General features: G+C 72.0%; 50 protein-coding genes (1 of these 50 cut by a window edge). 34 read left to right on the top strand and 16 right to left on the bottom strand.

The window, feature by feature from the left end; all coding sequences use genetic code 11:
- Window positions 1-60, bottom strand: the start of a protein-coding gene (locus ABZ714_RS26075) for a hypothetical protein (protein WP_358827758.1). Its footprint begins 162 nt before the window's first position; only the first 60 of its 222 coding nucleotides appear in the window; it begins with the start codon at window positions 58-60; its stop codon lies beyond the left edge, outside the window.
- A 145-nt stretch (window positions 61-205) separates the two neighbouring features.
- Here ABZ714_RS26075 and ABZ714_RS26070 point away from each other — a divergent pair, with 145 nt between their 5' ends.
- Genes ABZ714_RS26070 through ABZ714_RS26060 form a run of 3 tightly spaced genes read left to right on the top strand, consistent with a single transcriptional unit; the run spans window position 206 to window position 3,330 of the window.
- Complete coding sequence (locus ABZ714_RS26070; protein WP_358827757.1) at window positions 206-1,462, top strand: histidine kinase; 1,257 nt, start codon at window positions 206-208, stop codon at window positions 1,460-1,462.
- Window positions 1,459-2,151: a response regulator transcription factor gene (locus ABZ714_RS26065; protein ID WP_358827756.1), complete on the top strand. Its 693-nt coding sequence runs from the start codon at window positions 1,459-1,461 to the stop codon at window positions 2,149-2,151. The genes ABZ714_RS26070 and ABZ714_RS26065 overlap by 4 nt, the downstream gene beginning before the upstream one ends.
- Before the next feature lie 9 nt (window positions 2,152-2,160).
- Window positions 2,161-3,330 (top strand): cytochrome P450, encoded by a 1,170-nt coding sequence (locus tag ABZ714_RS26060; protein WP_358827755.1) that lies wholly within the window; start codon window positions 2,161-2,163, stop codon window positions 3,328-3,330.
- 479 nt (window positions 3,331-3,809) lie between these two features.
- Here ABZ714_RS26060 and ABZ714_RS26055 read toward each other — a convergent pair whose 3' ends face one another.
- Entirely contained in the window at window positions 3,810-4,832 is a 1,023-nt protein-coding gene (locus ABZ714_RS26055; RefSeq protein WP_358827754.1) for a Gfo/Idh/MocA family oxidoreductase, read from the bottom strand.
- A 101-nt stretch (window positions 4,833-4,933) separates the two neighbouring features.
- Here ABZ714_RS26055 and ABZ714_RS26050 point away from each other — a divergent pair, with 101 nt between their 5' ends.
- The 15 genes from ABZ714_RS26050 (at window position 4,934) to ABZ714_RS25980 (ending at window position 19,216) form a co-directional block, all read left to right on the top strand.
- On the top strand, window positions 4,934-5,707 hold the full coding sequence (locus ABZ714_RS26050; RefSeq protein WP_358827753.1) for a GntR family transcriptional regulator: 774 nt from the start codon (window positions 4,934-4,936) through the stop codon (window positions 5,705-5,707).
- Window positions 5,708-5,893: 186 nt separating this feature from the next.
- Window positions 5,894-6,886 (top strand): sugar ABC transporter substrate-binding protein, encoded by a 993-nt coding sequence (locus tag ABZ714_RS26045; protein ID WP_358827752.1) that lies wholly within the window; start codon window positions 5,894-5,896, stop codon window positions 6,884-6,886.
- Between the two features lie 182 nt (window positions 6,887-7,068).
- Window positions 7,069-8,046 (top strand): sugar ABC transporter substrate-binding protein, encoded by a 978-nt coding sequence (locus ABZ714_RS26040; RefSeq protein WP_358827770.1) that lies wholly within the window; start codon window positions 7,069-7,071, stop codon window positions 8,044-8,046.
- Window positions 8,043-9,107 (top strand): ABC transporter permease, encoded by a 1,065-nt coding sequence (locus tag ABZ714_RS26035; RefSeq protein WP_358827751.1) that lies wholly within the window; start codon window positions 8,043-8,045, stop codon window positions 9,105-9,107. Before ABZ714_RS26040 ends, ABZ714_RS26035 begins: the two co-directional genes overlap by 4 nt.
- Window positions 9,104-9,946 carry an ATP-binding cassette domain-containing protein gene (locus ABZ714_RS26030; RefSeq protein WP_358827750.1) on the top strand — a complete coding sequence of 281 codons (843 nt, stop codon included), beginning with the start codon at window positions 9,104-9,106 and terminating at the stop codon, window positions 9,944-9,946. Before ABZ714_RS26035 ends, ABZ714_RS26030 begins: the two co-directional genes overlap by 4 nt.
- 180 nt (window positions 9,947-10,126) lie before the next feature.
- Window positions 10,127-11,287: an ROK family glucokinase gene (locus ABZ714_RS26025; RefSeq protein WP_358827749.1), complete on the top strand. Its 1,161-nt coding sequence runs from the start codon at window positions 10,127-10,129 to the stop codon at window positions 11,285-11,287.
- Between the two features lie 109 nt (window positions 11,288-11,396).
- A complete protein-coding gene (locus ABZ714_RS26020) occupies window positions 11,397-11,981 on the top strand; it encodes a hypothetical protein (RefSeq protein ID WP_358827748.1) in 585 nt (194 codons plus the stop codon).
- Between the two features lie 316 nt (window positions 11,982-12,297).
- A complete protein-coding gene (locus tag ABZ714_RS26015) occupies window positions 12,298-13,536 on the top strand; it encodes an alpha/beta fold hydrolase (RefSeq protein ID WP_358827769.1) in 1,239 nt (412 codons plus the stop codon).
- A 12-nt stretch (window positions 13,537-13,548) separates the two neighbouring features.
- Entirely contained in the window at window positions 13,549-14,175 is a 627-nt protein-coding gene (locus ABZ714_RS26010; RefSeq protein WP_358827747.1) for an MBL fold metallo-hydrolase, read from the top strand.
- Window positions 14,176-14,342: 167 nt separating this feature from the next.
- The gene (locus ABZ714_RS26005; protein ID WP_358827746.1) at window positions 14,343-15,122 is read left to right on the top strand and encodes an exodeoxyribonuclease III; all 780 of its coding nucleotides are present in this window, start codon (window positions 14,343-14,345) and stop codon (window positions 15,120-15,122) included.
- 149 nt (window positions 15,123-15,271) lie between these two features.
- Window positions 15,272-15,706 (top strand): DUF6278 family protein, encoded by a 435-nt coding sequence (locus tag ABZ714_RS26000; protein WP_358827745.1) that lies wholly within the window; start codon window positions 15,272-15,274, stop codon window positions 15,704-15,706.
- Window positions 15,707-15,920: 214 nt separating this feature from the next.
- Window positions 15,921-16,667, top strand: a complete 747-nt coding sequence (locus ABZ714_RS25995) for an amino acid ABC transporter ATP-binding protein (RefSeq protein WP_358827744.1) — start codon at window positions 15,921-15,923, stop codon at window positions 16,665-16,667.
- A 14-nt stretch (window positions 16,668-16,681) separates the two neighbouring features.
- Window positions 16,682-17,674, top strand: coding sequence for a glutamate ABC transporter substrate-binding protein (locus ABZ714_RS25990; protein ID WP_358827743.1), 993 nt, complete (start codon window positions 16,682-16,684; stop codon window positions 17,672-17,674).
- A 13-nt stretch (window positions 17,675-17,687) separates the two neighbouring features.
- The gene (locus ABZ714_RS25985; protein ID WP_358827742.1) at window positions 17,688-18,332 is read left to right on the top strand and encodes an amino acid ABC transporter permease; all 645 of its coding nucleotides are present in this window, start codon (window positions 17,688-17,690) and stop codon (window positions 18,330-18,332) included.
- Entirely contained in the window at window positions 18,329-19,216 is an 888-nt protein-coding gene (locus tag ABZ714_RS25980) for an amino acid ABC transporter permease (RefSeq protein ID WP_358827741.1), read from the top strand. Before ABZ714_RS25985 ends, ABZ714_RS25980 begins: the two co-directional genes overlap by 4 nt.
- A gap of 210 nt (window positions 19,217-19,426) precedes the next feature.
- On the opposite strand, the gene ABZ714_RS25975 is transcribed toward ABZ714_RS25980, so the two are convergent.
- Entirely contained in the window at window positions 19,427-20,170 is a 744-nt protein-coding gene (locus ABZ714_RS25975) for a hypothetical protein (protein WP_358827740.1), read from the bottom strand.
- 135 nt (window positions 20,171-20,305) lie between these two features.
- Between ABZ714_RS25975 and ggt the strand changes: the two genes are divergently transcribed.
- The gene (gene ggt, locus ABZ714_RS25970) at window positions 20,306-22,138 is read left to right on the top strand and encodes a gamma-glutamyltransferase (RefSeq protein WP_358827739.1); all 1,833 of its coding nucleotides are present in this window, start codon (window positions 20,306-20,308) and stop codon (window positions 22,136-22,138) included.
- A gap of 230 nt (window positions 22,139-22,368) precedes the next feature.
- Complete coding sequence (locus tag ABZ714_RS25965) at window positions 22,369-23,193, top strand: glycoside hydrolase family 75 protein (protein ID WP_358827738.1); 825 nt, start codon at window positions 22,369-22,371, stop codon at window positions 23,191-23,193.
- A 485-nt stretch (window positions 23,194-23,678) separates the two neighbouring features.
- On the opposite strand, the gene map is transcribed toward ABZ714_RS25965, so the two are convergent.
- Window positions 23,679-24,446, bottom strand: a complete 768-nt coding sequence (gene map, locus ABZ714_RS25960; RefSeq protein ID WP_358827737.1) for a type I methionyl aminopeptidase — start codon at window positions 24,444-24,446, stop codon at window positions 23,679-23,681.
- 50 nt (window positions 24,447-24,496) lie between these two features.
- Here map and ABZ714_RS25955 point away from each other — a divergent pair, with 50 nt between their 5' ends.
- Window positions 24,497-24,751: a helix-turn-helix transcriptional regulator gene (locus tag ABZ714_RS25955; protein ID WP_358827736.1), complete on the top strand. Its 255-nt coding sequence runs from the start codon at window positions 24,497-24,499 to the stop codon at window positions 24,749-24,751.
- Window positions 24,752-24,797: 46 nt separating this feature from the next.
- Here ABZ714_RS25955 and ABZ714_RS25950 read toward each other — a convergent pair whose 3' ends face one another.
- Entirely contained in the window at window positions 24,798-25,463 is a 666-nt protein-coding gene (locus ABZ714_RS25950) for an NAD(P)H-binding protein (protein ID WP_358827735.1), read from the bottom strand.
- 160 nt (window positions 25,464-25,623) lie between these two features.
- Between ABZ714_RS25950 and ABZ714_RS25945 the strand changes: the two genes are divergently transcribed.
- The 6 genes from ABZ714_RS25945 to ABZ714_RS25920 all read left to right on the top strand — a co-directional run bounded on the left by ABZ714_RS25945 (window position 25,624) and on the right by ABZ714_RS25920 (window position 31,330).
- Window positions 25,624-26,001: a helix-turn-helix domain-containing protein gene (locus tag ABZ714_RS25945; protein WP_358827768.1), complete on the top strand. Its 378-nt coding sequence runs from the start codon at window positions 25,624-25,626 to the stop codon at window positions 25,999-26,001.
- A gap of 10 nt (window positions 26,002-26,011) precedes the next feature.
- Window positions 26,012-26,437: a PPOX class F420-dependent oxidoreductase gene (locus ABZ714_RS25940; RefSeq protein WP_358827734.1), complete on the top strand. Its 426-nt coding sequence runs from the start codon at window positions 26,012-26,014 to the stop codon at window positions 26,435-26,437.
- Between the two features lie 142 nt (window positions 26,438-26,579).
- Window positions 26,580-27,422, top strand: a complete 843-nt coding sequence (locus ABZ714_RS25935) for a nitrilase-related carbon-nitrogen hydrolase (protein ID WP_358827733.1) — start codon at window positions 26,580-26,582, stop codon at window positions 27,420-27,422.
- Between the two features lie 116 nt (window positions 27,423-27,538).
- Window positions 27,539-28,810, top strand: a complete 1,272-nt coding sequence (locus ABZ714_RS25930) for an aspartate aminotransferase family protein (protein ID WP_358827767.1) — start codon at window positions 27,539-27,541, stop codon at window positions 28,808-28,810.
- A gap of 54 nt (window positions 28,811-28,864) precedes the next feature.
- Window positions 28,865-30,268, top strand: coding sequence for a dihydropyrimidinase (gene hydA, locus ABZ714_RS25925; RefSeq protein WP_358827732.1), 1,404 nt, complete (start codon window positions 28,865-28,867; stop codon window positions 30,266-30,268).
- A 48-nt stretch (window positions 30,269-30,316) separates the two neighbouring features.
- Window positions 30,317-31,330: a TIGR03842 family LLM class F420-dependent oxidoreductase gene (locus ABZ714_RS25920; RefSeq protein ID WP_358827731.1), complete on the top strand. Its 1,014-nt coding sequence runs from the start codon at window positions 30,317-30,319 to the stop codon at window positions 31,328-31,330.
- Between the two features lie 41 nt (window positions 31,331-31,371).
- Here the strand turns inward: ABZ714_RS25920 and ABZ714_RS25915 are convergent, their stop codons facing one another.
- From ABZ714_RS25915 to ABZ714_RS25905, 3 genes are all read right to left on the bottom strand, one after another.
- On the bottom strand, window positions 31,372-33,279 hold the full coding sequence (locus ABZ714_RS25915; RefSeq protein WP_358827730.1) for a KedN5 family methylcobalamin-dependent radical SAM C-methyltransferase: 1,908 nt from the start codon (window positions 33,277-33,279) through the stop codon (window positions 31,372-31,374).
- Between the two features lie 170 nt (window positions 33,280-33,449).
- Window positions 33,450-33,677 carry an MbtH family protein gene (locus ABZ714_RS25910; protein WP_358827729.1) on the bottom strand — a complete coding sequence of 76 codons (228 nt, stop codon included), beginning with the start codon at window positions 33,675-33,677 and terminating at the stop codon, window positions 33,450-33,452.
- 157 nt (window positions 33,678-33,834) lie between these two features.
- The gene (locus tag ABZ714_RS25905; RefSeq protein ID WP_358827728.1) at window positions 33,835-33,963 is read right to left on the bottom strand and encodes a hypothetical protein; all 129 of its coding nucleotides are present in this window, start codon (window positions 33,961-33,963) and stop codon (window positions 33,835-33,837) included.
- 75 nt (window positions 33,964-34,038) lie between these two features.
- Between ABZ714_RS25905 and ABZ714_RS25900 the strand changes: the two genes are divergently transcribed.
- Complete coding sequence (locus tag ABZ714_RS25900; protein WP_358827727.1) at window positions 34,039-34,449, top strand: DUF6027 family protein; 411 nt, start codon at window positions 34,039-34,041, stop codon at window positions 34,447-34,449.
- Window positions 34,450-34,468: 19 nt separating this feature from the next.
- Here the strand turns inward: ABZ714_RS25900 and ABZ714_RS25895 are convergent, their stop codons facing one another.
- The 7 genes from ABZ714_RS25895 to ABZ714_RS25865 are packed head-to-tail and all read right to left on the bottom strand — an operon-like array spanning window position 34,469 to window position 42,452.
- Complete coding sequence (locus ABZ714_RS25895) at window positions 34,469-35,416, bottom strand: arginine deiminase family protein (RefSeq protein ID WP_358827726.1); 948 nt, start codon at window positions 35,414-35,416, stop codon at window positions 34,469-34,471.
- The gene (locus ABZ714_RS25890; protein WP_358827725.1) at window positions 35,397-36,650 is read right to left on the bottom strand and encodes a sulfotransferase; all 1,254 of its coding nucleotides are present in this window, start codon (window positions 36,648-36,650) and stop codon (window positions 35,397-35,399) included. Before ABZ714_RS25890 ends, ABZ714_RS25895 begins: the two co-directional genes overlap by 20 nt.
- Entirely contained in the window at window positions 36,643-38,574 is a 1,932-nt protein-coding gene (locus tag ABZ714_RS25885) for a methyltransferase domain-containing protein (protein WP_358827724.1), read from the bottom strand. Before ABZ714_RS25885 ends, ABZ714_RS25890 begins: the two co-directional genes overlap by 8 nt.
- Window positions 38,571-39,023 carry a rubrerythrin family protein gene (locus tag ABZ714_RS25880; protein ID WP_358827723.1) on the bottom strand — a complete coding sequence of 151 codons (453 nt, stop codon included), beginning with the start codon at window positions 39,021-39,023 and terminating at the stop codon, window positions 38,571-38,573. Before ABZ714_RS25880 ends, ABZ714_RS25885 begins: the two co-directional genes overlap by 4 nt.
- A 1-nt stretch (window position 39,024) precedes the next feature.
- Window positions 39,025-39,768: a methyltransferase domain-containing protein gene (locus ABZ714_RS25875; RefSeq protein ID WP_358827722.1), complete on the bottom strand. Its 744-nt coding sequence runs from the start codon at window positions 39,766-39,768 to the stop codon at window positions 39,025-39,027.
- Complete coding sequence (locus ABZ714_RS25870; protein WP_358827721.1) at window positions 39,765-40,784, bottom strand: sulfotransferase; 1,020 nt, start codon at window positions 40,782-40,784, stop codon at window positions 39,765-39,767. Before ABZ714_RS25870 ends, ABZ714_RS25875 begins: the two co-directional genes overlap by 4 nt.
- A gap of 3 nt (window positions 40,785-40,787) precedes the next feature.
- Window positions 40,788-42,452, bottom strand: a complete 1,665-nt coding sequence (locus tag ABZ714_RS25865) for a radical SAM protein (protein WP_358827720.1) — start codon at window positions 42,450-42,452, stop codon at window positions 40,788-40,790.
- Window positions 42,453-42,627: 175 nt separating this feature from the next.
- Here ABZ714_RS25865 and ABZ714_RS25860 point away from each other — a divergent pair, with 175 nt between their 5' ends.
- Both ABZ714_RS25860 and ABZ714_RS25855 read left to right on the top strand, forming a co-directional pair.
- Window positions 42,628-43,782 (top strand): sulfatase-like hydrolase/transferase, encoded by a 1,155-nt coding sequence (locus tag ABZ714_RS25860; RefSeq protein ID WP_358827719.1) that lies wholly within the window; start codon window positions 42,628-42,630, stop codon window positions 43,780-43,782.
- A complete protein-coding gene (locus ABZ714_RS25855; RefSeq protein ID WP_358827718.1) occupies window positions 43,779-45,134 on the top strand; it encodes an MFS transporter in 1,356 nt (451 codons plus the stop codon). Before ABZ714_RS25860 ends, ABZ714_RS25855 begins: the two co-directional genes overlap by 4 nt.
- On the opposite strand, the gene ABZ714_RS25850 is transcribed toward ABZ714_RS25855, so the two are convergent.
- A complete protein-coding gene (locus ABZ714_RS25850) occupies window positions 45,042-46,043 on the bottom strand; it encodes a ParB N-terminal domain-containing protein (protein ID WP_358827717.1) in 1,002 nt (333 codons plus the stop codon). The genes ABZ714_RS25855 and ABZ714_RS25850 overlap by 93 nt on opposite strands.
- Window positions 46,044-46,387: 344 nt before the next feature.
- Between ABZ714_RS25850 and ABZ714_RS25845 the strand changes: the two genes are divergently transcribed.
- The 4 genes from ABZ714_RS25845 to ABZ714_RS25830 form a co-directional block, all read left to right on the top strand.
- A complete protein-coding gene (locus ABZ714_RS25845) occupies window positions 46,388-48,103 on the top strand; it encodes a non-ribosomal peptide synthetase (protein WP_358827716.1) in 1,716 nt (571 codons plus the stop codon).
- Window positions 48,100-49,365, top strand: a complete 1,266-nt coding sequence (locus ABZ714_RS25840) for an NAD(P)/FAD-dependent oxidoreductase (protein ID WP_358827715.1) — start codon at window positions 48,100-48,102, stop codon at window positions 49,363-49,365. The genes ABZ714_RS25845 and ABZ714_RS25840 overlap by 4 nt, the downstream gene beginning before the upstream one ends.
- Entirely contained in the window at window positions 49,362-49,937 is a 576-nt protein-coding gene (locus ABZ714_RS25835; protein ID WP_358827714.1) for a DUF6875 domain-containing protein, read from the top strand. Before ABZ714_RS25840 ends, ABZ714_RS25835 begins: the two co-directional genes overlap by 4 nt.
- Window positions 49,934-57,106, top strand: a 7,173-nt coding sequence (locus tag ABZ714_RS25830; protein ID WP_358827713.1) for an amino acid adenylation domain-containing protein, incomplete at its 3' end; no start/stop codon positions are given. The genes ABZ714_RS25835 and ABZ714_RS25830, both read left to right, overlap by 4 nt.

The raw sequence follows: 57,106 nt of genomic DNA, 5'->3' as shown, positions 1-57,106 counted from the left end.
CGTCCCCGCGGCACCCGCCGCTATCAGCAGTCCGCCCGCGGACTCCAGCATCTTCCTCATGACCCCGATGGTGGCGCCGGGGGACCGCCCGGCGCGTCGGCCGTCGGGCCCGGCCCCGCAGTCGAAAGTCTTCGGCCGCCCGACTTTGGTAGCGGGCCGTCCCCGCGTCGTCCCCCGACCCGTCCCACCTGCGTAACGTGGCCGTATGACCCGTACGGAATACTCATGGCTGCTGCCGTCGGCCATGGTCGCCGACCCGGAACTGTACGACCCGGAACCGGCGGGCGGACGGGCCGTGCGGACCGACGCCCGGGGACGGCCGCGCCGGACCGTACGCGACTGGATCGTCGATCTCGCCGCCTTCCTCTTCGCCGTCCTCCTCGCCCTCGTGGTGATCGACGAGAGCACCCGGATCAACGGCGCCGGGGCCGGTGTCGTCCACTTCGACGAAGCCGTCGGACTGCTCTCCTGCTGCTCGGTCTGGCTGCGCCGCCGCTGGCCCGTCGCGCTCGCCGTCACCTTTTCGGTGCTGAGCGTCTTCTCCCCGGCCGTCGCGGGCGCGCTGCTCGTCGCCCTGTTCAGCATCGCCGTGCACCGGCCGTTCCCCACGGTCGCCGCCGTCGGTGTCGCGGGGCTCGCCCTGGGCCTCGTCCAGCCCTTCGTCCGTCCCGACCCCGGTACCACCGTCCTCGCCTCGATCATCGTCGGAATCGTGGTAGTCCTGCTGGTCACCGGCTGGGGCATGCTCGTCCGCTCCCAACGCCAGCTCTACGTCGCCCTGCGCGAACGCGCCCGGCGGGCCGAGACCGAGGCCGAGCTACGGGCCCAGCAGGCCCAGCGGCTCGCCCGGGAGGCCATCGCCCGGGAGATGCACGACGTCCTCGCCCACCGGCTCACTCTCCTCAGCGTCCACGCGGGAGCCCTGGAGTTCCGGCCCGACGCGCCGCCCGCCGAGGTCGCCCGCGCCGCCGGAGTGATCCGGGACTCCGCCCATGACGCGCTCCAGGACCTGCGGCAGATCATCGGCGTACTGCGCGCCCCCGGCGACGGCGGATCCGACGACCGGCCGCAGCCCACCCTCGCCACCCTCGGCACCCTGGTCGCCGAATCCCGCGACGCCGGAATGTCCGTCCGGCTCGACAACACCATCGGCGAACCGGCCGGGATGTCCGCCGCACTGGGCCGGACCGTCTACCGCATCGCCCAGGAGGGCCTCACCAACGCCCGCAAGCACGCGCCCGGCGCCGAGGTCACCGTCGCCGTCGGCGGCGCGCCCGGCGACGGCGTCACCGTCACCGTCGACAACCCCGCCCCCGGACGGCCCGTCACCCCCGTCCCCGGCTCCGGCCAGGGCCTGATCGGCCTCGCCGAACGCGCCACCCTCGCCGGGGGACGGCTGGAACACGGAGCGACCGGAGACGGCGGATTCCGCGTCAAGGCCTGGCTACCGTGGGCGGTATGACCATCAGACTGCTCGTCGTCGACGACGACCCCCTGGTCCGGGCCGGGCTCTCCCTCATGCTCGGCGGCGCCGAAGACCTGCGGATCGTCGGCGAGGCCGCCGACGGAGCCGAGGTTTTGGCGCTCGTCGAACGACTCGCCCCCGATGTGGTCCTGATGGACATCCGGATGCCGGACGTCGACGGGCTCACCGCCACCGAGGAACTGCGCCGCCGCCCCGGCGCCCCCGAGGTCGTCGTCCTCACCACCTTCCACGCCGACGAACAGGTACTGCGGGCGCTGCGGGCCGGAGCGGCCGGATTCGTCCTCAAGGACACCCCGCCCGCCGAGATTGTCGCCGCCGTACGCCGGGTCGCGGCCGGGGAACCCGTGCTCTCGCCCGCCGTCACCCGCCAGCTGATGAGCCATGTCGCCGGAGCGCCCGCCGCGACCGGCGGCGACGCCCGGCGGGCCGCCGCCCTCACCAGGACGAGCCTGCTCGCCGACCGGGAACGGGAGGTCGCCGTCGAGATCGGCCGGGGCCGGTCCAACGCGGAGATCGCCGCCTCGCTCTATATGAGCGTCCCCACCGTCAAGACCCATGTCTCACGGATCCTGGCCAAACTCGGCTTCAACAACCGTGTCCAGATCGCGCTCCTCGCCCATGACGCGGGCCTGTTCGACGAGGACGATCCCGAACCGGCGACGTAGCCTGGGCCGATGGGGACCATCGACCTGAGCGACTGGCACGGGTTCACCGAGAACCCATATCCGTACTACGCGGCGGCCCGCGCCGAAGGACCCGTCCACCGGGTCCACGGCCCGGACGGACCGTTCTGGCTGATCGTCGGCCACGACGAGGCCCGGGCCGCACTCACCGACGAACGCCTCGTCAAAACACCGGAGAAGGTGGGACGGCCCTCCCTCGGCCGGGCCATCGGCCGTACGCTGCTGGAGTCCGACCCGCCCGACCACACCCGGCTCCGGCGGCTGGTGGCCCGCGAGTTCACCGCCCGGCGGGTGGAGCGGCTCACCCCCCGGATCCAGGAGATCACCGACCGATTACTCGACGACATGCTCCCGGCCGGGCGGGCCGACCTGATCGACGCCTTCGCCTTCCCGCTGCCGATCATCGTCATCTGCGAACTGCTCGGCGTCCCGCCCGGCGACCGGGACCTGATCCGCGTCTGGTCCAACAAGGTCGTCCAGTTCACCACCTCCGACGAAGCGGCCGGGGCCCGGGCCGAACTCGCCGTCTACCTCGACGGACTCATCGAATCCCATCGCCGCGAAGGGCTCGGCGACGACCTCGTCTCCGCCCTGGTCCGCACCCGCGACGAGGACGGCGGCCGGCTCTCCGGGCCCGAACTGCGCGGCCTCGCCTACATTCTGCTGATCGCCGGGCACGAGACGACGGTCAATCTGATCGGCAACGCGGTACGCGTCCTCCTCGACCACCCCGGCCAACTCGCCGCGGTCCGGGCCGACCCCGGGCTGGTCGACGGCGTCGTCGAGGAGACCCTGCGGTACGACGGCCCGGTGGAGACCGCGACACTCCGCTACAGCGCCGAAGCCGTCCGCGTCGGCGACACCGAGATCCCGGCCGGTGAGATCGTCCTCGTCGGCCTCGCCTCGGCGGGCCGCGATCCGGCGCGCTTCGAAGCGCCCGACACGTTTGACGTCCACCGGGACGCCCGGGGCCATATCGCCTTCGGCCACGGGATCCACTTCTGTGTGGGGGCGCAGCTGGCCCGGGTGGAGGCGAGAATCGCCCTCACGACGCTCCTCGCCCGCGCCCCGGGGCTGGCCCGCGACCCGGAGGCCCCGCCGCCCGACTGGCTCCCGGGCCTCCTGATCCGAGGCACCCGCACGCTCCCGCTCCGCTGGTAGCGCCACGCCGCTCCTTTCCGGCCGAAGGGCCCGAGCCCCGCCCCTGCAGTGCCTGGCGGGGTGGGGGCCTCCCCGTGCCTCGGCTCTCCGGGGTGCCGCCGACTACCCGGGCCGCGTCCGGCGACCTGATGTTGTTCGCGGTCTGCGGACCGCCTGTGGCTTGTCTCGCAGTTCCCCGAGCCCCTCAATGCTCTCCCCGGCACCGGCCCTGGAAGGGTTCCCGGCCTTGGAGGGCCCGTCTTTTGGAAGGGGCGGTCAGGAGGGCAACCCAGGGGCGCGGGGAATTGCGCGACAAGCCAGCCACGGTCCGCGGACCGCGGACCGCGTACGGGAATCACCGGCTGGGGGCGGCCGGGTTCGTGGCGCTCACCCGGAGGGCCGAGGCGCTGGGGGTCCCCCCATCGCCGAAGGCATAGGGGGCGGAACTGCGCGGCAAGGCGGCCACGTGGAAGACCCCTACGCGCGGCGGCGACCCCGCGTCACGGGAGTGACGGAAGCGACGGGATCTCCGACAGAGAGACCACGCGGCGCTCCGCGCGTGAGCGTTCGCACGCCTCCGCGATACGGAGCGCCTCCAGGGCCTCCCGGCCGTCGCAGGGGTTCGGCGCCTCGCCCCGGGCCAGCCGGAGGAACGCGGTCAGTTCCGCCTCGTACGCGGGGGCGAACCGCTCCAGGAAGCCGGGCCAGGGGCGTTCCGGGCCGCCGGGGCTCCCCGGCCCCGGCTCCACGGAGGTGAGCGGTGTGCGGTCCGTCAGACCCACCGCGATCTGGTCCAGTTCGCCCGCCAGTTCCAGTCGTACGTCGTACCCCGCGCCGTTCATCCGGGTGGCCGTCGCCGTCGCGAGGGTGCCGTCGTCGAGGGTGAGTACGGCCGCCGCCGTGGCGACGTCGCCCGCCTCGCGGAACATCGGGGGGCCCGCGTCGGACCCGGTGGCGTACACCTCGGTGATCTCCCGCCCGGTCACCCAGCGGATGATGTCGAAGTCGTGCACCAGGCAGTCCCGGTACAGGCCGCCGGAGAGCGGCAGATATCCGGCGGGCGGCGGCGCCGGGTCGGACGACGTCGCCCGGACCGTGTGCAGCCGCCCCAGCCGTCCGGAGCGCAGCCGCTCGCGTGCCGCCGCGTAGCCCGCGTCGAAGCGCCGCATGAAGCCGAGCTGGAGCTCGGTGCCCGCGGCGCCGACCGCTTCGAGGGCCCGGATCGTGCCGGGCAGGTCGAGTGCGATCGGTTTCTCGCAGAACGCCGGAAGGCCGGCCCGCGCGGCGCGGGCGATCAGCTCGGCGTGCGAGGCGGTGGCCGAGCAGATCACCACCGCGTCCACGCCCCAGGCGAAGATCTCGTGCGGGCCGGGCGCGGCCGTGGCGCCGACGCTCCGTGCCACGGCGGCCGCCCGTGCGGCGTCCGTGTCGGCCACGACCAGGGATCCGACCTCCGGGTGACGGCCGAGTACCTCCGCGTGGAAGGTGCCGATACGTCCGGTACCGATGAGTCCGATGCGCATGCGCCAAAAATGGGGCCGGGCCGCGACGCTGTCAAGACTTTGTCCTGACAACCGGACTTCACGACTTCCCGTCAACTTGAGAGCCGATTACGCTCGCCCCCGTGCCCAAGCAGCCCGGTCCGGAGACGGACCCGACCCCGTCGCTCCAGCTGAGTGTGGACCGCACCAGCCCGGTCCCCCTCTACTTCCAGCTCTCCCGGCAGCTGGAGGCCGCGATCGAGCGGGGCGCGCTCACCCCCGGCACCCTGCTCGGCAACGAGATCGAGCTGGCCGGGCGGCTCGGCCTGTCCCGGCCCACGGTCCGCCAGGCCATCCAGTCCCTGGTCGACAAGGGGCTGCTGGTCCGCAGGCGCGGCGTCGGCACCCAGGTGGTGCACAGCCAGGTCCGCCGCCCGCTGGAGCTGAGCAGTCTCTACGACGACCTGGAGGCCGCGGGCCAGCGGCCCGCCACCTCCGTCCTCGCCCTGACCGCCGGCCGGGCCACGGACCGGATCGCCGCCGCGCTCAAGATCGCCGAGGGTGGCGAGATCCACTCGGTCGAGCGACTGCGGTACGCCCATGGGGAGCCCATGGCGCTGCTGACCAACGCCCTGCCCGCCGGGCTGCTCGCCCTGGACACGGCGAGCCTGGAGGCGACCGGTCTCTACCGGCTGCTGCGGGCCGCCGGGATCACCCTGCACAGTGCCCGTCAGACGGTGGGCGCCCGGGCGGCCACCGAGGCCGAGGCCGAGCTGCTGGGGGAGCGGCCGGGCGCGCCGGTGCTGACCATGGAGCGCATCACCTTCGACGACACGGGGCGGGCCGTCGAGTACGGCTCCCATATCTACCGGGCCTCCCGCTACTCCTTCGAGTTCCAGCTGCTGGTCCGCCCCTGAGCGACGGCCGGGGCCGTCACCGGGACCGTTGCCGGTGCCGTCATCGGGGCCTCGGGGCCGGAGCCGTACCCTCCGTATGTCAGCCCGGTAAGAATGTTCGGACAAAGTCTTGACGGGGTCGCGTCACCATCGTAGAAACTCACCCAGCCGCAACGGGGCGGCCCGGGAGAGAAGGCGGGACCCACCATGCGCAGCCGTCGCACGGCAGCAGCCCTGCTCGCCGCGAGTGCCCTGCTCGTCACCGCCGGATGCAGCGGCTCCGGGGGCAAGGACGCCGAGGAGAAGGCCGGCGGCGGCGGGGGCGCCACCGCCGACACCCCCCGGATGAAGATCGCGATGGTCACCCACTCCGGTGAGGGCGACACCTTCTGGGACATCGTCCAGACCGGTGCGAAGGCCGCCGCGAAGAAGGACAACGTGGAGTTCCTGTACGCCGCCAACAAGGAGGGCAAGGAGCAGGCGCAGCTCGTCCAGACGTACATCGACCAGAAGGTCGACGGCATCGTGGTCACCCTCGCCAAACCGGAGGCCGTCCGGGACGTGGTGAAGAAGGCCGTGGCCGCGGGCATCCCCGTGATCACCATCAACTCCGGCGGCGAGTTCTCGAAGGCCGTCGGCGCCCTCGCGCATATCGGGCAGGACGAGTCCGTCGCCGGTGAGGCCGTCGGCGAGGAGCTGACCGCACGGGGCAGGAAGAAGGCCGTCTGTGTCATCCACGAGCAGGGCAATGTGTCCCTGGAGGCCCGCTGCGCCGGGCTGCGGAAGACCTTCACCGGCAGTGTCGAGAACCTTCAGGTCGAGGGCGTCAACATGCCCGCCACCACCTCCACCGTGCAGGCCAAGCTCCAGGCCACCCCCGGTATCGACGCCGTCGTCACCCTCGGTGCCCCCTTCGCCGCCGCGTCCGTCCAGGCGAAACGGGCCGCGAAGTCGACCGCCGAGATCGACACCTTCGATCTCAACGCGGATGTGATCAAACGGCTCAAGGCCGGGGAGATCGGCTTCGCCGTCGACCAGCAGCCCTATCTCCAGGGCTATCTCGCGGTCGACCAGCTCTGGCTGCACCGGGTCAACCGCAATGTCACCGGCGGCGGGAAACCCGTCCTCACCGGCCCCGCCCTGGTCCGGCAGAACGACGCCGACGCGCTGGCGAAACTGACCGCGGCCGGGACCCGATGACCGCCCCGGCGTACCCGATGCCCACCCTCCGACCTGCCGTGACCCATACTTGGGCGGCTGGGGCACGACATTTCGCCCCGCCGCCGCGCCACCGGGCGCGGCGGACCGGCGGACGAGCGGTACGGCGAGAAGGGCACGGGGTCGTGGCAAGGGCAAGGACAGGGGTACGCGCGCTCGGCGCGATGCTGGCGGCGGTGCTCGGGGCGTCCCTCGTCGGCTGCAGCAGCACCGGCGGCAAGCGCGCGGCGGACGCCCGCAAGGCCCAGGCCGAGGCGGCCGGGAAGGCCACGGTCAGCACGCCCCGCTGGACCTTCGCCATGGTCACCCACTCGGGCGACGGCGACACGTTCTGGGACATCGTCCAGAAGGGGGCCCAGGAGGCCGCCGAGAAGGACAACATCAACTTCCTCTACTCCAAGAACGACGAGGGCCAGCAGCAGGCCCAGCTCGTCCAGGCCGCCATCGACAAGAAGGTCGACGGCCTGATCGTCACCCTCGCCAAGCCCGACGCCATGAAGGACGTGGTGAAGAAGGCCGTCGCCGCCGGGATCCCGGTGATCACCATCAACTCCGGATCGGCCCAGTCCAAGGAGTACGGCGCCCTCACCCATATCGGGCAGGACGAGACCATCGCCGGTGAGGCCGTCGGCGAGGAGCTGAACGAGCGGGGCCGCAAGAAGGCGGTCTGCGTCCTGCACGAACAGGGCAACGTCGGCCATGAGCAGCGCTGCGCCGGGACGCGGAAGACCTTCGACGGCGAACTGCAGAACCTCTACGTCGACGGCACCAACATGCCCGACGTCCAGGCGTCCATCGAGGCCAAACTCCAGACCGACCGGGCCATCGACGCCGTCGTCACCCTCGGCGCCCCGTTCGCGGACACCGCCGTCCGGGCCAAGGCGAGCGCCCGCAGCAAGGCCGAGATCGATACCTTCGACCTCAATCCGAAGGTCGCCGCCGGACTGAAGGACGGCACTCTCGGCTTCGCCGTCGACCAGCAGCCCTACCTCCAGGGGTACGAGGCGGTCGACCTGCTCTGGCTCTACCGGTACAACGCCGACGTCCTCGGCGGCGGCCGTCCCGTACTCACCGGTCCGCAGATCATCACCGAGGACCAGGCGGCCCAGCTGGAGGACTACACGAGGCGGGGGACCCGATGAGCTCGACCGCGCCACCACCGGCGGACCTCGCGAAGGGGCCCGCCGGCGACGAACGGCTGCTGCGGACCTCACCGCTGCGCCGGCTGCTGGGCCGCCCCGAGCTGGGTTCCGTCGTCGGCGCCGTCGCCGTCTTCGTCTTCTTCTCGATCGTCGCCGACTCCTTCCTCCAGACGTCCAGCTTCTCCACCGTGCTGTACGCGGCGTCCACCATCGGGATCATGGCCGTCCCGGTCGCCCTGCTGATGATCGGCGGCGAGTTCGACCTCTCGGCGGGCGTCCTGGTCACCAGCTCCGCCCTGGTCTCCTCGATGTTCAGCTACCAGATGACGGCCAACGTCTGGGTCGGCGTACTGGTCTCCCTGCTGGTCACCCTGGCGGTCGGGGTCTTCAACGGATTTCTGCTGACCCGGACGAAGCTGCCCAGCTTCATCATCACGCTCGGTACGTTTCTGATGCTGACCGGGCTGAACCTGGGCTTCACCAAGCTGATCACCGGCCGGGTCTCCACCGACTCCATCAGCGATATGGAGGGCTTCGCCTCGGCGAAGAAGGTCTTCGCGTCCGAGCTGGTGATCGGGGACGTCAGCCTGAAGGTGACGATCCTCTGGTGGCTCGGCCTGGTCGCCGTCGCCACCTGGGTCCTGCTGCGGACCCGCTTCGGCAACTGGATCTTCGCCGTCGGCGGCGGCGCCGACGCGGCCCGCGCGGTCGGCGTCCCGGTCGTCAAGACCAAGATCGGCCTCTATATGGGCGTCGCCTTCGCCGCCTGGATCTCCGGCCAGCACCTGCTCTTCTCCTTCGACGTGGTGCAGTCCGGCGAGGGCGTCGGCAACGAGCTGATCTACATCATCGCGGCCGTCATCGGAGGCTGTCTGATCACCGGCGGCTACGGCTCCGCCATCGGCTCCGCGGTGGGCGCCTTCATCTTCGGTATGACCAGCAAGGGCATCGTCTACGCGGAGTGGAACCCCGACTGGTTCAAGTTCTTCCTCGGGGCGATGCTGCTGCTCGCCACCCTGCTCAACGCCTGGGTACGGAAGAGGGCGGAGGCCACCCGATGAGCCCGCGGAACCCCACTCCCGCCCCCTCGTCCGGGGACGAGCGGCCCCCGCTGGTCGCCCTCGACCGGGTCAGTAAGTACTACGGCAACATCCGGGCCCTCGAAGGAGTGTCCCTGGAGGTCAGGGCCGGGGAGATCACCTGCGTCCTGGGCGACAACGGCGCCGGGAAGTCCACCCTCATCAAGATCGTCGCCGGGCTGCACCAGCACGACTCCGGCACGTTCTCCGTCGAGGGCGAGGAGACCCGGCTGGTCAACCCCCGCGACGCCCTCGACCGGGGCATCGCCACGGTCTACCAGGACCTCGCCGTGGTCCCCCTGATGCCGGTCTGGCGGAACTTCTTCCTCGGCTCCGAGCCCGTGAAGGGCTCGGGCCCGTTCCGCCGGCTCGACGTCCGGACCATGCGCGAGACCACCCGGTCCGAGCTGCTGCGGATGGGGATCGACCTGCGCGACGTCGACCAGCCCATCGGCACCCTCTCCGGCGGCGAGCGGCAGTGCGTGGCGATCGCCCGCGCCGTCCACTTCGGCGCCAAGGTCCTGGTCCTCGACGAGCCCACGGCGGCGCTCGGCGTCAAGCAGTCCGGGGTGGTCCTCAAATACGTCGCCGCCGCCCGCGACGCGGGCCTGGGCGTCGTACTGATCACCCACAACCCGCACCACGCCTATCTGGTCGGCGACCGGTTCGTCCTGCTCAAGCGGGGCACCATGACCGCGAGCCACACCAAGGACTCGGTCACCCTGGACGAGCTGACCCGGCAGATGGCGGGCGGCTCCGAGCTGGACGACCTCCGGCACGAACTGGAGCGCCCCGGCCCCGGCGACCCGCCGGGGGAGTGACGGACGACCCCGGGAAGGGCCGTGCGCCGGCGTACGGCCCCTCCCGGGCGACAGCGGTACGCGGGCCCGCGTACGGCCCGCTCCCGACGGGCGGCCCCCCGGGGGTGCCGTGAAAGAATCGGTACGGCGGCCCGTTCCGCCACCCGCAGTGACCCCTTGACCCCGAGCACCCGCAGGGACATGAGCACCTACCGCGATTTCGCGCACCGCGGCTCCGCCCGCGCCACCGTCCTGCGTACCGTCGGCACCCGTGAGCGGCGCTCCCATCTGACCGCCCCCCGGGTCCCCACCGTCGGAATCGACATCGGGGGTACGAAGGTGATGGCGGGCGTCGTCGACGCGGACGGCGTCATCCTGGAGAAGGTCAGGACCGAGACCCCGGACAAGTCGAAGAGTCCCAAGGTCGTCGAGGACGTCATCTGCGAACTCGTACTCGACCTCTCCGACCGGCACGATGTCCACGCCGTCGGGATCGGCGCCGCGGGCTGGGTCGACGCCGACCGCTCCACCGTGCTGTTCGCCCCGCACCTCGCCTGGCGCAACGAACCCCTGCGGGACGCCCTCTCCGCCCGGCTCGCGGTCCCCGTCCTGGTCGACAACGACGCCAACACCGCCGCCTGGGCGGAGTGGCGGTTCGGCGCCGGGCGCGGCGAGGACCATCTGGTGATGATCACCCTCGGGACCGGGATCGGCGGCGCCATCCTGGAGGACGGCCAGGTCAAGCGGGGCAAGTACGGCGTCGCCGGAGAGTTCGGCCATATGCAGGTCGTCCCGGGCGGCCACCGCTGCCCGTGCGGCAACCGGGGCTGCTGGGAGCAGTACAGCTCCGGCAACGCCCTGGTCCGCGAGGCCCGTGAGCTGGCCGCCGCCGACTCGCCCGTCGCCCATGTGCTGATCGACCGGGTCGGCGGCAATGTCGCCGACATCACCGGACCCCTGATCACCGAGCTGGCCCGCGAGGGCGACGCCATGTGCGTCGAACTCTTCCAGGACATCGGCCAGTGGCTCGGCGTCGGGATCGCCAATCTCGCCGCCGCCCTCGACCCCTCCTGCTTCGTCGTCGGCGGCGGGGTCAGCGCCGCCGACGATCTGCTGATCGGACCCGCCAGGGACGCCTTCCGCCGCCATCTGACCGGCCGCGGCTACCGGCCCGAGGCCCGGATCGTCAAGGCCCAGCTCGGCCCCGAGGCCGGTATGGTCGGCGCCGCCGACCTGGCCAGGCTGGTCGCCCGCCGCTTCCGCCGGGCCAACCGGCGCCGGGTCGAACGCCACGAGCGGTACGAGCGGTACGCCCAGGCCCTGCGGAACTCCGGCACGAGCCGGCCCCCGCGCGAGGTCTGACCCGGGCCCGCCGCACCCTCCCGATGATCTTGATTTTCCGGGCTTTCCCGCATGCGCCGGTGGCGAACCGTAGACTTCAGGTCCGACCACCCACCAGGAACCCGCAGTCATGAGTGTCGTACCCAGACCGACCCAGCGGCCGGACGAACCGGCCTTCCGGCCGCCCGAGGGCCGCCGGCGCATGATCGTCCGGCGTGCCGTGACGCTGCTCGTCATCCTGCTGCTGATCGGCGTCCCGGCGGGCTATCTGGTGGTCTCCGCCGAGCAGAGCCGGGCCAGCGGACGGGACAAGGTCGCCGAATCCTCCGGCAAGGGCCTGCGGGAAGCCTGGCCCTCCCAGATGAAGCGCCGGATCTTCGAGGTGCCCGTCCCGGACAACGCCTGGAGCGTCGCCTACTACGAGACCAGCAACTGGAAGACCAGCAGGCTCTACGTCCAGTTCAGCACCACCACCGACGGGCTCGACCGGTTCCTGGCCGAGATCGGCGCCGACCGGTCCGCGCTCCAGCCCGGCGTCCCCGCCATCAGCGGCAAGGACGCCGCCACCGCGGGCTGGCGCTTCACCCCCGGCGAGCGGGAGTGGACCGGACTCACCCATCTGCGCGACTCGCCCCGGCCCGACCAGCACATCGTCATCGACACCACCCACGACTGGGCCGTCGGCGTCTACGTGGTATCGACCACCACCCCCTGAACCACAACCGAACCACCCGCCGGGGTGAGAGGAGGGGGGTCGCCCACCACCGCTCCGGGCGGTCACTACGGTGGACCGGGTGAGTGAGACGCAGACCCCCGACCAGAGCCCCGAGCAGAGCACGGAACCGAGCCCCGGCCCCGGGGACCACCCCGGCACCGGCCCGGAGCCGGGCCCCGGCCGGAGCCCTGAGCACGGCGCTGAATCCGGCCCCGACCCGAGCTCCGCCCCGCTCCCCGCCTCCGGCGCGGAACCCGGCGCGGAACCCGGTCCCGACCGGAGCCCCGAGGAGGCTCCGCCCACCCTCCAGTACCGGATCGACGGACCCGACGACGCGCCCGTACTCGTCCTCGGCCCGTCCCTGGGCACCACCTGGCACATGTGGGACCGGCAGATCGCCGAACTCTCCCGCGAATGGCGGATCCTCCGCTACGACCTCCCCGGCCACGGCGGCGCCCCCGCCCTGCCCGCCGAATCCGTCGGCGAACTCGCCGACCGGCTGATCGCCACCCTCGACGGCCTCGGCGTCCAGCGATTCGGCTACGCGGGCTGCTCCATCGGCGGCGCCGTCGGCCTCGATCTGGCCCTGCGCAGACCGGACCGGGTCGGGTCGCTGGCGCTGGTCGCCGCGTCACCCCGGTTCGAGACCGCCGACGAACTCCGCGGCCGGGGTGTGATCGTCCGGACCAACGGACTCGACCCGGTGGCGCTGGCCGCCCCCGAAGCCTGGTTCACCCAGGGTTTCGCCGCCGCCCAGCCCGCGATCGTGGAGTGGGCCGTCCAGATGGTCCGCACCACCGACCCCGCCTGCTACATCGCCGCCTGCGAGGCGCTGGCCGCCTTCGACGTCCGGGCCGAGATCGGCCGCATCTCCGTCCCCGCCCTCGTCCTGGTCGGATCCGAGGACCAGGTCACCGGCCCCGCCGAGGCCCGCACCCTGGTCGCCGGGATACCGGACGCCCGGCTGGCCCTGGTACCCGGCGCCGGTCACCTCGCCCCCGTCGAGCAGCCCGCCGCCGTCACCGACCTGCTGGTACGCCACTTCTCCTCGGTGCCGCAGGACACCCTCACGGCCATCCCCCTCCAGGCCGTGGCGGCCGTCGCCCCGGCCACCGCCCCGCCCGCCGACCCCGAGACCGCCCCCGCGCCCGCCGCACCGGAGGAGACCGGGCGCCCCGACCCGTACGAACCGGGCATGCGGACCCGCCGGGAAGTCCTCGGCGACGCCTATGTCGACGGCGCCACCGGCGACGACGAACACTTCGCCGCCGACTTCCAGGAGTTCGTCACCCGCTACGCCTGGGGCGAGGTCTGGAACCGCGGCGGCCTGGACCGCCGCACCCGCAGCGCCGTCACCATGACGGCACTGGTCGCCCAGGGGCGGCCGGAGGAGCTGGGCGCGCACGTCAGGGCCGCCCTGCGGAACGGGCTCACCCCCGACGAGATCAAGGAAATCCTGCTCCACACCGCCGTGTACTGCGGGCTGCCCGCGGCCAACACCGCGTTCCGGGTCGCGGGAGCCGTGGTACGGGAGGAGACCACACCCCGGCCGTAGCAGGATGGGCCCATGAGGCTCACCAAGAAGAAGCACTCCTGCGTACGGCTGGAGAAGGACGGCGCCACCCTCGTCGTGGACCCCGGCGCGTTCTCCGAGGAGGACGCCGCCGCCGGGGCGGACGCGGTGCTGATCACCCATGAGCACCCCGACCACTACGACGAGGGCCGCGTCCGCGCCGCCCTGGAGGCCGGGGCCGAGGTCTGGACCCTGCGGAGCGTCGCCGACACCCTGAGCGCGGCGTTCCCCGGGCGGGTCCGGACCGTCGGCCACGGCGACACCTTCACCGCGGCGGGCTTCGAGATCGAGGTACACGGCGAACTGCACGCCGTGATCCACCCCGATCTGCCGCGCGTCACCAATATCGGCTTCCTGCTCGACGGCGCCGTCTTCCACCCCGGTGACGCCCTGACCGTCCCCGAGCGGCCCGTCGACACGCTGATGCTGCCGGTGATGGCGCCCTGGAACAAGCTCTCCGAGGTCGTCGACTACGTCCGCGAGGTACGCCCCCGGCTGACGATCGACATCCACGACGCACTGCTCACGGAGCTGGCGCGGCCGATCTACGACGGCCATCTCGCGAACCTGGGCGGCGCGCCCCACGAACGCCTCTCCCCGGGCGCCGCGCATATTTTCTGACCGGGCCGCTCGGGGGTCCTCGCGGCGTGCCGCACCCGGCGAGGGGGAGCGGGCGAAGGTGTTCAGGGGCGCGGGGAACTGCGCGATCAGCCCACCACGGTCCGCGGACCGCGAACAGGGTTGAGGAGGCGGGGGCTCCGGCGGCCCGAACGATTAGGGTGGCGGGTATGCGCATCGCGACCTGGAACGTCAACTCCGTCACCGCCCGGCTCCCCCGCCTCCTCGCCTGGCTGGAGGCCACCGGCACGGATGTGCTGTGCGTCCAGGAGACCAAGTGCAGCGCCGGGCAGTTCCCCGCCGCCGAGCTGCGCGAGCTGGGGTACGAGTCCGCGGTGCACGCCGACGGCCGGTGGAACGGGGTCGCGCTGATCTCCCGGGTCGGTCTGGACCAGGTCGTTCCGGGGCTGCCGGACGGACCGGAGTACGACGGCGCCGCCGAGCCCCGCGCGGTCTCCGCGACCTGCGGCCCGGTCCGGCTCTGGTCGGTGTACGTACCGAACGGGCGCGAGGTCGACCACCCCCACTACGCGTACAAGCTGCGCTGGCTGGACGCGCTGCGGACCGCCGTCGCCGAGGACGCGGCCGGGAGCCTGCCCTTCGCGGTGCTCGGCGACTACAACATCGCCCCCGCCGACGACGACGTCTGGGATCTCTCCGCCTTCGAGGGCGCCACCCATGTCACCGAGCCGGAGCGGGCGGCCCTGGCCGGGCTGCGGCAGACCGGGCTGACCGATGTGGTGCCCCGGCCGCTGAAGTACGACCACCCGTACACCTACTGGGATTACCGTCAGCTCGCCTTCCCGAAGAACCGCGGCATGCGGATCGACCTGGTCTACGGCAACGCGCCGTTCGCCGCCGCGGTCAAGGACTCCTATGTGGACCGCGAGGAGCGCAAGGGCAAGGGCGCGTCGGACCACGCCCCCGTCGTGGTGGACCTCGACGTCTGAGGACGTCCGGGACCGCGGAGGCACCCCGGGAGAACAGATGAGCGGTCGCACCCTCTTCCGGGGGGTGCGCCGATCTCCCGGTGATATCCCGGGGATCTTCGGCGCGCGGCGGCTGTCCCCGGCCCGGGGAAGGTGCCAGTCTCGGTGGTATGAACATCCCTTTCCTGGACAGCTGGCTCAAGCGGCAGGGTTCCGGTTCCCGGGGCGGGCTCGACGACCCCGAGCGCGCTTCGGCGATGGCCGAGTTGTTCGCGGAGTGCGAGCTGCTGCGGGTGCGGATCGGGCGGATGGGTCTCGAACTGGACGACACTCCGGCCTCCTTGGCCGCCCTGGACCAGCTGCCGCCGCGCTGGCGGGACGATCCGGATGAACTGCCGTGGATCGGCAACGACGCGGGGCTGTATCTGGGTACGGTGATCGTACGGACGGTGCCGGGCGCGGAGTGGCATGTCTGGCCCGCCGGGCAGCCGGTGGTGCGGCTGGCGTCCGGCCGGGAGATCGGGGTGGTGGAGGCGGGTCTCGACTGGGCGGTGCACGGAGCGCCGGAGCTGTCCCAGGTCTATGCCGAGGCCGCCGAGGCGTGAGCCCGCCCGCCCAGCCCGCCCCCGCTGTCCCGGCGGCCGTGGAGCGCTCGTACGGCCGCCGGGGACGACGGCCCCGGCCCGGCCCGTACATGAGCTGATATATAGCCAATAAATACGGCTTATGCCCTTTTTATGCGTGTCGCGCGCGAAGTCCCTTTCCGGGGTGGATAGTTTGCGCAGACCTCGACACAGCAACCAGTGGGTAGGGCAGCGTATGGCCGTCGTCGATCCGTTGATCGAGCTGCGGGACGTCAACAAGTACTACGGGCAGTTGCACGTCCTGCGGGACATCAACCTCTCCGTCGGCCGCGGGGAGGTGGTGGTGGTCATCGGCCCGTCCGGCTCCGGCAAGTCGACCCTGTGCCGGACGGTGAACCGGCTGGAGACCATCGAGTCCGGAACGATCACCATCGACGGTGAGCCGCTCCCGGAGGAGGGCAAGGGCCTCGCCCGGCTCCGCTCCGACGTCGGCATGGTGTTCCAGTCGTTCAACCTCTTCGCCCACAAGACGGTCCTGGAGAACATCTCCCTCGCCCCCCTCAAGGTCCGCGGGCGGCGCAAGGAGGAGGCCGAACGGCGCTCCCGGGAACTCCTCGACCGGGTCGGGCTCGCCTCCCAGGCGGACAAGTACCCGGCGCAGCTCTCCGGCGGCCAGCAGCAGCGGGTGGCGATCGCCCGGGCGCTGGCGATGGAGCCCAAGGTGATGCTCTTCGACGAGCCGACGTCGGCCCTCGACCCCGAGATGATCAACGAGGTGCTGGAGGTCATGCAGCAGCTCGCCCGGGACGGCATGACCATGGTCGTGGTCACCCACGAGATGGGCTTCGCCCGCTCCGCCGCCAACCGGGTCGTCTTCATGGCCGACGGCAGGATCGTCGAGGACCGGGCCCCCGAGGACTTCTTCACCCATCCGGAGAGCGACCGGGCGAAGGACTTCCTCTCCAAGATCCTCAAGCACTGACCGGGGGACCGTCGATGCCGCGTACCCGGAACATCCCGACCGCCCACCGCCCGCACCGCCCGGCCACCGGACCCCACCGCCCCCGGCGGAACCGGCGGCGGACGGCCCGCGCCGCGACGGCGCTGCTGCTCGCCCTGACCGCCGTCGCCGCCACCGCCTGCGGCAAGGAGGGCAGCCCGCCCGTCAAGGGCCCCCAGACCGACCAACTCCCCGTCTACCAGGTCAACACCGGATTCCAGCTCCCCGAATCCCCGACCTGGCGGCGGGCGAAGAGCCGCGGCCATCTCACCGTCGGAGCCAAGGAGGACCAGCCCTATCTCGGTGAGAAGGACCCGGCGACCGGCCGCTACTCCGGCTTCGACATCGAGATCGCCCGAATGGTCGCCGCCTATCTCGGCTTCGACCCGGCGGGCATCCACTTCCGGACCATCGCGTCCGCCAACCGCGAGACGGCCCTCCAGAACGGCCAGATCGACTACTACGTCGGTACCTACACCATCAACGACAAGCGGAAGAAGCTGGTCGGCTTCGCCGGTCCCTACTACCTGGCCGGCCAGTCCCTGCTGGTGCGGGCCGACGAGGACGACATCCACGGCCCCCAGGACCTGGCCGGGAAACGGGTCTGCTCCGCCACCGGCTCCACCCCCTACCAGCGGATCAAGTCCGACTACCCGAAGGCGACCCTGGTCGGCTACGACACCTACTCGGTCTGTGTGGACAATCTGCTCACCTATCAGGTCGACGCCGTCACCACCGACGACGCCATCCTGATCGGCTACGCCGCCAAGGTCCCCGACGAACTGAAGATCGTCGGCAAGCCCTTCTCCGAGGAGCCGTACGGCATCGGCGTACCCCGGAACGACAACGCGCTCCGGTTCGCCATCGACGACGCCCTCGAAGCCGGTGAGAAGAGCGGCGAGTGGAAGCAGGCGTACGACGCCACCCTTGGCCTCTCCGGGGTCCCGGCACCCACGCCGCCCCCGATCGACCGCTATCCGGCGAGCTGAGGAGGCCCGGCACATGGACGTACTGACCGACAATATCGACCTCTACTGGCAGGGCTTCCTCGGCACCGTCGAGCTGACCTTCTACTCCTCGGTACTCGCCCTCGTCCTCGGCTTTCTGATCGCCGCCTTCCGGGTCTCCCCGGTCGGCTCGCTGCGGGCCTTCGGCACGGTCTGGGTGACCGTACTCCGCAACACCCCGCTCACCCTGCTCTTCTTCGCCGTCGTCCTCGGACTGCCCCGGTTCGGCATCGTGCTGCCGTTCCAGCTCTTCGCGATCCTCGCCCTCGGCTGCTACACCTCCGCCTTCATCTGCGAGGCCCTGCGCTCCGGGATCAACACCGTTCCCACAGGACAGGGCGAGGCCGCCCGCAGCCTCGGCATGTCCTTCGGCCAGACCCTGCACACCGTGGTACTGCCCCAGGCGTTCCGCTCCGTCATCCCGCCCATCGGCTCCACCCTGATCGCCCTGGCCAAGAACTCCGCGATCGCGGGCGCCTTCAGCGTCACCGAACTCCTCGGTACCTACAAGACGCTGAGCGAACTGGGCTACAACATCATCTGGACCTTTGTCTGGATCGCCGTCGGATATCTGATCATCACCCTGTCCATCAGTGCGCTCTTCAACGTGCTGGAGAAGCGTTACGGAGTCGCCAGATGACCGATTCCACCGCCCTCTACGACATTCCGGGGCCCCGTACCCGCAAGCGGCACCGGCTCTACGGAATGGGCGCCAGCCTGGCCATCGCCGCCCTCGTCGGCTGGATCGTCTATCTGCTCTTCGACACCGGACAGTTCACCGCCGAGAAATGGACCCCGTTCGAATACAAGGGGATCCAGGAACTCCTGCTCCAAGGGCTCGGCAACACGCTCAAGGCATTCGCCTACGCGGCCGTGCTCTCCCTCGTCCTGGGCGGCGTCCTCGCCACCGGACGGCTCTCCGAACACCGCGCGGTGCGCTGGATCGCCACCCTCCTGGTGGAGTTCTTCCGCGCGATGCCCGTACTGGTGATGATCTTCTTCATCTTCGTGGCGCTGAAGGTCCAGCCGCTGCCCGCCCTGGTCGCCGGACTGACCCTCTACAACGGCTCGGTGCTCGCCGAGGTCTTCCGGACCGGCGTCAACGCCGTCGACCGGGGCCAGCGGGAGGCCGCGTACGCCCTCGGGATGCGCAAGACCCAGGTGATGACCCATGTCCTGGTGCCCCAGGCGGTCCGGGCGATGCTGCCCGCGATCATCAGTCAGCTCGTGGTCGCCCTCAAGGACACCTCACTCGGCTATCTCATCACCTACGAGGAGTTCCTCCACGCGGGCAAGCTGATCGCCTCCAACCTCGACTACGACCTGCCGTTCATCCCGGTCGTGATGGTGATCGCGCCGATCTACATCGGGCTCTGCATGCTGCTCTCCTGGTTCGCCAACTGGGTGGCCCGGCGGCAGCGCCGCAATCCGAAGACCGAGGGCGCGGAGATCGCCCCGGCCGAACCGGGGACCCTGCTGACCGCAGGACCCCAGGGCCCGCCACCCCCGCCCGACCGGGCGTAGGCCCGAGGCGGCGGCTCATGGAACACCGAACCCCGGCCCCGGTAAGGCCCCGGCGGCAGCCGGTGATCACTTCTCGCCCCTCGGACCCGGCACGGACCCCGTGCGGACCGGTCCCGGGGGCGGGGAGAAGGTCAGCTGCGGCCGGGGCGGGGCTGGCGGGGAGCGGGCCCGGTGAGCCGCCGCCCGGGCCGGGGCCGGTCGTACCGGGCGTCACACCGGCCCGGCCGCGTCCGCCTCCACCGCCGGGCGCGGCGTCCGCGCCGGTCCGGTGACATCGGCTACCACCTCGACCACATCGGGGCCGTACGCCGCCGAGTCCACCACCTTCAGCAGCAGACAGAACGACCCACCGCGGTGGGCCCCCGCCAGCTCCCGGTGATGCCGCGCCAGATAGCGCGCGGCCGCCTGGTTGGCGATCGCCAGCTGACCGCAGAGCAGAAAGACCGGCCGCCCCTCCTCACCCGGCGTCAGCCGGGCCAGCAGGACGTACTCGGACACCCCGTACCCGGCCCGGTACACCTCCGTACCGATCCGGAACGCGCCCCGGTCCGGGCCCGGTTCCGCCGATACGTCCACCGAGACACCGGGCAGCAGACTGCGTAGATGAGCCGCCATCCGCTGGTTCGACGTCGGCCCGCCGACACAGAACTCGGCCTGCTCGCCGACCCCTTCCCTGGCCTCGTCGTGCCAGACCACCCGGGCCCGCGCCCCGCAGTCCTTGATCAGCGCCGCCAGTTCCAGCAGGGCGAACACGTCCCGCCGCTTCACCGAACCGTCCCGCCCGGCCTCCCGATTGACGACCAGCAGCGCGTCCGAGTCCGTCGGAAGCCCGAAGAAGTCCTGGGTACGGCGGAGCGACCGGCGCCAGCGGTAGGTACGGGCCACCCAGCCGACCAGGGCGCTGATCCCCGCGGCGACCAGCCCGAGGACGATATTGCGTATGTCGTCGTTCATGTCGGCGCATGCTACTTCCGTCCGGGCCGCCCCGGGATCCGCGCGGACCGCCCGCCGCCGCGCGGTGCGCTCCTGACGGGGGTGGTACGGGGCCGCTAGGTTGTCCGCACTGGCGTCGACTGGAGGTTCGTTCGGATGCGTCGTACCACCACCCGGAACATCGCGCTGCTGGCCGCGGCGGCGGCCGTCGTCTCGATCGGCGCCGCCGCGCCGCCCGCCGATCCGCCCGTGCGGCACCCCGGTTCACCCGGCGGACCGCCGGTGAAGACCCCGGTCGCCGCCGGATACGGCGGAGCCGTCGCCAGTGTCGACGCTGACGCCTCCGCCGCCGGGATCGAGATCCTGCGGCGCGGCGGCAACGCGGTGGACGCGGCCGTCGCCACCGCCGCCGCGCTCGGCGTCACCGAACCGTACTCGGCGGGCATCGGCGGAGGCGGCTACCTCGTCTACTACGACGCCGGGACCCGGACCGTGCACACGATCGACGGCCGGGAGACCGCGCCCCGCTCCGCCGACGCCTCCCTCTTCCTGGAGAACGGCCGCCCCATCCCCTTCGACCAGGGCCAGACCAGCGGACTGGGCGTCGGCACCCCCGGCACCCCCGCCACCTGGGAGACGGCCCTGCGCGCCTGGGGCAGCCGGCCACTGGCCCGGCTGCTGAAGCCCGCCGAGAAACTGGCGCGGGACGGCTTCACCGTCGACGCCACCTTCCGTGCCCAGACCGAGGCCAACCAGGCACGGTTCGCCGACTTCCCCGCCACCGCCGAACTCTTCCTGCCCGGCGGGAAACTGCCCGTGGTCGGCACCACCTTCAAGAACCCCGATCTCGCCCGCACCTACCGTGAACTCGCCGACGACGGTGTCCGGGCGCTCTACCGGGGCGATATCGCCGAGGACATCGTCGACACCGTCCGCAAGCCGCCGGTGGCCCCCGGCGCCACCCGGATCGTCCGCCCCGGCGATCTGACCCTGCGCGATCTGCGGTCGTACGAAACGATCCGGCGCGCTCCCACGAAGGTCGGCTACCGAGGTCTCGGCGTCTACGGAATGGCGCCTTCCTCCTCCGGCGGCACCAGTGTCGGCCAGGCCCTCAACATGCTGGAACGCACCGATCTGGGACGGGTGTCACCGGCCGGCTATCTGCACCGCTTCATCGAGGCCAGCCGGATCGCCTTCGCGGACCGGGGCCGCTGGGTGGGCGACCCGGCGTTCGAGGACGTCCCCGTCAAGGGCCTGCTGTCACAGCGGTTCGCCGACAGCCGGTCCTGCCTGATCAAGGACGACGCGGTCCTCACCAGCCCGTTGGCGCCCGGCGACCCCCGGAACCCGGTCCCGTGCGGTACGACCGGGGAGGCGGCGCCGACGATGCGTGACGTCGAGAGCACCACCCATCTGACCACCGCCGACCGGTGGGGCAATGTCGTCGCCTACACCCTCACCATCGAAGCCACCGGAGGCAGCGGGATCACCGTCCCGGGGCGCGGATTCCTGCTCAACAACGAGCTGACGGACTTCAACTTCGCCCCGGCGAACCCGGCCGTCCACGACCCGAACCTGCCCGGTCCCGCCAAGCGGCCCCGCTCCTCCATGTCCCCGACGATCGTCCTCGACGACGACCGGCGGCCGGTGCTGGCCCTCGGTTCCCCGGGCGGAGCGACCATCATCACCACCGTGCTCCAGACCCTGACAAGCCGGCTGGACCGGGGCCTGCCGCTGGTGGAGGCGATCGCCGCGCCGCGCGCCAGCCAGCGGAACCAGACCACGACCGAACTGGAGCCCGGCCTCTGGAACAGCCCGCTCCGGGCCGAACTGGAGCGGATCGGGCACGGATTCCGGCTCAACCCGGAGATCGGCGCGGCGACCGCGATCGAACGCCTCCCGGACGGCCGCTGGCTGGCGGCGGCGGAGAAGACCCGGCGCGGGGGCGGTTCGGCGATGGTGGTACGCCCGAGCGACGGCAGGCCGTAACGGGGCTCCGGCGTTCGTACGGTCGTCCGCGATCCGGACCCGGTCCCGAACGGGCGTACTCCATCCGGATCCCGGTCGCGACCGCACGCCCCCGGCCAACCACCGTCCGCCCCGGCGCACTTGGCCGGGGCGACGGCGCAACCCGGCGCGGGGCGGGGGGATCGGTCGCGACCGGGAACGGGTAAGGACGCTTTTCCGCGCGGAAACCGCACAGAAAGGCGACCGTTCCCATGCATGTTCGCACCCTCGCCGCCCTCGCCACCGCCTCCGGGGCGGCCTTCCTGGCGGCGGCGGCACCCGCGCCGCCCGCGGCGGCGAGCTTTGTGACCCAGCCGCCGCCCGGGCCCAGGTCCGAGGGGGCGGGTGGCGGCGGGGCGGTGGCGATGGGCGCGACGGGTGCGGGTGCGGTCCCGGTCGTGGCGACGGAGGCGACGAGGGCCGTGCGGGCTGTGGAGGCCGTCGAGGCCGAGGGCGCCGTAGGGGCGGACGAACTGCGCGCCAGCACCGCGGGCTGCGACCCGGTGTCCAAGGGGAGTTACGCCGAGGACGCCGGTGCGGAGGCGACCGTACCGGTCTGCGGGGCGAAGGGCGCGGTGTACTGGAAGGCCGATCTGGACGTCGCCTGCGACGGGCTGGAGAGCGCGATCTGCAACCGGGAGAACGACCCCTGGTATCTGCCCGATACGGCCGTCCGGCAGTCCGACGGCCGCCCGCTGGACGCGGCGACCCTGCCGTATGTGGTGGTACCCACGCCCGGACCGATCTGGAAATACTACGAGTCGGGGATCCGCGGCGGCGGAATCGTCGCCGTCGTCCACCGTGACCGGGTCCGGTACGGGGTGGTCGGCGACACCGGCCCCGCGAAGATCATCGGGGAGGCGTCGTACGCGATGGCCCGGGCGCTGGGGATCGACTCTGACCCGGTCGGCGGGGGAGTGCCGTCGGGCGTGACGTACATCCTCTTCGCCGGCTCCGAGGCGGACCCGGTGGAGAGCCGTACGTCCGCGACGACGCGGGGCGAGGAACTCGCCCGCGCGTTCCTCACGTCGAACTGACCCCACGCCCCGAAGCGCCTCGCCCCTCGGGGCCTTGCCGCCTGATGGCCCTTCGCGCGGCCCCGCCCGCGCCTGCCCTCCTGGGGCCCGCCCCACAACCCGGGCCCGCCCGGCGACCCGATGTTGTTCCCGGTCTGCGGGCCGGCCGTGGCTGGTCGCGCAGTTCCCCGCGCCCCTGAACGCTCTCCCACTCCCGGCCCCTGGATGGGAGCCCGTCTTTTTGCGGGGGCGGCGAGCAGGGCAACCCAGGGGCGCGGGGAACTGCGCGACCAGCCGCGACGGTGGTGTGGACCGCGTACACCAGATCGCTGGGCGCGGCCCGGGGTTGTGGGCCTTACCTGGAGGGCCGAGGCGCTGGGGTTCCCCCATTGCCGGAGGCATAGGGGGCGGAACTGCGCGAGCGATCCGCCACGGTCCGCAGGCCGCGGACAAGATCGGGCTGCCGGGCGCGGCCCGGTTAGTGGCGCCGCGCGCGGCGGTCCGGGCTACGGGAGCGTCAGGACGCGCGGGCCCGACGGGGTGATCGCTACCGTGTGTTCCGAGTGCGTCGCGCGGCTCGCGTCGAGTGTGCGGATCGTCCAGCCGTCCCGCGCCGTGTACGTGTCGTCCGCGCCGGAGGCGATCAGCATCGGCTCGATCGCGATCACCATGCCCGCCCGCAGCAGCATTCCGCGCCCCGCGCGTCCCTCATTGGGCACGTCCGGGCCCTCGTGCATGGAGCGGCCCACGCCGTGGCCGCCGAAGCCGTCGGGGATGCCGTAGCCCGCGGCCCGGCAGACCTGGCCCACCGCGTGGGCGATATCGCCGATCCGGTTGCCCGGTACGGCCGCCGCGATGCCCGCCGCCAGGGCTTTCTCGCCCGTGGCGATCAGCTCGGTGTCCTCGGGCCCGGCCCGGCCCACGGTGAAGCTGACGGCCGCGTCGCCGACCCAGCCGTCGAGGATCGCGCCGCAGTCGAGGCTGACGAGGTCGCCGTCGCGCAGCCGGTAGTCGTCGGGGATGCCGTGGACCACGGCATCGTTGACGGAGACGCAGAGGACCGCTGGGAAGGGGACGGGCGCCCAGGCGGGCCGGTAGCCGAGGAACGGGGAGCCCGCGCCCGCCTCGTCGAGTACCGTCCGGGCGACCCGGTCCAGCTCCCGCAGTTCGACGCCGACCGCCGCCGCCGCCCGGGCAGCGGCCAGGGCTCGGCCCACGACGCGGCCCGCTGCTCGCATCGCCTCGATCGACTCTTCCGTCTTGATCTCAACCATGCCAATTACTATACCGGTCAATCTGCCGTGCGCGGTATTAGAATGACGGCATGGTCCGTACCCCTCTCACCCCCGAAGAGCGTGAACGCGGCGAGCGGCTCGGCCGGCTCCTCCGTGCGGCGCGTGGTCCCCGCAGCATGGTCGACGTGGCCGCCGAGGCCGGGATCTCCGCCGAGACGCTGCGCAAGATCGAGACCGGCCGGGCGCCCACCCCCGCCTTCTTCACGGTCGCCGCGCTCGCCGCGGCCCTGCGGCTGTCGACGGACGAGCTCGCCGACGCCTGTGTCCTGACCCCGACGGCGTAGGCGATCCCGGGCGCGGGGTCGGAACCGCTCCCGGGGCTTTCGCCGCCTACCCGGCGGCCACCGCGAGCTGGATCCGGCGGTGCCGGGGCGCGTCGACCGCCTCGTCGACCAGCGCCCGGGCGAGATCGTCGTGGCAGATCCGGCCGCCGGGGATCACCGTGCCCTCGGCGGTGCGGTAGCGGCCGGTGCGCGGATGGCCCGACGACAGGTCCGGCGGGCAGACCATCAGCCAGTCCAGGCCGCCCGCCGTCCCGCGCAGCAGTTCCCACTCGGCCGCGTGCCCCCGGCAGAAGACCCGGGCGGGTTCCGGGAAGCCGGGGTCGTCCATCAGCCGCACCCCGGGCGCGGTCTCCAGGGTGGAGGTCACACCGAGTGTCACGAACCGGCCGACGCCCGCCGCCGTCAACCCCGCCACCAGCGCCTTCGCCGCTGCCACGAAGAACTCCTCGGACGGTACGCCGAGCCGGACCGTCGTATTGATCGCGGCCCGGTGGCCCGCCGCGGTCGCGGCGACCGAGGCATGGTCGGTGACGTCTCCCCGTACCACCGTCACCGCGTCCGAGCCGAGCCCGAAGGCCCGGTCCGGGTCCCGTACCACCGCCGTCACCCGGTGGCCGCGGGTCACCGCCTCGGTGACGACCGCGCGCCCCACCCGGCCCGCGGCCCCGTAGACGACGAGGTCCGGTGTCTGGTTGTTCGTTGATTCGCTCATGGGCCGGACGGTAGGACGGCACCCGCCGGTTACCGCAACGGTACCGGCCCCCGCCGGGGGAGCTTTCCGGCCACCGCCCGGGCGGGCCGGTGACAATGGGGCCATGGACACGACGGATCCGAGGGCCGCGCCGGGCGCCCCGGCGGGGGAGACCGTACGGATGCCACTGCCGCGCGAACTCTTCGCCGACGGCTGCTCCGGGCCCGAGCGGCGGCCCCTGCGCTTCGGTGACAAGTGGTCGGCGATGGTCCTGCGCTGTCTGGAGGACGGCCCGCGGCGCTTCACCGAACTGCGCCGCCCGCTGTACCGGGTGACGCCCAAGGTCCTCACCGAGACCCTGCGGGCGATGGAGCGCGACGGCATCGTCAGCCGTACCGCCTACGACGAGAATCCGCCGCGCGTCGAGTACGCGCTCACACCGCTGGGCCGGTCCCTGGTCGGACCGCTCGACGCCGCCTGCGCCTGGACCCGGGAACACGGCACGGAGCTGCGCCGGGCCCGGGACGCGTACGACCGGGCCCGCGACGGCGGCGCGTAGGCTCGGCGGTGTGACCGCAGCCGATGACATCGCCGCCGCCCGCTACATCAGCCTCACCACCTTCCGCCGCGACGGCACCGGGGTGGCCACCCCGGTCTGGTTCGCCGAGGACGGCGGCAGGCTCTACGTCTGGACCAACAAGGAATCCTGGAAGGTCAAGCGGCTCGGCCGCGACCCCCGGGTCACCGTCGCCGTCTGCGACGCCCGAGGCCGGATCGCCGACGGCGCGCCCCGGTCCGGCGGCACCGGTGAACTCCTCGACGCCGACGGTACGAAGCGCGCCCGCGACCTCGTCGCCCGCAAGTACGGCTGGCAGTTCCGGCTGGTGGACTGGCCCGCCCGGCTGGCGCGGCGCGGCGCCAGGCCCCACCAGGGCATCGCCGTCACCCTCGGGGAAACCCCCGGCGACGGAGCGGACACCCCGCCGTCCGGGTGAAACATGATCGACTCAGCGGGTCGGCGGCAATGGTCTTGCCCCGCTGTGTGACGGGGCTTACGTTCTCCATCTACGTTCCGCGTCTACGTGCGTAGAGGCGATGCGCCGATGCCGGGTGCCCGCCCGGCCGAAGGAGCAGCCCATGGCCGCAGTCGTACGCGCCGCTCTCGTCCAGGCCACCTGGACCGGCGACACCGAGTCGATGATCGCCAAACACGAGGCGTACGCCCGTACCGCCGCCGAGCGGGGTGCCCGGGTGATCGGGTTCCAGGAAGTCTTCAACGCTCCCTACTTCTGCCAGGTGCAGGAGCCGGAGCACTACCGCTGGGCGGAGCCGGTGCCCGACGGGCCGACCGTACGGCGGATGCGGGAGCTGGCCCGGGAGACCGGCATGGTGATCGTGGCCCCGGTCTTCGAGATCGAGGGCCCCGGTCTCTACTACAACACCGCCGCCGTGATCGACGCCGACGGCAGCTATCTCGGCAAGTACCGCAAGCATCACATTCCGCAGGTCCAGGGGTTCTGGGAGAAGTACTACTTCCGCCCGGGGAACGCGGGATGGCCGGTCTTCGACACCGCGGCGGGCCGGATCGGGGTCTACATCTGCTACGACCGCCACTTCCCCGAGGGGTGGCGGCAGCTCGGTCTCGCCGGGGCCCAGCTCGTCTACAACCCGTCCGCCACCTCGCGCGGCCTCTCCGGCTATCTCTGGCGGCTGGAGCAGCCCGCGGCGGCCGTCGCCAACGAGTACTTCGTCGCCGCCATCAACCGGGTCGGCCGGGAGGAGTACGGCGACAACGACTTCTACGGCACCAGCTACTTCGTGGACCCCCGGGGGCAGTTCGTGGGCGACGTCGCCGACGACACGGCGGAGGAGCTGGTCGTCCGGGACCTCGACTTCGCTCTGATCGACGAGGTGCGGCAGCAGTGGGCCTTCTACCGCGACCGGCGCCCCGACGCCTATGAAGGGCTGGTACGGCCGTGAACCGCGCCCAGGGCCGGGCGGCCGGTCCCACGCGCCCGGGTACCGGTGCCGCGCCCCCGGCCGCCGGGAGGCCCGGTGCCGCGTCCCCGGCGCCGGGACGGCCCGCCGCGAATCCGCTGTACGACCGCCACCGCGCCGTACTGCCCCGCTGGCTGGCCCTCTACTACGACGATCCGATCGAACTGAGCCACGGCGAGGGCCGGTACGTCTGGGACACCGAAGGCAACCGGTATCTCGACTTCTTCGGCGGCATCCTCACCACCATGACCGCCCACGCCCTGCCCGAGGTCACCCGGGCCGTCGGCGAACAGGCGGGCCGGCTCGTCCACTCCTCGACGCTCTATCTCAACCGGCCCATGATCGAGCTGGCCGAGCGGATCGCCGCCCTCTCCGGCATCCCCGACGCCCGGGTCTTCTTCACCACCTCCGGTACCGAGGCCACCGACACGGCCCTGCTGCTGGCCACCGCCCACCGGGGATCCCCGCAGATCCTCGCCATGCGCAACAGCTACCACGGCCGGTCCTTCTCCTCCGTCGGGATCACCGGCAACAGCGCCTGGTCACCGACCGGGCTCTCACCGCTCCAGACCCTCTACGTCCACGGCGGCGTCCGCACCCGGGGCCCGTACGCGGACCTCACCGACGACCGCTTCATCGAGGCGTGCGTGGCCGATCTGGAGGATCTGATCGGCCAGGGCAGACCGCCCGCCGCCCTGATCGCCGAACCGATCCAGGGAGTCGGCGGCTTCACCTCGCCGCCCGACGGGCTGTACGCCGCGTTCCGCGAGGTCCTCGACCGGCACGGGGTGCTCTGGATCTCCGACGAGGTGCAGACCGGCTGGGGCCGGACCGGTGACCACTTCTGGGGCTGGCAGGCCCACGACCGCAACGGCCCGCCCGACCTGGTCACCTTCGCCAAGGGCATCGCCAACGGGATGTCCGTCGGCGGAGTCGTCGCCCGGGCCGGGATCATGGACTCGATCGACGCCAACTCCATCTCCACCTTCGGCGGTTCGCCGGTGACCATGGCCGCCGGTCTGGCCAACCTCTCCTATCTGCTGGAACACGACCTCCAGGGCAATGCCCGCCGGGTCGGCGGACTGCTGATCGAGCGGCTGCGCGGGATCACGGCGGGGCTGCCCTCGGTCCGCGAGGTACGCGGCCGCGGTCTGATGATCGGGATCGAGATCGTCCGGCCCGGTACCGGCCTCGCCGACCCGGCGGCCACCGCCGCCGTACTGGAGGCCGCCAGGGCGGGCGGACTCCTCGTCGGCAGGGGCGGCGGCCATGACAGCAGCGTGCTGCGGATCGCGCCGCCGCTGACGCTCACCGTCGCCGAGGCGGAGGAGGGCGCGGCCGTGCTCGAACAGGCCCTGCGCGAAGTCTGACGCCCCGTCCGAAACCCGTCCGCACCCGTCACGTACCAGAGGAGCGCACCGGTCATGAGCAGCAAACGCACCCTGATCCGCGGCGGACTGGTGATCACCGCGGCCGAGGAGACCCACGCCGACGTCCTGATCGAGGACGGCCGGATCGCCGCACTCGCCGCCCACGGCTCCGCCGCCGCCGAGGCCTGGACGGCGGACCGGACCGTTGACGCCACCGGGAAGTACGTCGTCCCGGGCGGTGTCGACGCCCATACCCATATGGAGATGCCGTTCGGCGGCACCTTCGCCTCCGACACGTTCGAGACCGGGACCCGGGCCGCCGCCTGGGGCGGCACCACGACCATCGTCGACTTCGCCGTCCAGTCCGTCGGCCACTCCCTGCGGGCCGGACTCGACGCCTGGTACGCCAAGGCCGACGGCAACTGCGCCGTCGACTACGCCTTCCACATGATCCTCTCCGACGTCACCGAGAAGTCCCTGAAGGAGATGGACCGTCTGGTGGAGGAGGGCATCACCTCCTTCAAGCTCTTCATGGCCTATCCGGGTGTCTTCTACAGCGACGACGGCCGGATCCTGCGGGCCATGCAGCGGGCCGCCGGCAACGGCGGGCTGATCATGACGCACGCGGAGAACGGCATCGCCATCGACGTCCTGGTGGAGCAGGCACTGGCGGCCGGCCGGACCGACCCCCGCTACCACGGCGAGGTCCGCAGAGCCCTGCTGGAGGCCGAGGCCACCCATCGGGCGATCCAGCTGGCCCGGGTCGCGGGCGCCCCGCTGTACGTCGTCCATGTCTCCGCCGAGGAGGCCGTGGCCGAGCTGATCGCCGCCCGGGACATGGACCTGCCGGTCTTCGGCGAGACCTGCCCGCAGTACCTGTTCCTGTCGGCGGACAACCTCGCGGAGCCGGACTTCGAGGGCGCGAAATACGTCTGCTCCACCCCTCTGAGGCCGCGCGAACACCAGGCGGCGCTCTGGCGGGGCCTGCGGACGAACGACCTCCAGGTGGTCTCCACCGACCACTGCCCGTTCTGCTTCACGGGCCAGAAGGAACTCGGCCGGGGCGACTTCTCGAAGATCCCGAACGGCTTGCCGGGCGTGGAGCACCGGATGGACCTGCTCCACCAGGCGGTCCTGGACGGGCACATCAGCCGCCGTCGCTGGATCGAGATCGCCTGCGCGACCCCGGCCCGGATGTTCGGCCTCTATCCGCAGAAGGGCACCATCGCGCCGGGTTCGGACGCCGATGTCGTCCTCTACGATCCGCACGCCGAGCAGGTCATCTCGGCCGGGACGCATCACATGAACGTGGACTACTCGGCGTACGAGGGCAAACGGGTGACCGGGCGGGTGGACACCGTGCTCTCGCGCGGCGACATCGTCATCGACCGGCGCGAATACACCGGCCGGGCCGGACACGGGGCCTTCGTCCCCCGTTCCACCTGTCAGTACTTCTAGCGGGCCCGGGGCGGCCCGGCGGCGGCATTTCTCAGCAAGGAGCGACGTATGGACTTCGGCCTCGTTCTGCAGACCGATCCGCCCGCGTCCCGGGTCGTGGACCTGATGAAGCGGGCCGAACGGAACGGCTTCCGCTACGGCTGGACCTTCGACTCGGCCGTGCTGTGGCAGGAGCCGTTCGTCATCTACAGCCGGATCCTGGCGAACACGGAGCGGCTGCGCGTCGGGCCGATGGTCACCAACCCGGGCACCCGCACCTGGGAGGTCACCGCCTCCACCTTCGCCACCCTCAACGACATGTACGGCAACCGCACCGTCTGCGGCATCGGACGCGGGGATTCCGCGATGCGGGTGGCCGGCCGGGCCCCCAACACCCTGGCCCGGCTGGGGGAGGCCGTCGAGGTGATCCGTGACCTGGCCGAGGGGCGCGAGGCGGTCGTCGACGGCGAACCGCTGCGGATCCCGTGGATCGAGGACGGGAAGCTGCCCGTCTGGATGGCCGCGTACGGACCGAAGGCACTCGCCCTGACCGGCCGGAAAGCCGACGGATTCATCCTCCAACTGGCAGACCCCTACCTGACGGAATGGATGATCAAGGCCGTACGGCGGGCCGCGACCGAGGCGGGCCGCGACCCGGCGTCCCTCACCGTCTGCGTGGCCGCCCCGGCCTATGTCACGGCCGACGACTCGCCCGAGGCCCTGGCGCACGCCCGCGACCAGTGCCGCTGGTTCGGCGGCATGGTCGGCAACCACGTCGCCGACCTGGTCGCCCGCTACGGCGAGCACTCCTCGATGGTTCCCGAGGAACTGACCGAGTACATCAGGGCCCGCCAGGGCTACGACTACAGCCACCACGGCCGCGCCGGAAACCCCTCCACCGACTTCGTCCCGGACGAGATCGTCGACCGCTTCTGCCTGCTCGGCCCGGTCGAGGCCCATATCGAGAAGCTGCGCGCCCTGCGGGACCTCGGTGTCGACCAGTTCGCGGTCTACGACATGCACGACGCCCGCGAGGCGACCATCGACATCTACGGCTCCCACGTCATCCCGTTGCTCGGCTGACGCGTCCCGGCCGCGCGGGGCCGGCCCCCGGGAAGGCGGGATCAGCGGGTGGACGCCTCGTCGTACGGCGTACTCGTCCGTTCCGCCGTCAGCTGCCGGACCTCCAGGCAGCGACCGGCGTAGTAGGTCGCGAGTTCGTGGTTGTCGAGGTAGTCGTCGAACCCGACGCGAAATGCCAGCGTCAGCTCGACCGGCGAGGGTTCGTCGTCGAACGGCCGGCGCGCGCGGATGGCGTCGAGGACGCGCGGCATCGGGTACTGGAACCGCAGGCCGCCGCGGATGTAGTGCGGCAGGCCGTCGATGCCCCGCACCTCGGCGTCCCCGGCGTCCGCGCCGGAGTAGACCGGGCGGGTCGCGTTGTCGTAGCGGAAGATCTCGTTCAGCAGCGGTCTGTGCCGTTCGGGCACCTTCGGCAGGATCGCCTCGTCCCACCACCGCTGGAACACCGGCGCGAACCGCGGGTCGGCGTAGAGCCTGTGCAGCGACTCGACCACCAGGCCGGAGTCGGTGAACTCGCGGCCGTGGCCGAGCAGCTCGGCGACGGCGGGATCGGCCGAGTCCTGGCACCAGTCCGACAGGATCAGCAGCACGGCGCTCTGGGTGAGCCCGGCCAGTTCCCGAAGCGGCACCCAGATATGCCGGAAGTACATGTTCTCGCTCATCATCCGGGCCCAGAACATGAACCGCTGCATCGTCGTGTTCTCCGCGACCGTGACGGTGCGGTTGGCGAGTACGTACTCGAAGTCGTCGTTGTCGCCGCGTACGGTGACGAAGCCGTGCTTCTCGCGGTTCTCCGTGTAGTCCGTATTGGGCAGCAGCAACAGCGGATAGACGGCGATACGGGACACGTGTTCGGAGAGCTGGTCGTAGCCCGTCAGGAAGGAGTCGACGGTCTCACCCGGCGCGCCCCAGATCAGCTCGGCATAGGCGTCGAGTCCCTCCGCCGCGAGCCATGCCGCCAGGTCCTTCCACTGGTTGAGCCGCATATTGCTTCTGCCCATATCACGCAACGCGGTGTCATTGAGTGTCTGCAGCGCGACGGTGAACGAGCTCTGGAACCCCTCGGCCTTCATCCGGCGGATGATGTCGTGGAACGTCTTGGACTTGTTCTTCGCCCATGACGTCTCCAACGACTGCGGGAACCCGTATTTCTCGCGCGTCCTGACGAGGTCCTCGACGAACTCCGCGTCCGGCTGCCGCATACCGAAGTTGGAGTCGCACAACACCACCGTCGGAACCTGGTGATAGCCGAAGACGTCGAGTTCCGCGCGCAGCCGCTCGCGGGAGAAATCGCGCATCCGCTGGCCGACCGCACCGCCCCAGTAACAGAACGAGCACTTGTACGGACAGCCCCGGTTGGTCTCCATCAGCGCGACGTCGTAGCGGAACCGGCCCTGGTGGTCGAGCATCGGGATGGCCCCGGTGAGAAAGGGCGACGGAATGCTGTCCAGGTCGTCGATGCGCGGTGGTTCGGCGGTGGTGCGGACCGTGCCCTCCTCGTCGCGGTACGAGATTCCCGGCACCCGCGCGAGGTCGTGCGGCGACTTCTCCTCCAGGACGGCGAGCAGCAGATCGCGGAAGGTGAACTCGCCCTCGCCGTTGGCGACGACATCGACCTCGGGGAAGCGCCGGAACACCCGCTCCGCCTGGTGTGCGACATGCGTTCCGCCGAAGACGACCCAGCCGTCCGGACGGATCGACTTGTAGGTCTCGGCGAGCGCGCCGAACTGATTGAGGTTCCAGCCGAAGACCGAGAACGCCAGCACGTCCGGCACGACGCCGGAGAAGATCGTGCGCGCCATCGAGCCGAGCGTTTCCCCGCCGCGGAAGTTCAGTATTCCCACGTCGAACTCGGGTCCCACCACGGGATCGGCCTGTGCCGCGGCGGTCAGATAGCCGGCGGCGAGCGGCATCGATTCCTTCGGCATGTCCCAGGCGCCCTGCTGCACGATCAGCGCGCGGCCGTGCTTCTCCCGTGAACGCGGTCGTGGTCGTGGTAAAGGAAGGCTGGACTGACTCACTGTTCTGCCCCTATGCGGTCAGGCCCCCGGGTTCCCGCGGGCGATCGCCCGCCGTGCATCGTGTGAAATCTGCTGGTCCGGCTGTGTCCGCCGGTGGCTCACCCGGTGGAGTCGGCCATGGCGCGGCGCAGGGAGGCCGGACGCAGGTCGGTCCAGTTCGCCTCGACGTAGGCCAGGCACGCCGCCCGGCCGTCCGGGCCGTGCGCCGTGTGCCACCCGGCGGGCACGGGAGCGAACTCCGGCCACAGCGAGTGCTGGTCCTCGTCGTTGCGCAGTACCCGGAACACACCGTTCTCGTCGTCGAACGGGTTGGTCGTCTCAGTCATGCCGTCTCCCAAGTCGCCGCACCCTACGACGTGCCGCCGGGCGGTCAACACTCCCGCCCGCCGGCACGGGCCCCCGGCGAAGGGGGCCCGGGTGCCGGGCCGTATGCCTCGTGGGGACGCCCCGGCCCGCCCGTGCGGGAGGGCCGGGGCGGTTGGGTCAGATGCGGTAGCCGAGGCTGCGCAGCTGCTGGCGGATCGCCTCGTCGTCGGCCGTGACGGTGCCGTCGGCGACGGTCGAGTCGGCCGTAACGATGGCGACTTGCTCCTCACGAAGGGTCTCGTTCACTGGTACTCCTCTCCTCATTTCGGTGTTCATCCTTGCCCGGTGGGACAAGCTCGGTGCCGCCCTTAGGGTGGCGGTATGGACGGCGACATGGATGACCTGGCCTACGACGCGACCGGTACGCCGACGGTTCGGCTGCGCCGGTGGGAACGGTGCTGGCCGGCGGACGACCCGCATGCCAACTTCAAGGCCGAGGTGGTCGACTACGGGCTCCTCGATCCGCTGGAGACCGTGCGCGGGATGTCCCGGAACCTGGACATCCCGGTCGGTGCGATCGCCCGGTACGTACTGGCGAAGTGGGCCACCGGCGGCAGCGGCGGCCTGCTGGAACTCGGGCCGGTGATGGTGCCGCGGCTGTGGGAGCCGATCGCGGCAGCGGAGGAGGCCGATTCGGACGAGCAGCGGCTCGCGGCGTACCACCAGCTCCGGCAGATGATCTCCTGGCTGAAGGTGCCGCTGGACGACCCCACGGTGTACCCGCCCCAGTAGTCGGCCGAGTGGCCGGGTCTCAGTGGTCACGGCGCACCACCCCGGTCACACAGCCGATCCCGCCGGCCGCCCGCAGGTACTCGCCGATCTCGATCTCCTCGACGGCGGTACCCGCCCGCTCCAGCGTCCGCCGGATTCCCGGGCAGCCCGCGGGCATCAGTACCCGCCCCGGCGCGAGCACCAGCAGGTTCATCCCGCGCCCCACCAGTAGCTCATCGTCCGGCGGCAGTGCGATCACCCGATAGCCGTACTCGGCGAGCAGCGCCGTCAACTCCGGCGGGCACGCCGCCCGGTGCACGACGGCGGTCGACGAGTCGAGGAACACCACCGTCCCCAGCAGATGCTGTACGCCCGGCCCCAGCGGCACCGTCACCACCCGGGCGCCCAGCCCCGCGACCGCCGACGCGACCTCGGCCGCGCCGGCCGCGTTCGTCCGGAACCCGGTACCGACGAGCACCGTCGACGGGTCGATCCACAGCGCGTCGGCGCCTTCGAACACGGCGGTGCCGGACACCGTGCGCAGGATCGGGAACCCGGCCCCGGCCAGGGCGAGCGCGGCATGCCGTTCCTCGCCCGCCCGCTGCGCCGACGCCATCCGGGCCAGCACCGCCCCGGCCGGGGTCATCCAGAAGAGGTCCCGTGCGAACACCGCGTTCGGCGTCGTGTCGGGGGATGCCAGATGTACCTCGACCCCGTGGTTCCGCAGGCGGTCCGCCAGGCCGTCGTACTGCGCCCGCATCGCCGGGAGATCCACCGGGCCGAGCATGAGCGAGGCTCCCGGCCGCCGTACCCCGGCGACGCTGTCCGGCGGGCGGACCAGCAGTACGGACCGCAGTACGGCCGTCTCCGACCGGTATCCGCACGGCTCCCACACACCGCCGGCCGCGACTTCGTCCGTATGCGACGCCACCCGGGGGACCCACCCCGGGCCGCCGTGGGTGCTCGGCTCAGATCCAGTGATCGTCATGGGCGTAACCAAGCCTCTCCGCCATCGCGAGGACATCGGCGCTCAGTGCGGACCGGATCTCCGCTTCCCGCACCCGCCACCGTCCCGGGCGTGGTGCTGCGGTGGCCACGGTGGCGGCGACGCCGTCGGCCGTGGCCCGCTTCAGCGGCCCGTCGAACGGGATCCCCAGCCAGTCCGCGATCCGCTCGACGGCGTCCGCCCGGGCGTGCGGTCCGCTGATCAGGTCCTCGAATCGCACCGTGTGATCCGCCCCGTGCGCGAGCACCGCGCGGTGGCTCGACAACCACTGATGGGCGCAGACCCGGGGCAGGGCTGCGGCGGTGTACGCGGGCCAGCCGGGCGGCAGGTCGAACTTCCACCAGTGCCGGTCGGCCGGCCGTACGTCGGCGTATCCGGCGATCCGCAGCGGCTCGTCCAGCCGGTAGGCGTGGAACCCGTGGTGCAGCCATCCGTCGACCAGACCGTTGATCGAGGCGGCCGGGTTCCTGGTCAGATGCAGCACCCGCAGCCGCGCGTTGGGGAACACCGCCCGCAGGAAACCGAGCCGGTAGGCGTTGCCCGGCGTCTTGATCACCAGCGGCCTGGTGGCGAGATCGTGTTCGTTCGCGGGCCGCCACGGGCGGGGGAGTACGAAAGGCGGCTCTTCGAGCAGTACGTCACCGGGCGGCCCGGCCGGTCGTGGTCCCGGCGACTGCCCGGGCAGGTCGTAGTACCACGGGTTCACACCGGTCATCTCGATCAGCGCCCGTGCGAACCGGGGGAGATCGCGGTCCAGTACCGCCTCGGCGGTCCGCACCAGGTCGACGGGGTCGAGACCCAGCTCCGGCCACTGCATGACCAGCCGCCATGCCGCGTCCGCCGCCAGATTCTCCACGCCGGTGCCGGGAGAGCCCGCGTCCAGTGCCAGTTCCGCCTCGAACAACGCCCGGGACCCGGGCGGAAGCCCGTGCCAGTGCGCCGCGTCCAGTGCGTCGGATCCGGTGCCGCTGTGCGGGTGGTCGAGACCGACCAGCCGGAGCAGCGGATTCAGCTCGGCACGCAGATGCAGCAGATGCGGCGAGGACCGCAGCAGCTCGGCGAGCATGCTCGACCCGCCCCGCGAACTCGACGCGACGACGACGAGATCGCGTACCTTGGCGCGGAAGTGCGGCACCGGCGTGCCCCGCAGCGGCCGCAGCAGCTCCAGCCCGCGGACCACCTCGGCGACCGGGCGTTCCACGGTCCGGCTAGTCATGGTCGGGTTTCCGTACCGAGTACACACACCACCGCCACCGGTCGCGGACCGAGCCGTCCGGCAGCACCTCGAACGGGTGTACGTCCCGGACCTCGCGCGGCGCGTCGTAGTAGAGGCGGTAGATCTCCTGCCGGTTCGCCGGGGTCGTCTCATGGGTGTCGATCCACCGGTCGATCGACTCCCACAGGAAGTACTCCTCCATCCGTACGTCGGTGAACCCGCCGCCGGTGAGCAGCGCCCGGAAGTCCTCCTCGCGGAACATCTGGTACAGCAGCGGCTGCTTCTTCTTGAAGACCCGGAACATCCAGAACGCGTCCACGTCCGCGTACGGCACGATCTGGCCGACGATGAACTGCCCGCCCGGCCGCAGCACCCGGAAGATCTCCGACACCGGCCGCTCCGGCTGGGGCAGCAGATGCAGCACCTCACGGGTGACCACGAGGTCGAAACTGGCGTCCGGGAACGGCAGGTCGTAGACGGTGCCCTGGTGTACGACGTCCAGCCGGGTGGACGCGAGCGCCGCCATCTCCGGGGTGAGGTCAAGCCCGACCATCTCGCCGACCCGGCCGCGGAACGCGCCGCCGACGACCCCGCTGCCGCAGCACACGTCCAGCATCCGGGCGTCCGGCGGCATCGCGCACAGCTCCGCGTGCTTGCCGAGCAGGTCCTCGTCGGTGAGCCAGGCGCACGAGTCGTGCCAGTCCTTCGAGCGGATCCCGAACTGCCGCTGGTAGACCGCGTAGTCGACCTCGACGGCCCGGGTCCGGGAGCGGGCCGTCCGCCCGGCCAGCCGGGCGGCGAGCCTGGCCCGGCTCGCGTCGACGGCCCGTTCGGCGATCCGGCGGGCCAGCTCCGGGTCGGCCGCCAGCGCCCGCCGCGTCTGCTCGGTGACGACGTCGAACACCCGGGCGCCCGCGTCCTCGTTGCGCAGGGTGCGTTTGGTCTGGCCGTCGAACCGCGCGTCCGGGATCCGGATCGCGATCACCGCGGTCAGCCCCTCCAGGATGTCGACGACGGTCATCTTCTCCGCGGCCGGGCCGAGGTGCTCGGCCACCACCCCGGCCAGCGCGCTCCGCAGGGCGTCCACATGCGACCCGCCGAGGTCGGTGCGGATGGTGTTGACATAGCTGAAGATCTGCTCCGCGTACCCCTCGGTCCACTGGACGGCGGCATCGATCACACAGCCGTCCCCGGCCCAGGTGACGCCGGCCGGCTCGTCGTGGACCTTCTCGGCGTCGCGGGCTCGGTACGCGAGCAGGCCCCGTACCCCGGTCGTCTCGCACAGCGACTCGTGCCGCCCGGTGCGATGGTCGGTGAGATCGACCCGCAGGCCCGGATGGAGGTACGCGATGTCGAGCAGCCGGGTATGCAGCAGATCCGCGTCGAGTACGCAGTCGGAGAAGATCTCCGGGTCCGGGCGGAACCACACCCGGGTGCCGCGGCGGCCGCTGTCGCCGACCCGCTTGAGCGGGGTCTCGACCGAGCCCCGGGTGAACGACTCGCTGTGGTGCGCGCCGTCGCGCCACACTTCCAGCCGCAACCACTCCGACAGCGCGTTCACGCAGGCCAGCCCGACGCCGTGCAGCCCGGCCGAGGTCGCGTACGAGGAGTGGTCGAACTTGCCGCCCGAGTGGAGTGTGGTGAGCACCAGCTCGCACGCCGGGATCCCGGCCTCCGGGTGCGGGCCGGTGGGGATGCCCCGGCCGTCGTCGGTGACCGAGCAGGAGCCGTCGTCGTACAGCTCCACCGAGATGGTGGCGCAGTGCCCGGCGGCGGCCTCGTCCACGGCGTTGTCGACCAGTTCGAGCACCAGGTGGTGGGCGCCGTCCGAGCCGGTCGACCCGACGTACATCGACGGGTTGCGGCGCACCGCCTCAAGACCGGAGTAGACGGTGATCGCCTCGGCGGTGTAGTCGGTGGTCATGGCGCTCCGTTCCCGGCGAACCGCGGCTCGGTCAGCCCGGTCAGGGCCTGCTCCAGCCGGTCCACGTGCGTCTTCTTCAATGTGCACAGGGTCTCCAGCCAGCTCGCCAGATCGGCCACGCCGTCCGTGTGCGCCCGGGCCGCCAGGCCGGGGTAGCGCTCGGTGGCCTCCCCGAGGTCGCCGCTGATCGCCGCGGCCAGGTTGCGGCGGGTGTCGCCGAGCGTGTGGCCGGTGCCCGGGTCGTCGCCGCCCAGCAGGTCGCGCAGCACGTCCAGGTGCCCGTGGGCGGCGCAGGCCACACTCTCGGCCAGCTCGCCGAAGACCCGGGCCGCCTCGGTGTGCCCCTCGATCCCGGCGACCTGGGCGAAGTAGGTGTACCGCGCCGCGGTGGCCGCCTCGGTGAGGAAGGCGGCCCGCACACCGTCGGCGAGTGACTGTTCCGGTGCCATGTCAGACCCTCGTTCCCGAGGCGACGACGAACAGCATGTGGTCGGTGATCCGCCCGTCCGCCTCGGTCACCGAGTGCCGCGCGCGGAACTCGGGCGAAGCCCTCCCGTAGCGGTCCCGGATGGCCTCCCGGGCGTCTTCGCCGATCGCGCCGTTGTCCGACCAGACGTCCACGTCCTCCACCGACACGTACCGCCGCGACCGCACCGGGTCGCACCCCGCTTCGGTGAGCAGGGCCTCGACGTCGCCGGGCCGGAAGAAGTGCCGCCGGGCCGGGTTGCGCAGCCGCAGGATCTCGAAGTACTCGTCGCGGTCGTCGTCCCCGTAGGCGCACAGATGGGTCAGTACGATCCGCCCGCCCGGCCGGGTCACCCGCGCCATCTCCCGTACCGCGTCCGGCAGTGTCATGAACTGGATGCCCTGACGGCAGACCACGATGTCGAACGTGCCGTCGTCGAACGGCAGCTTCTCCGCCGGGGCGATCACCAGCTCGTCGAGCGTGCCGCGGGCCTGCTCCGCCATCTCCGGCGTGATGTCCACGCCGACCAGCCGCCCCACCCGCCCGGCGAACAGCCGCGACACCAGTCCGGTACCGCACGCCACGTCCAGGACCGCGTCGCCCGGCCGGGGCGCCGCCGCGGAGAGCATCAGCTCGCCGAGCGCGTCGTCGGTGCACCATGAACTGGACCGGTCGTAGGTGCCCGCGCGGTCGGCGAAGTGCGTACGGACGGTTCCCGTTTCGTTCATCTGCTCTCTCCTGCCTGAACCAGGGCGCTGACCGGCATCGCGCGGCGGCGCAGCCGGCGGACGGTGGCGTCGCGCCGCCAGCGCCGGAAGTGGTTGCGGTCGGTGCCCAGCGATCGCGCCTCGACCGCCAGCCGTACCGCGAACCCGCGCAGCGCGACACCGAGCGGACCGGGAACCGGTTCGTCCAGGGAAGCCGCGTCGAACGGATAGCCGAGCGGCTCCATCACCCGCGCGGCCACGCTCTCCACCTGCCGCCGCTCGCGGTCGGACAGCCCCTCCCGGTGGGAGCCGATCCGGGCCGCGGTGATCGGGTCGCCGGCCGTGCGCCAGGACGCCGACAGCGACGCGGTCACCCGGGCGTTGCCGCTCAGGTGGTGTGCCAGCATCGCCGGTTCGGCCGCCTCACCGATGAAGTCGCAGATCGCCCGGATCTCCCGGTCGGGCGCGGACACCAGGTCCTCGTACCGCACCAGGCGCACCACTTCCGGACCCCACCGGTCCAGGGCCGCGCGGGCGAGTTCCTGTTCGGCCGTCCACCGCCGCGCCATCCGGTACGGGTGGCAGTAGCCGAACACGGCCCGTTTCGCCGACGCGGCCACATCGCGCGGATCGCGTACCAGCCACAGGAACCGGGCGTCCGGGAGTTCGGCGAGCACGTTGTCGACATGCTCGACCATGAATGTGCTCTTGCACCCCCACCGGGCCGCGCCCTCCGCGACGCGGTACTGGTCGTAGATCGCCGACACCACTCCGAACAGCGACGGGCGGGCCGCCCCGGCCACCGCGGCCCGGTCGATCTCATGCGGCCACGGATGGATGTGGTGCCGCAGCAACCGCATCGCGTCGTCCGTCATCGCGTCGACATCACCGTCGTACGGGATGCCGGACAGATACCGCATGAAGTGCGGCGGGTGCGGGACCGCGATCCGCGAATGCGCGTCCAGCACCAGCCGCAGCAGATTCGACCCGGAGCGCTCGGTCCCGATGATCAGGATCGGGCCGTCCTGAGTGGTCACCGGTCAGACCCCGGCCGTGAGCTTCTTCGCGCCGCAGTCCATCAGCACACTCCCGACCCCGGCCACCTCCGCGTCGGCCACCTTGTCCAGGGTGTACTTCTCGGAACCGGGGACCAGCGGCGCGGCGGCGGAACTCCAGTCCGCGCGCCAGCCCGTCCCGGCGTACGACGTCGACCGCTCGGTGCCGTCGGCCGGCTGCGGGTGGAAGTACTGGAAGTGCTCCGGCCAGTGCTGGAAGTCCATCACCGGGCCGGGCTGGTAGGCGTCGTACACCCGCTTGTACGCGTCCCGGCAGACCCGCTCGGGCAGCCCGCTCACATTCAGGAACTCGTCCTCGTGCAACGCCTGTTCGATCGACAGCCAGTTCAGATGGTCGATCTCGGAGCGAATCACCTTGTTCCGCACCGCGTCCTGGTACACCGTCGTACCGGGCATGGCCGACAGATACTTCACCCGGGTCACATGGTTGTACTGCTCGGCGAACTGCACCATGTGGGAGAGGGATTCCTCGGTCTCGTTCGGCAGACCGACGATGAGCAGCGAGCCGAACCGCACACCGCCCTCGAACGTGGTGCGCATCGCACGGACCGTCAGGTTCTCACTGCTGCCCTTGCGGGCCTCGCGCAGCACATCCGTGCCCAGCGACTCGACGCCGTACAGGATGATGTCCGCGCCCGCGTCCCGCATCGCGTCGATACGCGGCACGTCCATGTCGGCGCACCGGGTCAGACAGGTCCACCGCAGATCGTGCTGGGAGATCACATCGCACATCTCGATGGTCTGGCCGCGATGCGAGCTGAACGTCAGATCGACGAAGAAGCAGAAATCCACCCCGTACTGGGTCTTCAGCCAGTCGAGATCGCGGTCCATCTTCTCCGGCGACTTCGCCCGCACCTGCGGAGTGGTGCGGTAACAGAACGAGCAGTCCATCTTGCAGCCGCGGCTGTACGACGAGATCACCTGCGGCTGCATTCCGAGCGGCGACCGCGCCTGAGGCCAGAGGTCGAGCCGCATCCTGGGCAGTGCGTCGAGATCCATCATCTGGCCGCGCGGCGGCGTGCGGCGGGCCTTTCCCTGCTCGTCCCGGTAGCAGATTCCCTTGATGTTCGGGAGATCCTGCTGCCATGAGCCGCGGACGTAGCTCTCCATCACTTCCAGGATGGTGATCTCGCCCTCGCTGATCACCGCGATATCGCAGGCGGTGTCCGACATGAATATCCCGGGAACGGAAGTGACGAGCGAGCCGCCGCAGATGATCGGGATGTCCGGATGCGACTCGCGGACCATCGCCATCAGCGCGCGGCAGAACGGGAAGTTGTCCTCGAACGTGCAGATCCCGAGCACATCGGTGCCCTCGACGATCTGGTCGTACGCCGCCTGAAGCGGGTTCAGGGTGTAGCGGACGTCGATGATGCGTACCGGGTATCCGGCGTTGTGCAGCACCGTCGAGATGTAGGTCGCACCCTCGTAGGGTGAGGTGAGGAAGAACTCCCAGCCACGCGGCATGGTGAACGGCGAGGGCCCGACGACGAGCGTGAACCTCGGCTTCGTGGGATCGGTCGGCACCGGTTCGGTGTCCTGGTTGCGCATTTGCTCGATATAGCGCTGGTCGACGCCGCCGTTCGCGTCGGCATACAGCTCCAGGGCCAGGGACAGCTTGCGCGCCATGTGAATTCTCCCTCGCGTCACGGTCGTGGACGCTCTCCGCCAGGTAACTGTAGGGGCGGGATCTGCTGTTCAACACGGGTGTTCATTCCACCCTGTTCGCCGTTGCCGTACGCGGGGAGCCCGTTGTTAGCCTTCGGGGCCGCTGGCGTCGACAGAGGAATACAGAGGAATCCCGGTGACCACACAGCCGAACATCCTGTTCATATCCCTGGACACCGTGCGCGCCGACGTCGCCTATTCGGGGAAGTACCCCGGTGTGGAGCGGCTGCGCGCGGGCGGGGTCAGCTTCACCCAGGCGATCTCGTCGTGCCCCCTGACTCCGGTCAGCCACGCCACGGTCTTCACCGGCCTCCAGCCACCGCGCCACGGGGTCAGACACCTGTTCCGCGAAGCGCTGGACAAGAAGGTGCCGACCCTGGCGGAGTGCCTGTCGGCGGCCGGGTACACGACCGGCGCGGTGGTGTCCTGCCCCGGCCTGAACCAGTGGTACGGCATCGACCGCGGGTTCGACTTCTACGACGACGAGATCCCGCTGCTGCCGGACGGCCGGGACCCGCTGTCGGTCGGCGACGTGAAGCTGCGCGGGCTGGCACTCAAGCGCGCGCCGGTGGTGGTCGAACGCGCCACCCGCTGGCTGGAGTCGCTGGACGGCGACGGACCGTTCTTCCTGTTCGCGCACTTCTTCGACGCGCACTGGCCGTACGAGCCGCCGGAGGACGTCGGGGTCGAGGTGGCGAACCCGTACGAGGGCGAGGTCGCCTATACCGACCACTACGTCCAGCTCCTGCTGCGCCGGATCGCCGAGATGGGCCACGACGTCGAGTCGATGCTGGTGGTGTGCTTCTCCGATCACGGCGAGGACCTGGCCGGCTGGTACCCCAACGACCACGCCGGAGACCTCGGCCACCCGTACGAGGAGGGCCACGGCTGCCTGCTCTTCGACGCGACCCAGCATGTGCCGCTGATCATCAGCGGCCCAGGAGTGCCGGCGGGGATGAGCGTGGACAGCCAGGTACGGCTGGTCGACATCATGCCGACGGTGCTCGACCAGCTCGGGCTGGAGCCCCGGTCGTCGGACGGCGCCTCGCTGACCGAGTTCTTCGCGGGCGGCACCGGGGCGTCCCGCGAGGCGTACTCGGAGACCTACTTCCCGCAGGAGCGGGCCGCCGCCTCGGCGGAGTACCCGGATCTGAAGGCGCTGCACGCGGTACGGGCGGACGGGCGGAAGGTGATCTGGGAGGCGGACGGGCGGCAGGTGTGGGCCTACGACCTGGTCGCCGACCCCGACGAACTCGGCGGGCGGGTCCTCGTGTCGGATGAGGACGCGTGAGACCGAAAGCGGCCCCGGCCCCTCGTTCGGCCCGCCGGGTACTGGTCGCCAGCACGATCGGTACCGCCATCGAGTGGTACGACTTCTATCTGTACGCGACGGCCTCCGCGCTGGTGTTCGGCCCGCTGTTCTTCCCGGGGTCGTCGGCGGCCGGCGGTGTGCTCGCGTCGTTCGCCACCTACGCGGCCGGGTTCGTCGCCCGCCCGCTCGGCGGACTGCTGTTCGGCCACTTCGGCGACCGGGTGGGCCGCAAGTCGATGATGGTGTGGACGCTGCTCGTCATGGGCGTCGCCACCTTCGGTATCGGCCTGCTGCCCACCTACGACCAGGCCGGCGTCCTCGCACCGGTCCTGCTGGTCACCTTGCGCGTCGCCCAGGGCATCGGCATCGGCGGTGAGTGGGGCAGCGCCGTACTGCTCAGCACCGAACACGGCCCGCCCGGACGCCGGGGCTTCTTCAGCAGCTGGCCCGCGATGGGCTTCGCGGTGGCACTGTTCGGCAGCAACCTGACCTTCGTACTGATCTCCAAGCTGCCCGAGGAGGACTTCCTGACCTGGGGGTGGCGGCTGCCGTTCCTGGCGTCGAGCGTCCTGGTCGGGATCGGTATCTGGGTTCGGCTGGGGGTCGAGGAGTCACCGGAGTTCGTCCGCGGCCGGGCGGAGAACCTCGCCGCCCGGGTACCGGTGATCACGGTGCTGCGGCAGTGGCCGCGCCGGGTGGTGATCGGCATCCTCGCCTCCCTCGGCACCGGGTCCGTGATCGCGATGTTCACCGTGTTCCTGGTGGCGCACGCGGCGAAGTCCGGGCCGGAGGTGCGGTCGGCCGTACTGACCGGGCTGATGATCGCGGCCCTGGGGGAGTGCGTGACACTGCCGGTATTCGGCGCGCTCTCCGACCGGTACGGCCGAAGACCGGTCATGATCTTCGGCTACGCGGTCGCGGTGGTGGCGATGATCCCGGCGGGCGCCTGGCTGTCCTCGGGTGATCCGACGCTGATCGCCCTGGTGTTCATCCCCGCCCTGACCATCGCGCACGGCGCGATCTACGGGGGCCTGGCGGCGTTCCTCGTGGACCTGTTCCCGACCATGGTGCGGTTCTCCGCGATCGCCGTGACCTACCAGGTGGGCGTCACGCTCTCCAGCTTCCTGCCGCTGATCGCGGTCGCGCTCACCGGCGGCTCGTCGGCGCTGCTTCCGGTGATCGCGCTCTTCGCGGTGGTCGAGCTGGCGGCGGCGATCGCGGTGGCCTGCGCGCCGGACTCACGCGCTGACGCGGACCCGGTCGCGGAGCCGGTCGGCGAGCGCCGACCAGTCGGCAGCGCAGTCCATGGCGAGATCGGCCACGACCGGTGACCAGTGCTCGGGGACGGCGGCGGCGAGGCGCTCCCACTGCGCGGCGTCCAGGGTGCTGGCGTCGAGCAGCCGCAGGAGCGCCCGGCCGGTCTCGGAGAACCGCAACGACGGATCGGCGCGCAGCGAGAGCAGGAACCGGCCCCGCTCGGCGCGGGGCGTACCGCTGGTGCCGATGTCGCCGCCGTTGTTGTCGCCCGGTTCCTGGTTATCCACACGGTGCCCGGCGGAAAGGCGATGGCGCGCCGGAATAGGATCGTCGCCGCGGCGCATTCTTTCCCGGACATCCCGGGCGGTGCCGACCGATATTCCGGCGATTCGGGCGATCTCCCGCAATGAGAGATCTGGATTGTTCGAGATCGCCCGACTCGCAATCGTGCGTCCATGAGAGGCATCGAGTGGACGGACTTTCCCGTCGCGGCCGAGGCGGGTGTTCAACTGGGTCGCTTCCCCGGTTGAACATCGCCGGATCGCGGCCACCGTCTTGGTGGACAACCCGGCGGTCGACGCGATCAGACGGTCCGACAGGTGCGGATGAGACGCGAGGATCCGGGCGGCGGCGGCGGTGCGGTCGGCCAGCGTCAGTGGTAACCCCTGAGTCACGTTGGCGCTCACGGCCACCATGAACGCGTCCTCCTCGGAACCGTCGACGAACCGTACGGCGATCGTGGCGTCGCCGCGCAGCTTGGCCGCGCGCAACCGGTGCACACCATCGATGACCTGCATGGTCGGCCGGTGTACGAGGATCGGCGGGAGGTCGTCCGAGCATTGCGCGAGCGCGCTGACATGGTCTGGACTGGCGCCGGCCACCCGCACGAGACGTGTTTCGGTCAACTGGTCGACCGGCACGAACGCCGGTGGCGGGTCCATCGATCGCGTACCCGGCGGTGGCGGTGTATCTGTTCTGCTCATCCGAACTCCTCCAGATGGGCCAACCCACTTTTGCGCACGACTCGGTCGCGCTCGGCAGCGCGTAACTGATCAGGTCTCGGGAAGCGGCTACAAGATACTGGCCGGATCGTGGCGCCGAACAGACCGGTGGAACAGAAATTTCCATGAGCAAGTTCTCATAATTTTCGTTGCGTTCCGTGCAATCGGGTGGGGGTTGAAGTAATCGCTTGTCGCCCTCGTTGACACCGCTCCGCGTCATGAGACAGAGTTCCCCCCGTTCCCCTAATGGATTTCCGTGGGTCACGGAGTGTGAAACCGCAGTGGACGCGCGATTGGATAAGGCGAATCCCTTACCGGCCGAGACAATGGTGGGGATGTTCCGGCGCCGAGTCGCCCGGGATCCGGAGTCGATCGCGGTCGTCGCCGCCGACGGCACGCTTTCCTACGGTGAGCTGGACGCCCGCGCCGCCGCGGTGGCGGGCGGCCTGCGAGACCGAGGCGTCGGGCCGGACGACATCGTCGCCGTCGCGATGCCACGCGGCACGGACATGGTCGTCGCCGTCGTCGCCGTGCTCGCCGCGGGAGCCGCGTATCTGCCGGTCGACACCGCCCAACCGCCGGACCGGGTGGCCGCCCTGCTCGCCGACGCCCGCCCCGCCCTGGTGCTGACACCCGGGGAACTGCGGGCCCTGGAGGCCTCGGCGGGATCCGCCGCCCCGGTGGCGGATCCCGATCCGGCCTGTGCCGCCTATGTCATCTACACCTCCGGCTCGACCGGAAGGCCCAAGGGCGTGGTCGTTCCCCATACGGGGATCGCCCAGCTCGTCGCGGCGCAGCGGGAACGCTTCGGCGCCGGGCCGGGCGCCCGGGTACTGCAGTACGCGTCGGTCGGCTTCGACGTGGCCGTCGCCGATCTGTGCATGGCGCTGCTCACCGGGGCCACGCTCGTTCTCGCGCCGCCCGACGGCCTTCCGCCCGGTGAACCGTTCGCCCGGTTCGTCGCCGAGCACGGCGTCACCCATGTGTGCATGCCGCCGAGCGCCCTCGCCGGCCAGCCGGACCTGGCGCTGCCTTCGGTCGCCTGCCTGATCGTCGCGGGAGAGGCGCCGGGCCCGGACCTCGTCGCCCGCTGGTCCGCCGGCCGCCGGATGATCAATGCCTACGGTCCGACCGAGACGACCGCGTGCGCCACCATGAGCGCACCGCTCACCGGCGGCCCGGTGGTGCCGATCGGTGCCGCGATCCCCGGTACCGAACTACGGGTGCTGGACGAGAAGTGCGCCCCGGCCGCCGAGGGCGAGCTGTACATCGGCGGCGCCGGGGTCGCGCGCGGCTATCTGGGCCGCCCCGGGCCGACCGCGGAGCGGTTCGTCGCCGATCCGTGGGGTCCGCCCGGGGCTCGGATGTTCCGGACCGGCGACCTGGTCCGCGTACTGCCCGACGGTGACCTGCTGTTCCTCGGCCGGGCCGACGACCAGGTGAAGATCCGCGGCCACCGGGTCGAACCGGCCGAGGTGGAGGCCGCGCTCGGCGCTCACCCGGCGGTGGCGCGGGCGGCGGTCGTCGCCCACTCCGGACCGCTCGGCGCCTACCTGGTGGGCTATGTGGTGCCGTACGGGCCGAGCGTGCCGGACCTGCGCGCTTATCTCGCCGAACGGCTGCCGGCCCATCTCGTCCCGGACATGATCGAGGTGGTCGGGGACTTCCCGCTGACCCCCAACGGAAAACTGGACCGGGCCGCGTTCGCCGAGCCGGTGCCACGGGCGTCGGGCGCGCTCGCCGACGACCTCGCCCGGTTGTTCGCCGAGGTGCTTTCGGTGGATTCGGCCGCGCCCGACGACGACTTCTTCGCCCTCGGCGGCACGTCCCTCATGGCCACGGCGCTGGTCAGCCGGATCCGGGTCGAACTTGCCGTGGAAGTGTCCGTGGCCACCGTGTTCGACGTCTCCACACCCGCCGAACTCGCCGAAGCCCTGTCCGCGACGGACCGAACGGACCCGAAGGACCCGACGGACCGGATGGGCCGGATGGATCCGATGGACCCGGTGGCCTCGGTGGACTCGACCAGGGGCCGGATATGAATGTCGTCATCGTCGGCGCGGGAATGGCCGGGACCATGCTGGCGATCCGGCTGGCCCGCCGCGGCCACCGGGTGGACGTGGTGGAGCGGCGCGGCGACCCGCGCGCCACGAACGGCCCGGACGCCGCGTCGATCAGCGTCGGACTCTCCGAACGCGGGCGGGCGGCGCTGCGCGACATCGGCCTCCTCGACGAGGCCCTGGCCGCAGCGGTTCCCATGCGCGGCCGGATCGTCCACCACGGCGGCCGGGTCACCTACCAGCCCTACGGCGCGGACGACACCGAGGTACTGCACTCGGTCCGCCGCCACGACCTCAACATCGCCCTGCTCGACGCCGCCGAATCGATTCCCCGGGTACGGCTGTGGTTCGGGCACCGCGTCACCGGCCTGGCCGGGACCGAGGTGCGGACCCCGGCCAGGACGTTCCCGGCGGATCTCGTCGTGGGCGCGGACGGCGCGTACTCGACCGTCCGCGCGCATCTGCACCGCCGGGCGGGCGCCGAGTTCCACCAGACCCACCTGGAATGGGGCTACCGGGAGTTCACCATCCCGGCCGTCGACCGGCCGGAGGCGTTGCACATCTGGCCCGGCAGCCGGGGACTGGTGGTGGCGCACCCCAACCCGGACGGATCGCTGACCGGCACCGTGTTCCTGCCGTTCGACGGCGACACCGGCTTCTCGGGGCTGCGCGACCCGGCACGGGCCGGGGCGTTCCTGGTAGAGGAGTTCGGCGATCTGACCGATCTGGTGCCGGACCTGGTCACCCAGTTCCTCGCGCACGAGCCGGGCAGCCTGGTGTCGGTACGCACCGCGCCGTGGCAGCACGACCGGGTCGTCCTCGTCGGCGACGCCGCGCACGCCGTGTTCCCGTTCTACGGCCAGGGGATGAACGCCGCGTTCGAGGACTGCGCGGTACTCGACGAATGCCTCGCCGCGTACGCCCCTGGCGAAGCGCTCGCCGCGTTCGAGGCCCGCCGCCGCCCGCACACGGACGTACTCGCCGAGCTGTCCGCGGCGAACTTCGTGGAGCTGCGCGACCGGGTGCGGTCCCCGGTGTTCCTGGCCCGCAAACGGATCGACTTCGCGCTCGGCCGCCTGTTGCCAGGGTGGCGGACGCTGTACGCGATGATCAGCCACAGCAGCCTCCCGTACGGCGACGCGCTCGCCCGGGCCCGCCGCCAGGACCGCCTCCTCGGTGGACTCGCCGGGCTCGGCGGAGTCGCGTTGCTCGCCGCGGTGTGGCGGAAGCGGAGCGGGAGATGATGCTGAGCCACCCGGCGGGCGACGTCACGCTGTTCGAGCCGGACCACCCGGACCTGCCCGCCGCCGCCGAGGCGGTGCTGGAGTGGGCGCGGTCCTATCTGTGCCGACCGCATCCCGATCTGGGGCGGAGCGGTGACGTCTGTCCGTACACCGCCCTCGCGCTGGAACGGGGCGGGTTCTTCCTCGCCGTCCACCCCGGACGGCCGGACCTGCGGGCGGTGATGACCGCCTACCGCGACTGGTTCCCCGACCTGCCGCCGCGTGACGGGCCGCAGGCCAGATACCGGGCGGTCCTGGTGGTGCTGCCGGACGTGACGCCCGGGGAGATCGACCGCGCCCAGCGGGAGCTGAAGCCCGGATTCGTGGAACGCGGCCTGATGATCGGCGAGTTCCACCCGGGACCGCCGTCCGCCCGCGGTCTGTGGAATACGGACTTCCGGCCGATGCGCTGCCCGTTGCCGCTGCTGGCGGTGCGGCACATGGTGGCCGCCGACGCGCCGTTCCTGCGGGCGGAGCCGGAGCATCTGGCCGCGTACCGGAGCCGGTTCGGCGACCGGGGGGCGTACCGATGACGGTCCCGCTCCCGCCCGGTGCCCGGCGGCTGTGGTTCCTGGAGGCGCTCGCCGACGGTGCCCCCCTGCACAACAACCCGGCGGTGTTCCGGCTGACCGGACCCGTGTCGGTGGACGCGCTCCGGCGCGCGGCGGATCTGGTGGTCGCCCGGCATCCGGTGCTGCGAACCACCTTCCACGAGATCGACGGCGAACCGGTCGGCCGGGTGGGCCCGGTGGCCGCCGCGGAAGTCGTGGTGCGGACGGTGCCGGCCGCGGAAACAGCCGGGGCCGCGGACGCGGCCGCCGCGGCGTTCGCGGCCCGGGCCGCACGCGAGCCGTTCGATCCGCGCTCCGGGCCGCTGTTCCGGATCCGTCTGGGCCGGATCACCCCGACCGACCACGTCCTGGTGATCAATACGCACCACGCGGTGGTCGACGGTACGTCACTGTCGGTGCTGTGCCGGGAGATCGGCGCCCTGTACGCCGACCCGGACCGGCCACTGCCGGACCCCGGAGCGCCGCCGGACGCCGCCGACGCCGACCCGTCCCGGCGGGCGGCCGATCTGGACGGCGCTCCTGACCTGCTCACCCTGCCCACCGACCGGCCCCGCCCGAGGATGCGCTCCTTCCGGGGGGAGCTGCGCCGCCACACCGTCCCCGAGGGGCTCACCGCGCGGGTCGACGCGCTCGCCAGGGCCACCCGCGCCACCCGGTTCGTCGTACTCCAGGCCGCGTACGCCGCCACCCTGGGAACGACGGCCGGTCAGGACGACGTGGTGGTCGCCACCCTGGTGTCCGGGCGGCCGGGGCCGGAGTTCGCCGATGTCGTCGGCATGTTCGTGAACCCGGTGCCGCTGCGGGTGGGGATCGGCGGCGATCCCACGTTCCGGGAGCTGGTGGCCGGGGTCCGCCGCGCGGTCGCGGCGGGACTGGGCGGCGCGGAAGTCCCGTACGACCGGCTCGTCGAGGCGGTCGGTGCCTCCCGCGACCCCAGCCACGCGCCGCTGTGCCAGGCGCACCTCGTCATGCAGGAGCCCCCCGAGCTGGCGCTCCCCGGTGTGCGGGCCGACCGGATGCCGCCGGACAAGGGCACGGCCGATGTCGACCTGACCCTGATGGTGGAGTCCGGCGGCGCGGAGATGGCCGTGGTCACCGAGCACGACACGGATCTGTTCGACGGTGCGACGGTCGACGGTCTCGCCGGGCGGCTGCTGGCCTTGCTGGACCGGGCGTGCGCCGACCCCGACCGCCGGTTGTCGGCGCTGACGGCTTCGTCGGCGCTGTCGGCATCGGCGGTGTCCGGGCCGGCCGGTGGGCCGGCGCCGGCGACCGTGCCGGAGCTGATCCGGTTCGACGCCGACGGCCTCGCGGTGGGGGACATGTCCTACGCCGAGCTGGACCGCCGCTCGGCGGCCCTGGCCTCGGTACTGCGGGCGAAGGGCGCCGGTCCCGAGGCATGGGTCGCGGTCGATCTGCCGCGCGGCCCGGACCTGGTGGTGGCCGTCCTCGGGATCTGGCGCGCGGGCGCGGTGTACGTACCGGTGGAACCGTTGTGGCCCGAGCCGCGGCGCCGGGCCGTCACCGACGCCGCCCGCGTCGTACTGACCGAGATCCCGGACCTGCCGGAGGAGTTCGAGCCCGTCGAGCCCGGAATCGGACCCGAGTCACTGGCGTACGTGTTCCACACCTCCGGGTCGACCGGCCGCCCCAAGGCGGTGGGCGTGCCGCACCGCGCGGTGGCCGGGATGCTGGCCCGGTCGACGGCGCTGGTGGGTCTCGGCGCCGGGGACGCGGTGGCGGCCATGACCTCCCCGGCGTTCGACATATCGGTCTGGGAACTGGTGGCGCCGCTGACGGTGGGCGCCCGGGTGGCGGCGATACCGCCGGAGATCGTGGTGGACGGTCCGGCGCTGGCGCGGTGGCTGAGTGCCGAGGCGGTCACGGCCGTCCAGGTCACCCCCTCGGTGTGGGCGGTCCTGGTGGCGGCCGGGGGCGTACCGGAGTGCGTACGGCTCCGGGTGTCGATCGGGGAGGTGCTGACGCCGGAGCTGGCCGGGGCGCTGGCCGGGTCGCCGGGCGGGGCCGAGCTGTGGAATACGTACGGCCCGACCGAGACGACGATCTGGTCGACCGCCGAACAGGTCCGCCGGGACGGCCGGTTCGGCATCGGCGACCCGCTCGACGGCGTGGCCCTTCATCTGCTGAACGCGGGCCTGCGGCCGGTCGACGACGATGTGGTCGGCGAGGTGTACCTGGGCGGGTTCCCGCTGGCGCGCGGCTATCTCGGCGCGCCCGGCCGGACGGCGACCAGATTCGTCGCCGACCCGTTCTCACCGGTCCCCGGCGCGCGCATGTACGCGACGGGCGACCTGGCGCGGCGCCGGCCGGACGGTGTGCTGGAGTTCGTCGGGCGGGTCGACGGGCAGCTCAAGGTACGTGGTCACCGGGTGGAACCGGCCGAAGTCGAGGCGGCGCTGCGGGCGGACCCGGAGATCGCCGACGCCCGGGTGACCGGTGACGGCGACCGTCTGGTGGCCTACGTCGTCCCGGCCGCCGGGCAGCCCGGCTGGCCGGGGGTGCGGGAGCGGCTGAGCCGGGTCCTGCCCGCCTATCTGGTGCCGTCGGCGCTGGTGTCCGTGGCCGCGTTCCCGCTGACCAGCGCCGGAAAGCTGAATGTACGCGCGCTGCCCCCACCGGCGGCGGAGGAATCTGCCGCCGCTGATCCCCGCCCAGGTCTCGAGACCACGATCGCGGAGATCTTCGCGGCCCTGCTGGCCCGCCCGGTCGACCGCGACGACGACTTCTTCCTCTCCGGCGGCCACTCCCTGGCGGCGGTGCGGGCCGTCGCCAGGATCGGGGCGTCGGCCGGCGTGGAGGTGACGATCAGGACCCTGATGGCCAACCCCACCGTCGCCGCCCTGGCCGCCGCGATCGAAGCGGACCGGGGCGCTCCCGGGACTCCGGAGAGCCCTGACGCCCCGGAGCCGGAGCCCGCCGCACCGGGACGGCTGTCCGGCCCGCAGCACGGACTGTGGATCATCAACCAGGCGGGCCGGGACGACGGCGCCTACGTCGTACACGCCGCGTTCCGGCTGGAGGGCGCGCTCGACGCGGCGGACCTGCGCGCCCGGTTCGCCCGTACCCTGGCCGGCCATCCCGTCCTGCGATCGGCGATCGCCGTCCATCACGACACCCCGCTGCTGAGCGCGGCACCCTGCACGGACGATGTGCCGGAGAGGGCCTGGCGCAGCACCGACCTGAGCGCCCGTACGGATCCGTGGCCGGAGGCCGAACGCCTGGCCGCCCGGGACGCCGACCGGCCCTTCGACCTGACCCGGCCACCGCTGGTGCGCGCCCACCTGATCAGAACCGCCCCCACGACCCATCTCCTGGCGGTCACCGCTCACCACATCATCTGCGACGACCAGTCGATGTCGACCCTGCTGAGGTCCCTGGCCACCGCGGATCCGGCCGTCCCGCCCCCGGCCGGCGCCACGGACGTCCAGGGGCCGAGGGCCGCGTCCGGCACGGGGACCGGCGTACCGGGACTCCCGGACCCCGGGCCGACGGCCGTGGGCCCACGGCGACGGACCACCGAGTTCTGGGCCGAGACACTCCGCGACGCCCCGCCCGCCTCCGGACCCGCGCCGGACCGTCCCTACGGCACGGCCCCGGCCGCCACGCCGGGCGCGGGCGGATCGCCGCAGCCGGAATCCGGTCCCGGCCCGGCCCGGCCCCACCGCGCGGGCGCCGCCCCCGGTGCCACCCACCGGTTCACCGTCCCGGCCGGGCTCGCCCGCGACTTCGCCGCCTGGTGCCGGGGCGAGCGGGCCACCACCTTCGCCGGTCTCCTCGCCGTCTTCGCCATCGTCTCCGCCACCCGCGACGGCGGTGACGACCTCGTCGTCGGCGCCCCGGTCAGTACCCGCCCGGCCGGGTGGGACGACGCGATCGGCATGTTCGTCACGACCCTCCCGCTCCGGCTCCGTACGAGCCGCCGGGCCACCCCTCGCGAACTGCTCGCCGACGCCACCGCGGTGGTGGCCGACGCGATGGACCACGCCGATATCTCCCTGGCCGACATCCTCGCCACGGTTCCCGCCTCACGGGACGACCACCCCCTGTTCCGGACCATGCTGGTCCTCAACCGCGAGACGGCCCCCGCCGCCTTCCCCGGCCTGACCACCACCCCGGTCCCGATCGACCGTGCCACCAGCCGGTTCGACCTCACCCTCCACATCAGGGAGCGCGACGGCGACTGGTCCGCCCTCATCGACTACCGCACCGACCGGTACGAGGCGGACACGATCACCAGGATCGCCGACCAGGTGTCGGCGGTGATGGCGGCCGTGGTCCGCCACCCCGGTCTGCCCCTGTCCCACCTGGACCTGCTGGCCCCGGCCGACCGCGCCGTCCACACCGCCCTCGGCACCCGGTCCGGTCCGGCCACCGGCGGTGGACCGGACCCGCGGGCCACCGGCCCGGCCGTCCGGACCCGGCCAGCCGCCACCACCGTTCTGGACCTGATCGCGGCACAGACCGCCCGGACCCCCGACGCGACCGCCGTCCTCGACCTCGCCGCCGCTCCTCTCACCTACCGCGAACTGGACCGCGGATCCTCGGCCGTCGCCGGGCGGCTGCGCGAGGCCGGCATCCGGAACGAGGACCCGGTCGCGATCGCCATCCCGTCCGGCGCCGACGCGATTACCGCGATCCTCGGCGTACTCAAGGCGGGCGGCTGCTTCGTCCCCGTCGACCCCGCCCAGCCGCCCTTCCGCCGGGACGCCCTGATCACCGCGAGCGGCGCGCGGACCGTCCTGACCCGCGACACCCTCCCCGCCACCGGCCACCACGAACCCGCACCCGTCCACCCGTCCCAGCTCGCCTATGTCGTCCACACCTCCGGCTCCACCGGCGAACCCAAGGGCGTCGAGGTACAGCACGACACCCTGCTCAACCTCACCACCGCGTTCATCGCCGAACACGGCCTCACCGCCGCGCACCGCCTCCTCATGGTCCCGCCCCCGCACTTCGACGCCGCGTTCGGCGACATCTTCCCGGTCCTCGCGGCCGGGGCCACCCTCGTCGTCCACCCCGACCCGGGCGGCCTCACCGGCCCCGACCTCCTCCGGCTCTGCGTCGAACACCGGCTGACCGCGGTCGACACCGCGGCCCCCCTCTGGCAGCGCTGGGTGGCCGATCTCGCCGGGGAACGCCTCCCGCTGGAGATGATGATGGTCGGCGGCGACATCGTCTCGGCGGCGGCCGTCCGCGCCTGGGCGAAGCACGGCATCCCCCTGCACAACCACTACGGCCCGACGGAAGCCACCGTCTGCGCGACCAGCCATCGCACCGTCGACGGCCTGGAGCACCCCACCCGGCTGCCGATCGGCCGCCCGCTGCCGAACGTCCGCGTCCACCTCCTCGACCGGGCTCTGCGCCGGGTGCCCGTCGGCGTGGTCGGCGAGGTCTACATCGGCGGGACGGCGCCCGCCCGGGGGTACCGGGGAAACCCGGCCGCGACCGCCTCGGCGTTCCTCGCCGACCCGTACGGCGCCCCCGGCGCCCGGATGTACCGGACCGGCGACCTCGCCCGGCTCGACCCGCACGGCACGATCGAGTTCGTCGGCCGGGCCGACGACCAGGTCAAGATCCGCGGCAACCGGGTCGAGCCGGGGGAGGTCGCGGCCGTGCTCGCCGCGCACCCGGCCGTCACGGAGGCCGTGGTGGTGGCCAGGGGGGACCGTCTCATCGGCTACGTCGGCGCCCCGGCCGCACCCGGGCGGTACGCCTCCGACCCGCCCACATCCGGGCGGTACGCCTCCGATCCTGCCGCACCCGGCTCGCCGCCCGCCGCCCCGGACGTCCCCGGCCTGCGCGCCTTCTGCGCCGACCGCCTGCCCGCGCATCTCGTGCCGGACACCGTGGTCGTCCTCGACGCCCTGCCCACTCAGAGCACCGGCAAGGTCGACCACACCGCCCTCCCCGAACCCCCGACCGGCCCCACCGACCGCACCGCCCCGGCCGATCCGCCCCGGACCGCCACCGAGCGGGCCGTCGCCGCCGTCTGGGCCACCGTTCTCGACCGGTCCGACGTGGGCCGTACCTCGGACTTCTTCGCCATCGGCGGGCACTCCCTGATCGCCGCCCACGTCCTCGCCGCGGTCCGCGACCGCCTCGGCGTCACCGTGCCGATGAGCACCCTGTTCACCGCCCCAACCGTGGCGGCGTTCGCGGCGGCCGTCGACGGCGGTGCCCCGTCGGAGCTGCCCACGGTCGACCGGCTGCGCGCCGACGCCGTACCCCCGGCCGAGATCCGGCTCCGTACCGGCCACCCGTCCGGCGTCCCCCGGGCCGATGGCTCCCCGTCCGGCGGCCACCCGGCCGGTACGCCGCGCCGGATCCTGCTCACCGGCGCCACCGGATTCCTCGGCCGCCACCTCCTCGACCAGCTCCTGGCCAGGACCGGTGCCCGGATCCACTGCCTGGTCCGCCCGGGCTCGATCGACCGGCTGCCGGCCACCGGCCGGGTGATCCCGGTACCCGGCGACCTGGCCGCACCCGGCCTCGGGCTGTCCACCGAGGACCACCACACCCTCACGACCATGGACGCGATCTACCACAACGCGGCCGTACCCCACTTCGCCGCGCCCTACAGCGCCCTCAAACCCGCCCATGTCGACGCCACCGCCGCGATCCTGCGCCTGGCGGGCTACAGCGGCGCCCCACTGCATCTGATCTCCACCCTCGGCGTCTTCCTCGGCACGGCCTACGACGGCCGGGTCGTCACCGAGGCCGACACCCCCACCGACCCGAGCGGCCTCACCAGCGGCTACGACCTCAGCAAATGGGCGGCCGACGCCATGGCCGACGCCGCCCGCGCACACGGTCTCGCCGTCTCGATCCACCGCATCGCGGCCATCGTCGGCGACACCGCCACCGGCGCCGCCGACCCGCGTTCCGCGTTCAGCCGCTGGCTCACCGGATGCGTCGCCGCGGGCGCCGTCCCGGACACCGCCGAAGTGCTGGACATGGTGCCCGTGGACACGGTGGCCGCGGCGATCGTCGCCCTCTCCCAGGCCCCGGACCACTCCGGCCGCAACCACCACTACCACGGCGACGGCCACCGCAACACCCATGGCGAACCGTTCCGCTATATCAACCGGCTGAAGCCCGGCGATCCGATC

This window comes from Streptomyces sp. NPDC006798 (assembly GCF_040635975.1).
GTDB lineage: Bacteria > Actinomycetota > Actinomycetes > Streptomycetales > Streptomycetaceae > Streptomyces.
The sequence above is the reverse complement of the archived record's forward strand: the minus strand, read 5'-3'. Positions and strand labels throughout refer to the sequence as shown.

What these genes read in the sequence shown, in the direction of transcription:
- ABZ714_RS25845 (WP_358827716.1), top strand. Translation starts at nt 46,388, where the DNA reads ATGGTGGGGATGTTCCGGCGCCGAGTCGCCCGGGATCCGGAGTCGATC.
- ABZ714_RS26040 (WP_358827770.1), top strand. Translation starts at nt 7,069, where the DNA reads ATGCTGGCGGCGGTGCTCGGGGCGTCCCTCGTCGGCTGCAGCAGCACC.
- ABZ714_RS25965 (WP_358827738.1), top strand. Translation starts at nt 22,369, where the DNA reads ATGCATGTTCGCACCCTCGCCGCCCTCGCCACCGCCTCCGGGGCGGCC.
- ABZ714_RS25945 (WP_358827768.1), top strand. Translation starts at nt 25,624, where the DNA reads ATGCCACTGCCGCGCGAACTCTTCGCCGACGGCTGCTCCGGGCCCGAG.
- ABZ714_RS25890 (WP_358827725.1), bottom strand. Translation starts at nt 36,650, where the DNA reads ATGACTAGCCGGACCGTGGAACGCCCGGTCGCCGAGGTGGTCCGCGGG.
- ABZ714_RS26020 (WP_358827748.1), top strand. Translation starts at nt 11,397, where the DNA reads ATGAGTGTCGTACCCAGACCGACCCAGCGGCCGGACGAACCGGCCTTC.
- ABZ714_RS26065 (WP_358827756.1), top strand. Translation starts at nt 1,459, where the DNA reads ATGACCATCAGACTGCTCGTCGTCGACGACGACCCCCTGGTCCGGGCC.
- ABZ714_RS26060 (WP_358827755.1), top strand. Translation starts at nt 2,161, where the DNA reads ATGGGGACCATCGACCTGAGCGACTGGCACGGGTTCACCGAGAACCCA.
- ABZ714_RS25910 (WP_358827729.1), bottom strand. Translation starts at nt 33,677, where the DNA reads ATGACTGAGACGACCAACCCGTTCGACGACGAGAACGGTGTGTTCCGG.
- ABZ714_RS25990 (WP_358827743.1), top strand. Translation starts at nt 16,682, where the DNA reads ATGCCGCGTACCCGGAACATCCCGACCGCCCACCGCCCGCACCGCCCG.
- ABZ714_RS26025 (WP_358827749.1), top strand. Translation starts at nt 10,127, where the DNA reads ATGAGCACCTACCGCGATTTCGCGCACCGCGGCTCCGCCCGCGCCACC.
- ABZ714_RS26070 (WP_358827757.1), top strand. Translation starts at nt 206, where the DNA reads ATGACCCGTACGGAATACTCATGGCTGCTGCCGTCGGCCATGGTCGCC.
- ABZ714_RS25875 (WP_358827722.1), bottom strand. Translation starts at nt 39,768, where the DNA reads ATGAACGAAACGGGAACCGTCCGTACGCACTTCGCCGACCGCGCGGGC.
- ABZ714_RS25865 (WP_358827720.1), bottom strand. Translation starts at nt 42,452, where the DNA reads ATGGCGCGCAAGCTGTCCCTGGCCCTGGAGCTGTATGCCGACGCGAAC.
- ggt (WP_358827739.1), top strand. Translation starts at nt 20,306, where the DNA reads ATGCGTCGTACCACCACCCGGAACATCGCGCTGCTGGCCGCGGCGGCG.
- ABZ714_RS26055 (WP_358827754.1), bottom strand. Translation starts at nt 4,832, where the DNA reads ATGCGCATCGGACTCATCGGTACCGGACGTATCGGCACCTTCCACGCG.
- ABZ714_RS25895 (WP_358827726.1), bottom strand. Translation starts at nt 35,416, where the DNA reads ATGACGATCACTGGATCTGAGCCGAGCACCCACGGCGGCCCGGGGTGG.
- ABZ714_RS25880 (WP_358827723.1), bottom strand. Translation starts at nt 39,023, where the DNA reads ATGGCACCGGAACAGTCACTCGCCGACGGTGTGCGGGCCGCCTTCCTC.
- ABZ714_RS25935 (WP_358827733.1), top strand. Translation starts at nt 26,580, where the DNA reads ATGGCCGCAGTCGTACGCGCCGCTCTCGTCCAGGCCACCTGGACCGGC.
- ABZ714_RS25950 (WP_358827735.1), bottom strand. Translation starts at nt 25,463, where the DNA reads ATGAGCGAATCAACGAACAACCAGACACCGGACCTCGTCGTCTACGGG.
- ABZ714_RS25850 (WP_358827717.1), bottom strand. Translation starts at nt 46,043, where the DNA reads ATGAGCAGAACAGATACACCGCCACCGCCGGGTACGCGATCGATGGAC.
- ABZ714_RS25835 (WP_358827714.1), top strand. Translation starts at nt 49,362, where the DNA reads ATGATGCTGAGCCACCCGGCGGGCGACGTCACGCTGTTCGAGCCGGAC.
- hydA (WP_358827732.1), top strand. Translation starts at nt 28,865, where the DNA reads ATGAGCAGCAAACGCACCCTGATCCGCGGCGGACTGGTGATCACCGCG.
- ABZ714_RS26035 (WP_358827751.1), top strand. Translation starts at nt 8,043, where the DNA reads ATGAGCTCGACCGCGCCACCACCGGCGGACCTCGCGAAGGGGCCCGCC.
- ABZ714_RS25900 (WP_358827727.1), top strand. Translation starts at nt 34,039, where the DNA reads ATGGACGGCGACATGGATGACCTGGCCTACGACGCGACCGGTACGCCG.
- ABZ714_RS25985 (WP_358827742.1), top strand. Translation starts at nt 17,688, where the DNA reads ATGGACGTACTGACCGACAATATCGACCTCTACTGGCAGGGCTTCCTC.
- ABZ714_RS26010 (WP_358827747.1), top strand. Translation starts at nt 13,549, where the DNA reads ATGAGGCTCACCAAGAAGAAGCACTCCTGCGTACGGCTGGAGAAGGAC.
- ABZ714_RS25885 (WP_358827724.1), bottom strand. Translation starts at nt 38,574, where the DNA reads ATGACCACCGACTACACCGCCGAGGCGATCACCGTCTACTCCGGTCTT.
- ABZ714_RS26030 (WP_358827750.1), top strand. Translation starts at nt 9,104, where the DNA reads ATGAGCCCGCGGAACCCCACTCCCGCCCCCTCGTCCGGGGACGAGCGG.
- ABZ714_RS25975 (WP_358827740.1), bottom strand. Translation starts at nt 20,170, where the DNA reads ATGAACGACGACATACGCAATATCGTCCTCGGGCTGGTCGCCGCGGGG.
- ABZ714_RS25840 (WP_358827715.1), top strand. Translation starts at nt 48,100, where the DNA reads ATGAATGTCGTCATCGTCGGCGCGGGAATGGCCGGGACCATGCTGGCG.
- ABZ714_RS26005 (WP_358827746.1), top strand. Translation starts at nt 14,343, where the DNA reads ATGCGCATCGCGACCTGGAACGTCAACTCCGTCACCGCCCGGCTCCCC.
- ABZ714_RS25980 (WP_358827741.1), top strand. Translation starts at nt 18,329, where the DNA reads ATGACCGATTCCACCGCCCTCTACGACATTCCGGGGCCCCGTACCCGC.
- ABZ714_RS26000 (WP_358827745.1), top strand. Translation starts at nt 15,272, where the DNA reads ATGAACATCCCTTTCCTGGACAGCTGGCTCAAGCGGCAGGGTTCCGGT.
- ABZ714_RS25955 (WP_358827736.1), top strand. Translation starts at nt 24,497, where the DNA reads ATGGTCCGTACCCCTCTCACCCCCGAAGAGCGTGAACGCGGCGAGCGG.
- ABZ714_RS26045 (WP_358827752.1), top strand. Translation starts at nt 5,894, where the DNA reads ATGCGCAGCCGTCGCACGGCAGCAGCCCTGCTCGCCGCGAGTGCCCTG.
- ABZ714_RS25995 (WP_358827744.1), top strand. Translation starts at nt 15,921, where the DNA reads ATGGCCGTCGTCGATCCGTTGATCGAGCTGCGGGACGTCAACAAGTAC.
- map (WP_358827737.1), bottom strand. Translation starts at nt 24,446, where the DNA reads ATGGTTGAGATCAAGACGGAAGAGTCGATCGAGGCGATGCGAGCAGCG.
- ABZ714_RS25920 (WP_358827731.1), top strand. Translation starts at nt 30,317, where the DNA reads ATGGACTTCGGCCTCGTTCTGCAGACCGATCCGCCCGCGTCCCGGGTC.